The 57671-nt window shown below is 46.9% G+C and carries 46 protein-coding genes (1 of these 46 running past the window's edge); 19 read left to right on the top strand and 27 right to left on the bottom strand.

Annotated features, from left to right (window positions below):
• Nucleotides 1–199, top strand: the 3' portion of a protein-coding gene (locus tag BUB67_RS00220; protein WP_238456895.1) for a GIY-YIG nuclease family protein. It extends 35 nt beyond the left edge of the window; only the last 199 of its 234 coding nucleotides appear in the window; the start codon falls outside the window, past its left edge; its stop codon occupies nt 197–199.
• A gap of 72 nt (nt 200–271) precedes the next feature.
• Here the strand turns inward: BUB67_RS00220 and BUB67_RS00215 are convergent, their stop codons facing one another.
• Nucleotides 272–847: a class I SAM-dependent methyltransferase gene (locus BUB67_RS00215; RefSeq protein ID WP_073233899.1), complete on the bottom strand. Its 576-nt coding sequence runs from the start codon at nt 845–847 to the stop codon at nt 272–274.
• A 307-nt stretch (nt 848–1154) separates the two neighbouring features.
• Here BUB67_RS00215 and BUB67_RS16760 point away from each other — a divergent pair, with 307 nt between their 5' ends.
• Genes BUB67_RS16760 through BUB67_RS17095 form a run of 3 tightly spaced genes read left to right on the top strand, consistent with a single transcriptional unit; the run spans nt 1155 to nt 1756 of the window.
• A complete protein-coding gene (locus BUB67_RS16760) occupies nt 1155–1457 on the top strand; it encodes a hypothetical protein (RefSeq protein WP_073233896.1) in 303 nt (100 codons plus the stop codon).
• On the top strand, nt 1345–1638 hold the full coding sequence (locus BUB67_RS17100) for a hypothetical protein (RefSeq protein WP_274377208.1): 294 nt from the start codon (nt 1345–1347) through the stop codon (nt 1636–1638). Before BUB67_RS16760 ends, BUB67_RS17100 begins: the two co-directional genes overlap by 113 nt.
• Nucleotides 1571–1756 carry an ABC transporter C-terminal domain-containing protein gene (locus BUB67_RS17095; protein WP_274377214.1) on the top strand — a complete coding sequence of 62 codons (186 nt, stop codon included), beginning with the start codon at nt 1571–1573 and terminating at the stop codon, nt 1754–1756. The genes BUB67_RS17100 and BUB67_RS17095 overlap by 68 nt, the downstream gene beginning before the upstream one ends.
• A 73-nt stretch (nt 1757–1829) precedes the next feature.
• On the opposite strand, the gene BUB67_RS17090 is transcribed toward BUB67_RS17095, so the two are convergent.
• On the bottom strand, nt 1830–2585 hold the full coding sequence (locus BUB67_RS17090; RefSeq protein ID WP_073233890.1) for a globin-coupled sensor protein: 756 nt from the start codon (nt 2583–2585) through the stop codon (nt 1830–1832).
• A gap of 50 nt (nt 2586–2635) precedes the next feature.
• Nucleotides 2636–3958: a replication-associated recombination protein A gene (locus BUB67_RS00195; RefSeq protein ID WP_073233888.1), complete on the bottom strand. Its 1323-nt coding sequence runs from the start codon at nt 3956–3958 to the stop codon at nt 2636–2638.
• A 194-nt stretch (nt 3959–4152) separates the two neighbouring features.
• Here BUB67_RS00195 and BUB67_RS00190 point away from each other — a divergent pair, with 194 nt between their 5' ends.
• Nucleotides 4153–5154 (top strand): arsenic resistance protein, encoded by a 1002-nt coding sequence (locus BUB67_RS00190; protein WP_073233886.1) that lies wholly within the window; start codon nt 4153–4155, stop codon nt 5152–5154.
• 92 nt (nt 5155–5246) lie between these two features.
• On the opposite strand, the gene BUB67_RS00185 is transcribed toward BUB67_RS00190, so the two are convergent.
• From BUB67_RS00185 to BUB67_RS00150, 8 genes are all read right to left on the bottom strand, one after another.
• Nucleotides 5247–5963: a hypothetical protein gene (locus tag BUB67_RS00185; RefSeq protein ID WP_073233884.1), complete on the bottom strand. Its 717-nt coding sequence runs from the start codon at nt 5961–5963 to the stop codon at nt 5247–5249.
• On the bottom strand, nt 5963–7258 hold the full coding sequence (locus BUB67_RS00180; protein ID WP_073233882.1) for a sulfite exporter TauE/SafE family protein: 1296 nt from the start codon (nt 7256–7258) through the stop codon (nt 5963–5965). Before BUB67_RS00180 ends, BUB67_RS00185 begins: the two co-directional genes overlap by 1 nt.
• A gap of 167 nt (nt 7259–7425) precedes the next feature.
• Nucleotides 7426–8838 carry a hypothetical protein gene (locus tag BUB67_RS00175; protein WP_073233877.1) on the bottom strand — a complete coding sequence of 471 codons (1413 nt, stop codon included), beginning with the start codon at nt 8836–8838 and terminating at the stop codon, nt 7426–7428.
• Nucleotides 8839–9265: 427 nt separating this feature from the next.
• Nucleotides 9266–9982 (bottom strand): hypothetical protein, encoded by a 717-nt coding sequence (locus BUB67_RS00170; RefSeq protein ID WP_073233872.1) that lies wholly within the window; start codon nt 9980–9982, stop codon nt 9266–9268.
• On the bottom strand, nt 9982–11268 hold the full coding sequence (locus BUB67_RS00165; protein WP_073233869.1) for a sulfite exporter TauE/SafE family protein: 1287 nt from the start codon (nt 11266–11268) through the stop codon (nt 9982–9984). Before BUB67_RS00165 ends, BUB67_RS00170 begins: the two co-directional genes overlap by 1 nt.
• 172 nt (nt 11269–11440) lie before the next feature.
• On the bottom strand, nt 11441–12832 hold the full coding sequence (locus tag BUB67_RS00160; protein WP_073233866.1) for a hypothetical protein: 1392 nt from the start codon (nt 12830–12832) through the stop codon (nt 11441–11443).
• Between the two features lie 554 nt (nt 12833–13386).
• Nucleotides 13387–15186 carry a vWA domain-containing protein gene (locus tag BUB67_RS00155; protein WP_073233862.1) on the bottom strand — a complete coding sequence of 600 codons (1800 nt, stop codon included), beginning with the start codon at nt 15184–15186 and terminating at the stop codon, nt 13387–13389.
• A gap of 123 nt (nt 15187–15309) precedes the next feature.
• Nucleotides 15310–16149, bottom strand: a complete 840-nt coding sequence (locus BUB67_RS00150) for an AAA family ATPase (RefSeq protein WP_073233859.1) — start codon at nt 16147–16149, stop codon at nt 15310–15312.
• A gap of 187 nt (nt 16150–16336) precedes the next feature.
• On the opposite strand from BUB67_RS00150, the gene BUB67_RS00145 reads away from it, so the two are divergent.
• The 3 genes from BUB67_RS00145 to BUB67_RS00135 all read left to right on the top strand — a co-directional run bounded on the left by BUB67_RS00145 (nt 16337) and on the right by BUB67_RS00135 (nt 18523).
• Nucleotides 16337–16612 carry a hypothetical protein gene (locus tag BUB67_RS00145; protein WP_073233856.1) on the top strand — a complete coding sequence of 92 codons (276 nt, stop codon included), beginning with the start codon at nt 16337–16339 and terminating at the stop codon, nt 16610–16612.
• A gap of 62 nt (nt 16613–16674) precedes the next feature.
• Nucleotides 16675–17118: a hypothetical protein gene (locus BUB67_RS00140; RefSeq protein ID WP_073233853.1), complete on the top strand. Its 444-nt coding sequence runs from the start codon at nt 16675–16677 to the stop codon at nt 17116–17118.
• Nucleotides 17119–17209: 91 nt separating this feature from the next.
• Nucleotides 17210–18523: a hexokinase family protein gene (locus BUB67_RS00135; RefSeq protein WP_073233848.1), complete on the top strand. Its 1314-nt coding sequence runs from the start codon at nt 17210–17212 to the stop codon at nt 18521–18523.
• A gap of 55 nt (nt 18524–18578) precedes the next feature.
• On the opposite strand, the gene BUB67_RS00130 is transcribed toward BUB67_RS00135, so the two are convergent.
• The 6 genes from BUB67_RS00130 to BUB67_RS00105 all read right to left on the bottom strand — a co-directional run bounded on the left by BUB67_RS00130 (nt 18579) and on the right by BUB67_RS00105 (nt 29449).
• Nucleotides 18579–19772 carry a stalk domain-containing protein gene (locus tag BUB67_RS00130; protein WP_073233845.1) on the bottom strand — a complete coding sequence of 398 codons (1194 nt, stop codon included), beginning with the start codon at nt 19770–19772 and terminating at the stop codon, nt 18579–18581.
• A gap of 348 nt (nt 19773–20120) precedes the next feature.
• On the bottom strand, nt 20121–20702 hold the full coding sequence (locus BUB67_RS00125; RefSeq protein WP_159431795.1) for a CPBP family intramembrane glutamic endopeptidase: 582 nt from the start codon (nt 20700–20702) through the stop codon (nt 20121–20123).
• 71 nt (nt 20703–20773) lie between these two features.
• A complete protein-coding gene (gene addA / locus BUB67_RS00120; RefSeq protein WP_073235006.1) occupies nt 20774–24529 on the bottom strand; it encodes a helicase-exonuclease AddAB subunit AddA in 3756 nt (1251 codons plus the stop codon).
• On the bottom strand, nt 24522–27989 hold the full coding sequence (gene addB / locus BUB67_RS00115) for a helicase-exonuclease AddAB subunit AddB (protein ID WP_073233839.1): 3468 nt from the start codon (nt 27987–27989) through the stop codon (nt 24522–24524). The genes addA and addB overlap by 8 nt, the downstream gene beginning before the upstream one ends.
• Nucleotides 27990–28103: 114 nt before the next feature.
• Nucleotides 28104–28991, bottom strand: a complete 888-nt coding sequence (locus BUB67_RS00110) for a DMT family transporter (RefSeq protein WP_073233836.1) — start codon at nt 28989–28991, stop codon at nt 28104–28106.
• 110 nt (nt 28992–29101) lie between these two features.
• Entirely contained in the window at nt 29102–29449 is a 348-nt protein-coding gene (locus BUB67_RS00105; protein WP_073233832.1) for a hypothetical protein, read from the bottom strand.
• A 308-nt stretch (nt 29450–29757) separates the two neighbouring features.
• Here BUB67_RS00105 and BUB67_RS00100 point away from each other — a divergent pair, with 308 nt between their 5' ends.
• Entirely contained in the window at nt 29758–30507 is a 750-nt protein-coding gene (locus tag BUB67_RS00100; protein WP_073233829.1) for a LysM peptidoglycan-binding domain-containing protein, read from the top strand.
• Nucleotides 30508–30677: 170 nt separating this feature from the next.
• Here the strand turns inward: BUB67_RS00100 and BUB67_RS00095 are convergent, their stop codons facing one another.
• The 5 genes from BUB67_RS00095 to BUB67_RS00075 form a co-directional block, all read right to left on the bottom strand.
• Entirely contained in the window at nt 30678–31544 is an 867-nt protein-coding gene (locus BUB67_RS00095) for a DNRLRE domain-containing protein (RefSeq protein WP_073233826.1), read from the bottom strand.
• A gap of 125 nt (nt 31545–31669) precedes the next feature.
• Nucleotides 31670–33220, bottom strand: a complete 1551-nt coding sequence (locus BUB67_RS00090) for a glycosyltransferase (RefSeq protein WP_073233822.1) — start codon at nt 33218–33220, stop codon at nt 31670–31672.
• Nucleotides 33186–34517: a glycosyltransferase gene (locus tag BUB67_RS00085; RefSeq protein WP_073233818.1), complete on the bottom strand. Its 1332-nt coding sequence runs from the start codon at nt 34515–34517 to the stop codon at nt 33186–33188. The genes BUB67_RS00090 and BUB67_RS00085 overlap by 35 nt, the downstream gene beginning before the upstream one ends.
• Nucleotides 34514–36268: a glycosyltransferase gene (locus BUB67_RS00080; protein ID WP_073233815.1), complete on the bottom strand. Its 1755-nt coding sequence runs from the start codon at nt 36266–36268 to the stop codon at nt 34514–34516. Before BUB67_RS00080 ends, BUB67_RS00085 begins: the two co-directional genes overlap by 4 nt.
• Nucleotides 36265–38229 (bottom strand): tetratricopeptide repeat-containing glycosyltransferase family 2 protein, encoded by a 1965-nt coding sequence (locus BUB67_RS00075; protein ID WP_073233812.1) that lies wholly within the window; start codon nt 38227–38229, stop codon nt 36265–36267. The genes BUB67_RS00080 and BUB67_RS00075 overlap by 4 nt, the downstream gene beginning before the upstream one ends.
• Nucleotides 38230–38353: 124 nt before the next feature.
• Here BUB67_RS00075 and BUB67_RS00070 point away from each other — a divergent pair, with 124 nt between their 5' ends.
• Nucleotides 38354–39250 (top strand): DUF6385 domain-containing protein, encoded by an 897-nt coding sequence (locus tag BUB67_RS00070; protein ID WP_073233810.1) that lies wholly within the window; start codon nt 38354–38356, stop codon nt 39248–39250.
• Between the two features lie 168 nt (nt 39251–39418).
• Here the strand turns inward: BUB67_RS00070 and BUB67_RS00065 are convergent, their stop codons facing one another.
• The 3 genes from BUB67_RS00065 to BUB67_RS16080 all read right to left on the bottom strand — a co-directional run bounded on the left by BUB67_RS00065 (nt 39419) and on the right by BUB67_RS16080 (nt 40939).
• Nucleotides 39419–40069 carry a class I SAM-dependent methyltransferase gene (locus BUB67_RS00065; RefSeq protein ID WP_073233808.1) on the bottom strand — a complete coding sequence of 217 codons (651 nt, stop codon included), beginning with the start codon at nt 40067–40069 and terminating at the stop codon, nt 39419–39421.
• A 22-nt stretch (nt 40070–40091) separates the two neighbouring features.
• Nucleotides 40092–40349 (bottom strand): adenylyl-sulfate kinase, encoded by a 258-nt coding sequence (locus BUB67_RS00060; RefSeq protein ID WP_084127599.1) that lies wholly within the window; start codon nt 40347–40349, stop codon nt 40092–40094.
• A gap of 128 nt (nt 40350–40477) precedes the next feature.
• On the bottom strand, nt 40478–40939 hold the full coding sequence (locus BUB67_RS16080) for a hypothetical protein (protein WP_143156973.1): 462 nt from the start codon (nt 40937–40939) through the stop codon (nt 40478–40480).
• Nucleotides 40940–41122: 183 nt separating this feature from the next.
• Between BUB67_RS16080 and BUB67_RS00055 the strand changes: the two genes are divergently transcribed.
• From BUB67_RS00055 to BUB67_RS00015, 9 genes are all read left to right on the top strand, one after another.
• Complete coding sequence (locus tag BUB67_RS00055; protein WP_073233806.1) at nt 41123–43072, top strand: TPR domain-containing glycosyltransferase; 1950 nt, start codon at nt 41123–41125, stop codon at nt 43070–43072.
• Entirely contained in the window at nt 43063–45447 is a 2385-nt protein-coding gene (locus BUB67_RS00050; RefSeq protein WP_073233804.1) for a glycosyltransferase, read from the top strand. Before BUB67_RS00055 ends, BUB67_RS00050 begins: the two co-directional genes overlap by 10 nt.
• A 172-nt stretch (nt 45448–45619) precedes the next feature.
• A complete protein-coding gene (locus BUB67_RS17085) occupies nt 45620–47176 on the top strand; it encodes a CsxC family protein (RefSeq protein WP_073233801.1) in 1557 nt (518 codons plus the stop codon).
• 109 nt (nt 47177–47285) lie between these two features.
• Nucleotides 47286–48068 (top strand): CsxC family protein, encoded by a 783-nt coding sequence (locus tag BUB67_RS00040; protein ID WP_073233797.1) that lies wholly within the window; start codon nt 47286–47288, stop codon nt 48066–48068.
• Between the two features lie 381 nt (nt 48069–48449).
• Complete coding sequence (locus tag BUB67_RS00035) at nt 48450–49214, top strand: CsxC family protein (protein ID WP_073233794.1); 765 nt, start codon at nt 48450–48452, stop codon at nt 49212–49214.
• Nucleotides 49215–49333: 119 nt separating this feature from the next.
• Entirely contained in the window at nt 49334–50431 is a 1098-nt protein-coding gene (locus BUB67_RS00030) for a hypothetical protein (RefSeq protein ID WP_073233791.1), read from the top strand.
• Nucleotides 50432–50574: 143 nt separating this feature from the next.
• Nucleotides 50575–51477: a hypothetical protein gene (locus BUB67_RS00025; RefSeq protein ID WP_073233788.1), complete on the top strand. Its 903-nt coding sequence runs from the start codon at nt 50575–50577 to the stop codon at nt 51475–51477.
• A 95-nt stretch (nt 51478–51572) separates the two neighbouring features.
• A complete protein-coding gene (locus BUB67_RS00020; protein WP_073233785.1) occupies nt 51573–53543 on the top strand; it encodes a tetratricopeptide repeat-containing glycosyltransferase family 2 protein in 1971 nt (656 codons plus the stop codon).
• The gene (locus BUB67_RS00015; protein WP_073233782.1) at nt 53544–54686 is read left to right on the top strand and encodes a glycosyltransferase; all 1143 of its coding nucleotides are present in this window, start codon (nt 53544–53546) and stop codon (nt 54684–54686) included.
• Between the two features lie 263 nt (nt 54687–54949).
• On the opposite strand, the gene BUB67_RS00010 is transcribed toward BUB67_RS00015, so the two are convergent.
• Both BUB67_RS00010 and BUB67_RS16295 read right to left on the bottom strand, forming a co-directional pair.
• Complete coding sequence (locus tag BUB67_RS00010; protein ID WP_073233779.1) at nt 54950–57169, bottom strand: S-layer homology domain-containing protein; 2220 nt, start codon at nt 57167–57169, stop codon at nt 54950–54952.
• Between the two features lie 82 nt (nt 57170–57251).
• On the bottom strand, nt 57252–57671 hold a 420-nt coding region (locus BUB67_RS16295), incomplete at its 5' end, for a hypothetical protein (RefSeq protein ID WP_200798092.1).

Here is a 57671-nt window from a genome sequence, read left to right as displayed (position 1 = left end):
TATCACCAATGATTTAAAGCGCCGGTTGGCAATGCACCGGCAGGGAAAGGCCAGCAAATTTACCCGTGGCAGGTTGCCGGTAAAGCTGGTCTATTTCGAGGCAGGGTATACAAAGGGCCAGGCCCTGTCCCGGGAGAAGGTAATCAAAGGAATGACCAGGGCTCGCAAACTGCAATTGACGCAAAGTTTTGAACCCTAAACATGAGCCGCCCTGCCGGGCGGCTCTACTGAAAAATTTATGTCTTTTATGATTTGTTTTTATTCCCATCCCTTACCCTTTTACTGCCTTGAACAAATAGGCAGCCTCACTAAGTTCCACGATTTCCAAGCAGGTGAAGCCTTGCTGTTGCATTACTTGCATCAATGCCTCAGCTTTTAACCGATGCTCCAAAGGCGGCCCCATCTCCGTGAAGGTGTTGTTCCATTCGACAATGCCAATTCCCGCGCCCCGGCGCAGGACTCGCCGGCATTCCTTCAGCATGGCCCCCAGGTCGGGTATTTCATGGGCTACCATGACCATGGTTACACAGTCCACACTTTCTGCCGGTAAACTGATGTGGTCGGGAGGGGTCAGAACCCAGGCGATATGATGCAGGTTGTTTTGCCTGCTCCGGGCTAAAGCCTCCACCAGCATGGCCTCCTGAATATCCAGCCCAAAAACAAATCCACGGGGACCTACTTTTTGGGCCGCCGGTAAAGTGAGGTAACCAATGCCGCAGCCTAAATCCAGAACCACTTCCCCTTCCTTTAGCTGTAAGAGTTCAATGATTTTATCGGGAGGAATAATTTCCTTTCTGCGCGGGTTGTCTAATTTTGCCATTTTCTTGGCATCAAATACATGTGTCACAGGTTCACCGCCTTTATTGTTTTCTAAAACCGGAACAGCTGGCAAAATGCTAGCGGCTCTGGTTTTCCGTCAACGTATTGGATAGAAACCCCGCTTGTGGTTTATACTTTGTAACATTATTATTATACAACATGATTATTTTTTAATGGCAATCAACATCCACGTCATATTATAATAAAAAACGCCGCCCTTTTTCCGCCAGGAAAAATGGCCGGCAACATAGCGTTGATATTCAAAAATGATTTTTCTGTGCCATAGCTCGTACTCCTAAGGTAATAATCTGCAGTCCTATCCCGGGGCGGTCCTGGTGGTTTCCCACGACCGCTACTTTTTAGATAAAGTTGCCGGCAAAATTATAGAACTGGAGTTTGGTACTGCCAAAACCTATAAAACCAATTATTCCGGCTTTATCGACCTCAAGGCCCGGCAGCAGGAAGCCCTGCTTAAACAAGCAGCAGGAAGAAATAGACCGGGCCCAGGATTTTATTCAACGCAATATGGTTCGGGCTGCCACCGCCAAAAGTGCCCGGAGCCGTCTGAAGGCGCTGGAGAAAATGGAATCAGTGGAAGCTCCGGCGCCCAAACAAAAACAGATCCATTTTTCCTTTGACATCAACGGAAGAAGACCGGGAGAAAAAGGCGCCGCTCAAACCCCAACCGGGGAAACAGCATTATCTTGCGAGCAAAGAGCAGCAAAGGCAGGAAAGAAAGCGGCAAAAGAGAATAGAAGAACTGGAGAGCCTCATCAGCCGCGAAGAGGATATCCTTTCTATAGAAGGAGAACTGGCTAAACCGGAAATTTCACGGGACTATACCGCTTATTTAAAACTGAGTGAGGAATTAAATCAAAGGAAAGCCGATCTGGATCATTATCTGGAAGAGTGGGTACATTTGACGGAAGAGGCATGATGAAAAACAGATCCAAAAAGGGACAGGTCCGTGGTCTGTCCCTTTTACACCAAACCGATTGACAAAGCAAGCGTTATTCTTCGGCTGATTTTTTCATTTTCTCAATGGCCTGCTGGTTGGAAATGACCATTTGTGCGATATCTTTGGCAGACTGGGAAGACCTCTCGGCCAGTTTTCTTACTTCCTGAGCCACCACCGCAAAGGTGCGGCCATGGTCCCCTGCCCTGGCCGCCTCAATAGAGGCGTTCAGGGACAGCATGTTGGTCTGCTCGGCAATGTCGTCAATGATCTCAGCCACCGAACCAATGTCCTGCTGGAAGGAGATTAATTGCTGCAGTTGATCCAGAATATAGTTTTCAATGGCCAGCTGCATATCCAGGTTCAGCCTTTTTAAAAAGGCCACCAAGGCCTCGGCGTAGGCTTCGGCACAGCTGCCGTGATGGTTAGCCAGGATACGCTGGATTTCTGCGTTATAAATTTGATAGGACCCCAAATACCATTTGGGATACAGTCCGATTTGCTGGTGTTTCTTGCCGATGGCCAGCCTTCTTGCAATGTACTCTTCGTCAATGGGATCGCACAGGGAAATAAAATATTGCTTCTGCGTCTCTTTTAAACGGTCCACGGTGCTGTATTTGGCAATCAGTTCCTTCAGGTAGGGGAAATTCAGCACATGTCTATAAAAGTTATCCACCGTCCGGTCCGCTTCCCTGGTGAACAGGTCCTTATGAGCGACCATAATCTGCACTTCTCGCTCCGTGATATCCAAATAGGCCAGTTGGGCCTGCCGTTTGGCCAGCTTAATTGCCTGGTTCGCCAATTCGCTCAACCCGCATCCCCCTTCAGGTTGTAATAGGTTATATGGCAATAATTCTCCATTTAACCCGTTATTCCTTTGACATTTTTAGGGAGATTATTTTTTATACATTTTTCCTTTCCCTGGTCGCCGGGCCTGTAGTAGATCACGCCCTGCAGTTCATCGGGCATATATTGCTGTTCCACATAATGACCCGGGTAGTCATGGGGATATTTGTAGCCGGTATGCCCCAATTCCCTGGCGCCCCGGTAATGGGTGTCTCTTAGGTGAGGCGGCACGCTGCCGATGGGCTTCTTTTTAATGTCCTCCAGGGCTTTATCAATGGCACAGATAACACTGTTACTTTTGGGGGCAGTGGCCAGATAAATAATACACTGGGCAATGGGGATGCGGGCTTCGGGCATGCCGACGGTTTCCAGGGCGTTCCATGCCGCATGGGCCATCAGCATGGCCTGGGGATCGGCCATACCGATATCTTCGGATGCATGAACAATTAACCGGCGAACAATAAAACGCTGATCTTCTCCCGCCGCTGTCATGCGGGCGTAATAATGGAGCGCCGCGTCCGGGTCTGAGCCCCGGATACTCTTTATAAAAGCGGATATTACATCATAATGGTTGTCGCCTGATTTATCATAGCGGATGTATCTTTGCTGGGTGGAGTCCTCCGCCACCTCCAGGGTAATGTGCCGGAAACCGTCTTGGGCCGGGGCGGTTGATAAAACAGCAAGCTCCAAAGCATTTAAAACATTTCGGGCGTCCCCGCCGGAAATATTGATGAAGTGCTGTACGGCTTCCTCATCCAGCTTTACTTTGTACATCCCTAAACCCTTTTCTTCGTCTGCCAGGGCACGCTGAATAAGTCGGCGCAAGTCCTCTTCACGATGCTCTGTCAACCGGAAAATGCGCGACCGGCTTAACAGCGCACCGTTCAGCTCAAAATAGGGGTTTTCTGTGGTGGCCCCGATCAGGATGACTTCTCCCTTCTCCACCGCTTCCAACAAACAGTCCTGCTGGGCCCCTCGTTTTAAAGAATGAATTTCATCTATAAAAAAGATGGTCCTTTTGCCATAGTAGTTCAAGTTATCTCTGGCCCTTTGAATCTCGGTCCTGATTTCAGCGACCCCAGCCGATACGGCATTAATTTTAACAAAATTGGCAGCGGTCATTTCTGATATAATGGTAGCCAGTGTGGTTTTGCCGGTCCCCGGCGGGCCGTAGAGTATGATGGATCCCAACTTGTCCGCTTCAATGGCCCGGCGCAGCAATTTGCCCTTGCCCACGATATGTTCCTGCCCGATAAAGTCATCCAGGTTCCGTGGGCGCATCCTTTCAGCCAGGGGCGCCGCCTGCAAGCTCATTCTGGATGAACTGAATAAATCCATACATTCACCTCAAAAACAATATATATAGAAACTACAGTTCCATCTTATCAAATACCGTCTGCGCTGTAAATTTTTAACCCTCCGCTTCAATAACTTAATAACTCAGGTACCAAGTGCCATTATTTGACTACACAAGGCTGATTATGTATCGTACAATAAAGTTTAGAATACTAAAAATATAAGCCGGTGAGGATATGTCAAATCTTTTTTTTACATTTACTCATTTTATCAATCGTAATGTAATAAGGGTTTTAGTTAGTGTAATCTGTTTTTCCACCTTGTTTGGTTACCTTTATCCCGGTGTGGGGCGTGTGCTGCAGCCCTTCTCCCCGGCCTGCCTGTTCGTTATGCTTTACCCGATGATGATTGGCCTGGAGTTCGCCGAACTAAAACAGGCTTTGACACGCTTTAAAGTCATTGCCTTGGCCATTGGGGTTAACTTTACCATCTCCCCCCTGCTGGCTTTTCTGCTGGCCAATACCTTTTTGTCTTCCTACCCTGAATTTGCCGTGGGACTCATTTTAATCGGTACGGTTCCCTGTGCCGGTATGGTGGTAACCTGGACCGGCATGTCCCGGGGCAGCGTTCCGGTGGCTCTGCTGGTAACGACCTTAAGTTACCTGACGGGGATTTTTTTGATCCCATTCTGGATGACGCTGCTGGCAGGGAAATACGTGCCTATCGACCCGTTGGGGATGATGAAAACGGTGGTTTCCATTATTGTGATCCCCATGCTGCTGGGGACAATAACCCGTTCTATTATATTAAAAAAATATGGCCGGGAATTCTTTCTACAGATCAAACCGAATTTCCCGGCGGTTTCTTCCCTTGGTATGTACGTGTTATTTTTTATTTCGTTATCCGCCCAATCACGCCAACTGGTACAGCACCCCGATTATCTCTTAAAACTGATTGTACCGGCTTTATTCTTTTACCCGACACTTTTCGCCCTTTCAGCCGGGCTGTCGCGCCTGCTGAACCTGGGTTACCAGGACATGGCAGCCGTCTCCTTCAGCATTGCCGGGAAAAACCTGGCCATCTCGCTGGCCATTGCGGTGCTGTTCTTCTCTCCCCTTACAGTGGTGGTGGTGGCCATCATGCCCCTGGTGCAGGTCATCTTTATGGCCACTTATTACAAGCTATCGCACCGGATCCAGATCCTTTGGTCCGGCCTGCCCTATAAACAAGCAAATTAAAACGTATTGTATTCAATTTTAACCTGTCATCTTACATCCTTGAAAAGGCAAAAAAACACCCCGGCAGAGAGGGGTGTTTTTTGTGAAAGGCGCTATGCCTCAGATTTTTTAGCCGCCTTGGTCATGGTGATACCGAGACCTACGCAGATGTAGTAGATGGCGAAACCGTACCAGATGGTGTAGACCAGGTAGAAGACCAGCATGAAGGTCATCACACCTTTATTGTCTTTGACAAACTTAGTCTCAACACCGTAGTAGTTGTAGGCCGGCTCGATAACCTTCTTCTGGAAGGTTTGCAGGTAAATGGATTCCTTAAACTGCTGCTTCTTTTCTAATTCCTTGGCGATGGACTTGGTGATGCTGTACCACCGGTTGGTGGCATCCCTGGGATCAGTGTTGTATTTGGCCTGCACAACATCGCCTTTATTCTCATACATGGCCTTGCAGTCTTCTGAAATGTTGGCCAGCAGTTTGCCAAGGTCGGTCTTGAGGGCGATTTTCTCCTTATCCACCATTATTTCAGCGCCGTCCACCTTTTGCAGGGCAGCTGACCATCTCCCGGCCTGGGCTTCGTCCTTGCACTTCAGGTTCACCTCAATGGCGGTGCCGTTCCATTTTTCAGCTTTTTTGATTTCACCAAAAACAACGGCCTGGGCGGAACCCTTGGAGATAGAGTTAAACATGTCATCGGCAAACTCCAGCCCGTTTCTGCCGTTGCCGAAGGACGGGCTCATCATATAGACGTAGATCCCGCAGAAGGATAGCAACATGAGGATGCCGATCCAAAAGGCTTTGCTGTCTCTTATCATTAATGGCCCACTCCTTTCCCTTCCGTTACGACGGTATTTGCGGTTTCCGCTCGCAAGGCAGGAATGCCGCGGATAAAGCTGATGATGATCCAGCCTGCGAAGAGGATGACCAACCCGAAGAAGATCCAGGCGCCGATATCAGCCAGTAATTTGCCGGTTTCGGGAGTCATTTTAATATAGCCCATTTGAGCCATTTTCTCCGGCAGGGCAAAGGCTCTGTTTACGAAGCCGGCCAGGATGGCGATGGCGTAAAAGGCTCTGATGTAGATGCCGGGAACCACCTTGGTGGTGGCTGCGCCGATTTGGATCCCCAGCAGGGAGCCCACCAGCATCCCCATGGCCAGGGTGTAGAAGATGTAGCCGTAGATGGCGTACTGGGCGATGGAGCTGTAACCGGCGGTGAAGATAATCTGCAGGATATCGGTACCCACGGTGGTGAAGGAGGATACGCCCAGGCCGTAGACAAACATCGGGAAGGTTACGAAGCCGCCGCCCACGCCCATGATGGCGGCCAGGAAACCGGTGACGCAGCCGCACAGCGCTACGAACCAACCGGAAATCTTACGTCCGCCGGGGGTGATGTCTTCGTCGAACTTAATCATGGGGGCCAGGTTAATGCTCTGCAGTTTGATGGCCAATTTGGTCATCCCGATGGGGCCGCCGTGGGCATCTCCTTTGGCTGCTTTGGCCACTTTACCCCTGGTGGTAATAAAGTCATACAGGGAGTAGAAGCCCAGGAAACCTAAGATAACCACGTAAACGGTACTGATCACAAAGTCGCTTAAGACAGGGTTGGCGTTAAACAGGGCCCGGTTCAGGGTACCGCCGCCGGTGACCCCGATGCCGGAACCGATCAGGAAGGCAATGACCAGAGATACGTTGACGTTGCCAAGTTTTTTGTGAATGACGGTACCCATGATGGCCTTGGCAAAAATGTGGAACTGGTCGGTACCTACAGCCAGGATCCCTTTCACGCCTAGGCTCATCAGAGCAGGGGTGATAACGAAACCGCCGCCGGCACCGATACAACCGGTAATTAAGCCGGCGCAAACACCTACGGCCATGGAACCGTAGAACATAAAGGGTGTAAAGTGCGACGGTCCAAAGGCGCTTTTGCCTCCCAGGAAGGACGGCAGATCAGCGGCATGGCCGATAGCCGGGATTATCAAGGGCAGCATCATGATGAATAAAATGAGCAAATGTTTTCTGCTTCTGATAATGTTGTTGGACATTTCCAGTTCCCATCTGGCGTGGGCCCTGGAGGCGCTCATCAGAGCTTCATACAATCCCCTCATGCGGGCAACCCCCTTCAGTCTGTTTTAGGTAAAAAAGGTGCTTACATTTAAACGTTCAGCCTGCTGTGATGACAAAAAAATCAATAAATTCTGATCAAAGCCTATTGATTATTGCCAAATACGATGTTAAAATTAATTTTGAAAAGAGGAAATTTGTATTGACAAAATTAATTTATTTGGATCTCACCCCCTTGCTGTGGTATTTTGTCTGCCACGGCTATCTGTTTTTTAATAATCTCCAGGACAACATGCCCTGAGATTATTTCCGGTGAGTAATGATAGTCTGCAAACATATTGATGGGCGGGATATTCAACTGATCGGTTAAGACATCAAACCGGTCAGTTTTTAGTTTGACGTTGTTAATCATCTGCCCCTGTTTTAGTTTTTCTCCTGGAAGGACCCAGGTTGTTTTAGCCACAGATTGTGTTTTTTCTTTGAGCGCTTCCTCTTTGACCCGGTAATCAAAGGTTTGGCCGGCTTCATTAAATTGGTAAGCCACCAAGTCCTGGCAATGATTGGCTTTAATTACTGCATCCGCTCTTTTTCTGACCTGTGTCTCTTTATTTAATTTGCCCAGCAGAATATCTGCCCTGATATTTTCCAGCCCTGCAAAAACCTTGGCCAGATTCGCTTTAATTTCTTTAATCTCCGCCTCATCCTTTTGTTCTGACCGGATGGTATGAAAGAATATTTTACCTTCATAAACCGCCCGGCCTTGTGACATTAAGGACAAGTCAGCTTCTTTGGGGATCTCCCGGGCTTGCTTTGCCACCGGATATGGAGCAGAACTTTCGTCCAGGCAGTTTTTCCCGTCCAGGACAACAATATTTCCTGTTAAATAGCCGGTCAGGCGGTTAATCAGCAGATTCATTTTTTCCGACATCAGATTGTCGTCTTCCACAACCTCAAAGTCAACAGGATTGCTTTCTTCATCACAAGCCAGCAGAAGTGTAAATAATTTCCTGTAATTCTGTGCTGAATAAATGCTGCCGGCCATATCTACATCATAGGAATGTCCTTGAAAAACACTGCTGACCATGTGAATATAGACAGGTTTGTGGATGTTCTCCCCCTGGGAGATCTCCGGCAGTCTCGCCTTAATCAAGGGAATCCGGGTTGGTTCTTCTCCCAGACTTCTTAATGCATTGTAGAATTGTATGCTGTTGGCCTCTGCCAATCCCGTTTGCCTGCAGAACTCATGAACTGGCATCTTCATTTCCGAAGCAAGCATTGACTTAATAATCAGCGCTTCTATAATTTGACAGGTCTGCTGCCGGTGGATTACGTTGCGCAGTTCCTGTATGATTCTTGTTTTATACAAAAGATCCTTGAGCCCGGGGATCTGAGGTGTTATTTCACTGCCATCCAAATTTTTATGATCCTGTGTTGCAATTTCTTTGTAGAGCTTTTTTAAACTGATGATCAAATCATTGATCCGGCCGGGCGAAAGGTTTTCAATGCTGCCGAAGTTCGCCACTACACGCTGTTTCACTTTACCGTTGGCACGGTAATTTTCTATAAGCTTGATATAGACATATTCTTTATCGTTTTTCCTGGTAGTGATTTTGCGAAAAAACACGCCTTCACCCCCAATCCTTTTTAATAAATAATTTGTATTTTAATGCTTATATTTTTTGTGTAATAATATTTAAACTCCTTGCTTTTTGTCTCTTAACTTTGCGCAAATAGTAGCAAATAGGTTTTATTATTGCAAGTACTTTTTTGCACAAAAATAAAAAAATTCCAGGCATATAGATTTTTATCTCTACAAAAAAACGCTTCAGACCAGAAAATTACTGATCTGACATATATAATTTGTCATTTGTCTTTTCTTAAAAAAAGACATTTTTACCCCTTTCTGTAAGATGTCCATACTTTCCGGCGCATGTTAACAGGTTATTTATTTGGTGTAAGACTCATAAAAAGCATTGACAAAAATAGAAAATGCTATCTAAGATTATCAGGCTTACTACCAACAAAAAACACCCCGGTCGGGGTGTTTTTTGTTATGCTTCTTGCTTTTTAGCGGATTTACTCATGGTAATGCCCAGTCCCTGGCACAGGTAGTAGATGGCGAAGCCATACCACAGTGTGTAGATCAGGTAGAACACCATCATAAAGGTCATCACACCGCTGTTGTCCCTGACCTTCTTGGCTTCTACCCCGTAGTAGTTGTAGGAAGGCTCAATAACTTTTTTCTGGAACTGGGTGATGGCAACGGACTCTTTAAACCTCTCCTGCTTTTCCAATTCTTTTACAATGGCCTTGGTAATGCTGTACCAGCGGTTGGTGGCATCCCTGGGGTCGGTACCGTATTTTTGCTGTACGGCATCGCCGTTATTATCATACATATTGGAACAGTCTTCGGAGATGTTGGCCAGTAACTTGCCCAGGTCGGCCTTGACTTTAACGTTTTGCCCATCAACGCTGACCTGTGAACCCTCCACCTTTTGTAAAGCCCTGGACCACCTGTCGGCCTGCGCCTCATCTTTACACTTTAAAACAACCTCAATTTCAGTGCCGTTCCACTTATCGATCTTTTTAACTTCACCTTGTATTACATCATAAACAGAACCCTTGGAAATGGAGTTGAACATATCATCGGCAAACTCCAACCCGTTTCTGCCGTTGCCGAAGGACGGGCTCATCATATAAGCGTAAATGCCCAGGAAAGACACCATCATAACGAGCCCGATAAAAAAGGCTTTGCTGTCTCTTATCATTAATGGCTCACTCCTTTCCCGCCGGATGCCATGGCGCCTTTGGCAGTTTCAGCCCTCAGGGTGGGAATACCCTTGATAAAGCTCAGGGTGATCCAGCCGGCGAACAGAATGACCAAACCAAAGAAGATCCAGGCTCCAATATCCGCAAGGAGTTTACCGGTAGCTGCATCCATTTGAATATAGCCCATCTGCACCATTTTTTCCGGGAGGGCAAAGGCCCTGTTCACAAAGCCGGCCAGAATGGCAATGGCATAAAAGGCACGGATGTAGATACCGGAAACCACCTTGGTGGTGGCTGCGCCGATTTGAATCCCCAGCAGGGAACCCACCAGCATACCCATGGCCAGGGTATAGAAGATGTAACCGTAGATGGCGTACTGGGCGATGGAACTGTAACCGGCGGTAAAGATAATCTGCAGAATATCGGTACCAACGGTGGTGAAGGAGGATACGCCCAAACCGTAAACAAACATCGGGAAGGTCAGGAAGCCGCCGCCCACGCCCATGATGGCTGCGGCAAAACCAACAACGGCGCCGCAAATAGCCACAAACCAGCCGGAAATCTTACGACCGCCGGGCGTGATGTCTTCGTCAAACTTCACCATGGGGGCCAGGTTGATGCTTTGTAATTTAACAGCCAGCTTTGTCATACCCACCGGACCGCCGTGGGCATCCCCGCCGGTCTGGTGTCTGGTCTTGAAGAAATCATACAGGGAGTAAAAGCCCAGGAAACCTAACATAACGACGTAAACCAGACTGATGACAAAGTCGCTTAAGACAGGGTTGGCGTTAAACAGCGCCCGGTTCAGGGTACCGCCGGCGGTAACACCCACACCGGAACCCACCAGGAAGGCAATGGCCAGAGGAACGTTTACGTTGCCCAGTTTTTTGTGAATAACAGTACCCATAATGGCCTTGGCAAAAATATGGAACTGGTCGGTACCCACCGCCAGGATCCCCTTGACACCCAGGCTCATCAGGGCAGGAGTGATTACAAAACCACCGCCGGCGCCGATGCAGCCGGTAATCAGACCGGCACAGATACCCACAGCCATAGATCCGTAGAACATGGTGGGGTTATAGTGAGACGGTCCGAAGGCGCTCTTACCGCCGATGAAGGAAGGCAAATTTGCTGCATGACCAATGGCCGGAATAATCAGAGGAAGCATCATAATTGCTAATATCAGTAAGTGTTTTCTGTTTCTGATAATGTTATTGGACATTTCCAGTTCCCATTTGGCGTGGGCCCTGGATGCGGACATTAAGGCTTCATACAATCCGCGCATTTGGGCAACCCCCTTTAATCAAGTCTTCATAAGGCGCTTAAGGTTAAAATTTTCTCTTAAAGTAGTGACAAAAATTTTCTAAATTGTTTGCCCCAACGTATTGAATGTTCACTGCGAAGGTGCTAAAATCAAAGTGAAAAAGAGTCAATTTGTATTGACAAAATCAGATTTTTTATATCTCACCCCCTTGATACGGTGTGTTCATTGCGTTAAGGATTTGGGTTTTAAGAATCTCAAGCTGTATATGGCCTGAGATGATTTCCGGTGAATAATGGTAGTCTACATATAAATTGATAGGCGGTATGTTTAACTGGTCAGTTATCAAACGAAACCGATCTGTATTGACATGCAGCCCATTGTCAAACTGCAGTTCCGCAACACCGGCGTCGGAAATGACCCAGGTGGTAACAAACTTGGCTTGCTTCTTTTGGTTCAGGTTTTCTTCATTAATGCTGTAACTGAAGGACTGGTCACTCTCATTAAAGCTATAGGTAACCAAACCCTCACACTGGTTGGATTTAATAACACTGTCAGCTTTCTTGCGCACATTGGACTCCTTGGTTAATTTCCCCAGTAAAACATCTGCTTTGATGGTCTCCAATCCGGCAGAGACCCTGGCCAGTTTTGCTTTGATCTCCTTGATCTTTCCTTCACTTAGCTGACTGTACCTGACAACCTGAAAGAATAAGTTGTTATCCTTCAGCACACTACCCTCCTTCAGTGATGCCAGGATTTCCCCGGGTACCACCGGTACGGGTTTTGCCACCGGTAAGACGGTGTTGTTGAGCAGATTTTCTTCATCCAAAACAATCATGATTTCAGACAATTGATTTTTCAACCTTTTAACCAGAACATTCAACTGCCCCGGGACGTCCCGTGACTCCTCCGCATATTCAAAATCAACGGGAACGCCCTGGCAGTCGCAGGCCACCAGCAGAAAAATTTCTTTCCGGTAACTCTGCGGCATAAAAATATTCCCCGTCATATCAACGTCAAAGGAATTTCCTTCAAATATACTTTTAAAAATATGGATGATGCCGACTTTGTGAATGTTATCATTACCACCGGCAGCAGGAAGCCTGCTCTCCAGCAAAATGTCCTTTGCTTTGTCCTGGCCCAATACTTTCATCACGTTATAGAACTGCAGGCTGGTTGCTTCAATGAGTCCCATGTTTTTACAAACCTCTTGCACAGGCTTGTTGATTTCTCCCGCTGTCAAAGATTTAATGGTTAGCGCCTCTGCTACGCCGTAGGCTTGCTCTCCAAACAGTTGAACCATAGCCCGCTTAAGTGGGGAGTTATTTAAATACCTTCTGATTTCATTGGCCTGTGAAGTGACGTTCACAGAAGTCCCGGGATCCTTTGCCTGGGTTTCAATTTCATTGTGTAGTTTTCTCAAACTGGCAATCAAGTAATTAATCCGTTCGGCGGACAGGTTTTCCACACTGCCAAAATTGGCAATAACCCGTTGTTTGACCTTCCCGTCTTGACGGTAGTTCTCAATCAATTTCACATAGACATACTCTTTGCCGTTTTTCTTGGTGGTTATCTTGCGAAAAAACACAACCTTCACCCCCCAGACCCAGTGCTAAATATAATCCAATTGATTGACGACTCGGCTTTCACAGAAAACAGTTTTTTTATGACAATTGTATATAAATAAATTATTGCAATCACTATAAATTTTTATCGGGGAGACATTCTTTGTCATCTTCCATTTGCGGTTATGCTATCAAAAGGTTTTTTTGATTTCAAGTACTTTTTTACACTGAAACAAAAAATCTTTTTCTTTATCTGCGCTTTATCATTACAAGTTTGGCCGTAAATGCGGATTATTTATGCAGTGACAATATATTTTTGTCATTACCTCTTTCGGTATAAAAAGATATACTTTTATGTAGTAAAAACCCCTTACCATTATCGAATTTTTTCTTATGAACAAATTGCTTTTTTATTTTAGAAAAATTTTTCGCGAAGGACTTGACAAAATATTTTATCTTATTCTTACCTGTCAATCTGTATTTTGATAGCCAATCATTGTCCTTGAAAAGAAAACCTGCAGAATAGGAATCAAAATTTATTCCTACCTGCAGGTTTTGTTATTTCTTATTTAAAATCCTATTCTTCCTCAACCAGTTTCTTCAGCAGCCGGCCAAATTCGGTGGTGACAGTATAATAATCAGTCCACGGGATGACGTATTCGTAACCATATTCCTGGGGGCGGTCTCCTACCAGAATATTAATGGTCTTGCAACCCAGGGCCTTCAAACGCCTTACTTGTTCTTTCACCATCCTGGTCTCCGGACCGGGATTGGGTTTGCCGTCCGCGATGACAATTAAAACCTTTTGCACAAAGGGGCGGCCTTCCGACATTAACCGGAGTGCGGCATATTTTAAAGCGGTTCCCTCCGGCGTAGTTCCTTCCGCCCCGGTCATGCCGATACGGGCTTTGTTTGTTAATCCGGGTGAGTATAACTCGTACATATTCACTGCGCCCTTCAGGTTAAAACCAAACACCCAGGTTTGCACCGAATCAACCGGCTCCAGAGCCTCCACAAACAGGGCTGCCAGGTTGCGGGCCAACTGAACTCTGGAGATGCCTTCCCCTGCGGGGTAAACCATGGAAGCGCTGGTGTCCACCAGCAGGCCGATGTCCAACTTGCGGGTACGGGTTTCGATAATTTCCGTACGGCGAAATATCTTGTTGGAAAACCTGGCCTGGTAAAGAGAATCTTCGTCCAATTCGCCGCTGGGGAGGTGATACCGGTTGATGACCTGCCGGGTGTTGGCCCAGCTCAAACGGTTTCTCAACCGAATAACAAAGGGTTTTACCACGCTGCGGGCCTGTTCATACCTTTCAGCAGCCCCTTCGTCTGTTAACGGCCTGCGGAAAACCACCATGGGCGGCGGGGGCGGCGGGTAATCGGGGTCGAGACCCGCTTCCATTAATTCGCTCATATTGGCAACTTGCAGCTGTTCCTGGCGCATGTTTTGAATGAGGTTTTGCAAGTCACTGGGAATATTGGTTTTATTGTTGGCGCCGGCGCTGCCGGGCTCCCCCTGGTGTTTGCCCCGGTTGTTGTAATCAAGCAAGGAACTGGGCAGTGAATAGGCAATATCATGCTGCACCAGGTTGCCGAAGAGTTCATCGTAAATTCTTCTGGACACCGTTCGGGTGTTCAGTTTCTCCAACCGGACCGGGTTATCAATGTAGATCATTTTTTTGAGCATATCCGCCACATGGTTTACTCTGGCCACCCGGGAAACATAGTCCCTGGTGGATCGCATCACCAGCAGAAAGTCTGTGGCACGTAAATTAAGCTCGTTTTCCATCAGGTTTTTGCGGGGTTTATGGGCCCATTTGTCAGGGTCCAGGTCAAACTCATAGCGACGGTACTTCCAAAAATAGCCTGCGTAACCCGGGTAGTACAGGGTGGTCAGGTGTTCCACATAGGTGTCTTCCACCACGTTGCGGATCACCGCCATAAAGGGGTTGCCGGGCATTTCGGTGTAGTATTCCGGGGAGCTGTACTGGGCATGGGCGGCCTCATGCAGGGCCATGCCGGTCAGCACATCCACGATGTCCGGCATTAAGTAACCCCTAGGCGGGTTAAACAAAGGTTCCGCACTGAGGGCGATTTGTTTGGCGACAAAGTCGGTTCGGGTTTCTTTGGAGCTGAAATTGACGGTGAATTTGTTGCGTCCGTGTACGATGTCCACCACCCGGGAGACAGCCCCCAGAATGGCAGTCAGGGCCATGGCCTGGGCGTCGGTGTCTTCGGAGGCGAGGAGTTTATGGCTGAAGAGGGCATATGGCTGCCCGTTGCCGTTTTTGTTATTGTCGAGACCCCGGCCGGTGAGCCAAAAGTCGGACAGGCTTTTGTTTTTCCAGGACTCTGCTTGGGTTGGCAGGGCCATTGAGTTTCACCTCCGATACTGAGGTTTGTTTTTATTGGTGTGAGTCTGTAAGGTTATCCAGCCTGGCATACCTTACGGGTGTGCCAGGCTTCGTAACTCTTGCCGATTCCACTTCCTTCAGTGTTACTTTAAATACGCCTGTATCACCTGCAGTACCGTGGTCTGCTCGCTGTCTACGCCGCCTTCGGGGGAGAAGCGGTTTACAAAGGTGTATTTGAGGGCGGTATTCAGGGGTTGTCCCCTTTTTACCAGCGCGGCGGCGGAAATGGCGGGGCGGAAGCCGGTGGGACGGCTCAGGCTTTCTTCGTGGTACAGGCTGTTTAGTTTATGGGTGATCCTGGCCAGCAGCAGGGCGTGGTCCGGGGTGGCCCCGTAGACTTTTTCCAGCAGGTCGGCCATCACTTCTACGGGTGGCAGCGTTAGCTCAATGGTTTCAAAACGGTCTTCCACTGCGGTATCTTCCATAAAGGTGCCTGTATGGCTGCGGCCGCGGTTTTCCGTGGCAATGAAGATGCAGCGGGGATGGACGGCGATGTATTGTTTGGTTTCTTCAATATATACTTCCCGGTTGTGGTCCAGGATGGTGTAGATGGAGTTATGAATATCCGGCGTCACCCGGTTGAATTCATCCAAGGCCACAATACCCGGGCGCTGAATGGCTGCCACAAACTCGGATTGGATAAAGACGGTTTGGCCCCCGATAAATTCCCAGTGGCCGAACCAATCCCTGGGGGTCCGGATGGCGCCCACGTTGACCCGGTGGAAGGGCAGGTTATGGGCCCGGGCCAGTCGTTTGGTCAGTTCTGTTTTCCCTGTACCGGGATCGCCGGTGAGCATGACATTAATGCCGGAAAACATTAAGTCCTGTATCACCGATAATTTCTCCGGGTCTACCCAAAAATCCGGCAGACTTTCAACATTAACACCCCAATTATCTTGCCGAACTGCCTGTTTTATGGTCATGACGAAACCTCCATATTGTTGTAATTTAATGTTACTTCTACAAAGTATTATACATACCCTTTTCTGTTAGAAAAATGCAAGAAATAATGGGTCATAGCCATTTTAAAAGATCAGTCCATCACAAAACAGGATTTTCCATTTGAACGGCGAATTGTGGTATAGGATCGGCAATTACGGGGGATCTATTGTGGATATCAAATTCATCGATCAACAATACATCTATTGGAAACACAAAGGCCGGTGGTGTGTGGCCAAGGTTCAAATCAGCCCTTCATCGGATAAAGTATATTTGTATATCTGGCAGTTGGACGGAACCTTTGTGGGTATGACGGCAGGAAAGCGCCCGGAGACTGTCCTGCAGTCCCAAGGCTATAAGTTATGGGTTCAGGAAGGTTGTCCTGATCTCAAGAACTTGCTGGATGAAATGGTAAAAAATAAGCAGGAACAGATTGAATTCTTTTGAGAAGGGAATAATGTCCAACAGGACCAATATAAGCAAAGTTTCAATTTAGGAGGAATACGGAGATGGCACAAGAACCAAAGTTTGATGTAATTCAGGAGTATGGCAGCACTGCCTTTAGCCCGGATTTCGGCGCCTGGGCAGATCTCAATTATGAAGAAAACGGTAAGGAATTTTCCCGCACCACCATGGTATTGGTAAATCCTGCCTGGACAGAACCTCTGGAAAAGGCCGCTGGAGAATACTCCCCTCCCAGCTGGGCCTATGACCCTGAGTCAGATATGTATCTGCTGCTGGTGAAGTGGCAGAACGGGGTACGACTGCCCATTGCCTTTCGGAAGGAAGAAGCCGGGAAACTGCTGTTCGACGACTATGTCAAAAACCCTTTTGACATCATGATCTCTAACAAAAAAATATCCGGTGATATTGAACAGGATGACAGCCTGCGAATGCATGTGTTGTGGGATGTAAAATTCAGCAAATCCCCGCAAGCTGCCTGGCCCGAGTAAATTTCATAAAGATTCCGGAGCAGCGAAGGACCTACCTTCCTGCTCTTTTTTGAAGTCTTTTACCCAGGGTATGCCATAGGGGGACTTTACAATGACGAAAGTTTTAGCGGAGAAACTGCGAGGCATCGAAGAAGTTTTTTGGTTGTCGGCTTCCGATATTTGGGATATCGCCATGAAGTTTAAAAAAGAAATATCCGAGGGTTTGTCCGGAAAGAGTTCTCTTAAAATGCTTCCCACTTTTCTGCAAGCCCCTGACGGCGGGGAAACAGGAACTTTCCTGGCCATTGATTTTGGTGGGACCAACATTCGTTTACAGTTGGTGGAACTTATTGGGCAAGGACGTTTTGCAATTAGAAAGCAGCAATCCTTCTTACTGAAAGACCCCAGCGGAGCTTATGATTATACGTCTCAGGACGCCACTGCCGAGGTACTGTTTGATTTTATCGCTAAGCAAATTGCCAATTTACTGGAGCATGCTGCCGCCTGTCCCCTGGGGCTTACCTTTTCCTTTCCCTGCCGGCAAATAGAAGCCAACAGGGCTGTATTATTAAACTGGACCAAGGGATTTAAAACATCCGGTGTGGAAGGGCAGGAAATTACCGGTCTTTTGGAAAAAGCCCTGGCAAAGAAAGGCTTACACAATGTCAACCCTGTGGCAATCATCAATGACACCACAGGAACACTGCTCACCGCTGCCTATTGTAACCCCTGCGCGGATATTGGCTCCATTTGCGGCACCGGTCATAATACCTGCTATCTTGAACCAAATGAACCTCCCATGATCATTAACATGGAATCGGGCAATTTTAATAAATTTCCCCTGACGGTTTATGACCGGTCCCTGGATCGTGCCAGTGAAAAACCAGGGGAACAACTTCTGGAAAAGGCTGTGTCAGGCCGTTATATCGGTGAAATTGCTCGTTTCATCCTGCAGGACATGGCCCGGCAGGGGCTTCTTTTTCAAGAGAAAAAACCTGGTTTTGTTAGCACAGCAAATGGCATCTCCGCCGGTGATCTGGCACTGATGCTGGCAGATGATACGCCGGATTTGATTCATATCTCCCACTGGCTAAAAATAAACGGAAACATGATAACTTCAACACCGGAAGAGAGACAGGCTTTAAAAACCATTGCCTCACTGGTTACCACCAGGTCTGCCCGGCTGATTGGGGCCACTTACGTCGGTATCCTGCAGCATGTGGACCCGGAGCTTACCCAACAGCATGTTATTGGAGTGGACGGTTCCTTGTTTGAGAAAATGCCGGGCTACAGGACAAAGGTCCGGGAAGTCCTGCAGGAGATTTATCAAGACAAAGCAGACCGGATCTCTCTAGCCCTTACCAAGAACGGTTCCGGCATCGGCGCCGCCATCGCTGCGGCCACCTGCACTGGAAAAAGGAATTGATTTTTTCAAAAAATAGCATCCCACAGCTCGTGACTGTGGGGTGCAGACCTAACCATTATTTTATATTAAACAGTCCCTGCTCTGATTCGTCCCAGCTGTGGTCCTTCTTGATTTGATCGTCTGTGAGGTTAAAATATTTATAACTGATCCTCCCCGGTTGATCTGGCGCCGGGTCGTCCCATGTGGTGTCCAGGTGATACCACCGGCCGTCTATTTTAACCTTGTTCCAGCCGTGTGCTTCGGTGCCCCGGCTACCCCGGCCGGTTCCAATGATAAAATGATTTTCAATACCCACCATGTTCAGCAGCTTGGACATTGCCGAGGCATAGCCCTGGCAGACGCCTACGCCTTTCACCAGCACCCCGTAGGCGGTATAGGATTCCTTGGGGATCTTATCCTTTTGATAATTTTCGTAATCATACCGTGTATTCAGCACGATATAGTCGTGCAGGGCCTTTTCCTTTTCCAGATCGGTCATGCCCGGTTTAATGACCTTTTTAATAATCTCCACAGATTTTTGCTCAACGGCCTGGATCATTTCTTTAACTTCCCGGGCAGGGAAATAATATTGAAAACGGATTTCGACAAAAACGACGCTGCCGCTGCGGACCTTCACTTCCAGGGACTCGATGTAATTGAGAAAAGGATGGTCCTGCAGGACCTGCTGTACCACAGACAATATTTTCTCTGTATCGCCGTACTTCCCTTGATCGGTTGACGTAAATTCCACCTTTTCTTCAGCTTCCCTAAGGCCCTTCAAAATTTGGTTATACAGAGGGTCGCTGTTCTCCAACACCTTATAACTGTCATGGATAATGAGGGCTGTCTCCTGCTGCGCCGGCGCTGAGTTAATCACCACCGTTTGGGTGGAATCAATCCAATGAACCTCGGCTCCCAAGGATTCTGATACAAAGCGCAGGGGAACCATGGTGGTGTTATTGACAATCTTGCCCGGGACCTGCAGAGAAACCCGCTCGCCGTTGCGGTAAGCGCTGGTGGAACCAATCTGCAGCACAATGGTTACGTCGTCCTTTACCGCTGTGATGGTTTTGTCAGCCGGCTCCCAGCGGACAATGGCATTCAGGGTTTCAAAAATTGCCCTTAAGGGTACCAGAGTTGTGCCATTTTCCAGCATCACCGGGGCTTCCATCGGCTTCCCGTCGATAACAACCTGGGCTGCTGTGGCCGGCTTGGAGAAGGTAAAAAAGACAGTTAGAATTGATAAAAATGCCAGAACTTTAATTTTCATCCCGCTGTCCCCTTTAGTCAAGATTTATGTCAGGGCATAAAAACCCGGATGCCAAAGGATCCGGGTTTTTTATGCTGCTTAACTAATGTAGATTATACCATTTTTGTTTTTTTATTACTATAGTTCTATCGTCTTAATTCAAATTAAAAAAAAAGCCAGCCCCTGTTTTGGCATTCACACAGGACTGGCAACACCGGAAAAGTTCTGTATATATATTCTGCAAATTTGCACAAATTCCTGTCGCGGAGGTGACAGTTTTATAAGTTTTCCGGCAGCGGAACCTTCCCCTGTTCCTTTCCTATGGCCGGAATCTTTTGTTCCGGTTCTCCATTTATTCCCCCTGTGACCTTATTGTTTTTCACCTGCTTCTGGTTCATCCTTTGGCACAAACAACCCGTTTTTCCCAAAGCAGATCATCACGAAATTCACCAGAAAATGTGCCCAAACGGGCGCCCAAATCATTTGCGTCACTTCATAAAGCCAGCCCAGGGCCAAACTCATGACAAAGGTCCCCAGCAACAGGATCCATTTTTTTAAATACCGGACATGGATGACGGCAAACAATGCACTGGTCAGTACAATGCCTAAACCGGGTTGGATGGCCGCCCGAAACAACAGTTCTTCCGCAAAGGCCCCAAAACTCATTAACAGGGCGAGGATTGGATAAGAGTAGGTGTAAAAGATTTTGTTGGTGCCGTCATCCCGCAGTTTCTCATGGGGCACGAAGGTAACCAGCAGGATCTGCATCATCACCAGACCGGCTGCCAGCAACGTGCCGCAACCAAACACCAAACCTGCATTGTCCAATCTAAATACACTTGCCCAGTTGACGCCCTGCCGCACATAAAAGAACCACAGCGCCGCCAGCCCGGTCAATAAAATGACTGCTTGAGAAAGAAATGCGGCCTTTAGTAACAACCTTTTGTCCATAATACCGTCCTGTTTTCCCATTTATTATTTGGTTGCCGGTTATTGAATTCAACAACCGGCACAATGCCTGTTTAACTGCCAGGGCCGAAATAAAGGGTCTCCCCGCTGTCAAACAGGTAGATGGCCCTTTCTTTAACCGGTCTACCCAGAATGTCCTGTACCGCCCGGGTATAGAGATTGATTTGCCCCCGGTAACGTTCCGCCACGGAGGTTTGTCCGGGCCGCACCTCATCAGACTTATAGTCGATCAGCAGCAGCCCGTCTCCTTCGTCCGCCAGGCAGTCAATGACCCCCTGCACCAGGACAATCTCACCGGCGCCGGCCCGGGATAGTTCCGGATAAACCTCTGTTGCCGGCAGGGCCAGGCTGAAGGGCAGCTCCCGTTGGACCTTGACGGCCTTCAGCACCCGCCGTCCCAGAGGGCCGGCAAAGAAGCCGGTAATTTGAGCAGGGTCAATCACGGCGGCCTGTTCCGGCAGCAAAATTTCCCGGGCCACAAGACGATCCAGCAACGCGTAAATGTCCCCCTCATCCGGGGCCTTTTGCAGGTTGATGTGCTGCATCACCAGGTGGATGACAGAACCCCTTTCCGCCGGGGTAAGGCCCTTGTCTTGTTGTAAAAACCTGGGCCGCCCGGTGATTTGCGGGCGGTAAGGCAGAACATCTTCCTCCGGCCGGGTCAGTTCATCAAACCGGCCTTTGATTTCGGTAACCGCTGCCTTGGCCGGTTTTGCCGTCACTTCTGCCAGGGGATAGGTCCAACGGAGCCGCCGATCAACCTCTGCCGCCTGTCCCATATCTTCCAGGGGCGCCAATCGCTTTATCTTTTCCAGCAGTTCCGTCACCTGATGTCGGTTGTCCACAAGCTGGTTTTGCACCTGATTCATATCGTAAAAGACCGTCTTCCAGGTTGAAGCATCCATTGCCACATCGGATGAGGGCTGTGCTTCGGACCCTGCCCTTTGGAGAAGAGCCTGTCCGTCCCGGTGACGGGCAATGGCGGGACAAAGCCAATCCAGGTAGGTCCTGGCAGCCATCAGTTCGGCATCCGGCAGCGGCCAGCCGGACTGGTGGGCGGAGGCGCACCACTTCTCCAGGGATTTGCTTAAATCCCGCACCGAGCCCACCAGAATTAGCTTTTCCCTGGCCCGGGTCAAGGCCACATAGAGAACCCTCATTTCTTCCGCCACCGCTTCCCGTTTAATCTGCTGCCGGATCAGCAGTTTCGGTAAGCTGGGATAGGAGACCCGGGTGGCCAGATTGATCACCTGGGGGCCCAAACCCAGCCTCTTGTGCATTAGCAGATCTTTATTTAAATCCAGCAGGTTAAACTTTTTGCCCAGACCCGCCACAAAGACCACCGGAAATTCCAGCCCTTTGCTTTTGTGAATGCTCATAATGCGCACCACATTTTCACTTTCACCGAGCGCCCTGGCTGAACCGAAGTCGTTGCCGGCATCCTTCATGCGTTCCACAAAACGCAAGAAGCTGAACAACCCCCGGAAGGAGGTGGCCTCAAACTGTTTGGCCCGGTGATAGAGGACCCGCAGGTTGGCCTGGCGCTGGGTGCCGCCCGTCATGCCGCCGACATAATCGTAATACCCGGTTTCCCGGTACAGCATCCAGATCAAATCTGCCAGGGGACCCCGCCTGGCCAGGGAACGCCACCGGTCCAGTTTGGTCAGAAAACCGGTTAGTTTTCGGGAAACATCTCCCAAATCTGACCGGGCGGCGGACATCACCGCATCATAGAAGTCTCCGTCCCTGTTGCACAGCCGGATTTCTGCCAGTTCCTCACCCTTCAGCCCCACGATGGGAGACCGCAGGACACCGGCCAGGGGGACATCCTGACGGGGGTTATCGATGATTTTTAGCAGGGATAAAAAGATTTCAACCTCCACCGCCGCAAAATAGCCTGTACCCAGCTCCGCATAGGCGGGAATCCCCCTGGCCCGCAGTTCTTCCAAAAAGGTATTGGCCCGGCCGGTGGTTGCCCGCAGCAAAATGACAATATCGCGATAGGTCACCGGGCGGTATTGGGCCAACTCTTTGTCCCAGACCATAAACTCCGGTCCCGTTGACAACTCCGAGCCCTTGACCATCTCCAGAATACGGCGCCCCACCAGCCTGGCCTCGGCCTGATCGGCGTCAAGTTCCTCCGGTTCCTCATCCCGGTCGGGCAGTACATCCTCTTCACCGGCTTCAGAAGGTTCCACACCGTCAGATTGCATATCCTTGCAGTCGATCAAGTGCAGTTCCACCGGGCCCTCGGCTGTGGTAACCCCCTCCGGTGCGGGAAACTCAGCCCCGCACCGGAGTTCTGACGCCTCGTCGTAATCGATTTCCCCGGCGGTTCTGGTCATGATCTGCCGGAAAATAAAGTTAACCCCATTGACCACACCCAACCGGCTGCGAAAGTTCTTACTCAGGTCGATGCGGCAGCCGGCAGCGTTGCCCGGTACCCCGTACTGCCGGTATTTCCCCAGGAAAAGACCGGGTTCCGCCAGGCGGAAGCGGTAGATGCTTTGTTTGACGTCCCCCACCATAAAGCGGTTGTCCTCCCGGGACACCAGCTGCAAGATGGTCTCCTGCACCTCGTTAATGTCCTGGTATTCGTCTACCAGCACCTCAGCGAACTGTTTTTTTAGTTCCAGTGCCACAGCGGAAGGAACCATTTCCCCGGGCTTGCTTTCTTTGTCCAGCAGGATTGACAGGCAGTAATGCTCCAGATCTCCGAAATCAACCAGACCCTTGGCTTGCTTCTTCTTTTGATAACGGTCCATAAACTCCGCGGTCAGGGCAGCCAATTCCTTCATCAGGGGATGGAGTGATCGCAGGTCCTGCAACAGCACCCCTGGTTCCGCACAGAAATAGGTGCCGGTAACTTCTTTTACTTTGTCTTTGGCCTTATTTCTGAGGGTCTGCACCCTGTTCTTGAGACCGTCGTCCACCTCCCCCCGGCAGGGACTTAACTTGCTCCATTTGATGTTGGCAAAGGACCGGTATAACTTGTCCCAGCTCATTTCCCCGCAGTGAACCAGGGGTTCCAGAAGAAGGATATCCTCGGCCAGATTCTTGCAGTAAGGCTCCGGCCCACCCGGCTGCCTGGCCCACCAGGCAGCTTGTTTCAACAGGCGTAGCACAGACTGCATTTCCTGACCGATCTCTTCTTTAACCTGGTAAATCCAGGGCAGTTCATCCAGGGATTGACCCTCTGAAAGGGCAAAGTTTTCTGCCATTTCCGCCAGCCAGAACCGTGGCCACGGGTGACTGCCGGAAAAGCGATAAAGGGCCAGGACCAGGTTCTGGAGCTTGCTGTCATCCCGCTGACCACCGTAGGCATCCACCAAATGGGCAAAGGTTTCATTGTCCTGACGGTTGTAGCGTTCCTCAAAAAGTTCTTCCAGCACCTCCAGCCGCAGCAATTCCGCTTCCATCTCATCGGCCACCCGGAAGCCCGGGTCCAAATCCAGCAGGTAATAATAACGCCGCAGCAGGTCAAGGCAAAAGGAATGCAGGGTGGTAATGGAGGCCCGGTTTAGCATGGTCAGTTGCCTGGCCAACCGCCTGGAATGGGGGTTTTCCTTTAAAGCATTGCTTAAGGCGGCTGCGATACGCTCCCTCATTTCTGCTGCGGCGGCATTGGTGAAGGTAACAATCAGCAGCCGGTCCACATCCACCGGCCGGGTGGGGTCGGTAATCAGCCGAATGATCCTCTCCACCAGCACCGCTGTTTTCCCGGCCCCGGCCGCAGCTGCCACCAGCAGAGCTTTATCCCTGGTGGTAATGGCGGCCCATTGTTCATCGGTCCATTTTTTATCACGCATGGTTATCACCCAGACTTTCCTTGATCAACAACCAGAGTACCGGCTCCTCCCGGTCAAACAGCAGGCGATACAGGTTGTCCTCCAGCAGGGGGTCGAACTGGCATACCGCTTTAAAAATACAAAAGCCACAGGCTTTGTCCTTTCCTCGCCGGTAAGGACTGATTTGGATTTCTCCGCTAATGATCCGCCTGCCGGTAGACTTCATGATTTCCTCCAGATAGCTTCTCAGCAGGTTAAACTGCTCTTCGCTGATCACTCGGGAATTGCTGTAAAATTCCCCGTTTTTTTTCAGTCCCACCGGCAATAGCTCCGACTGACCGTTTAGTTGATTGTCCATTTGGGCAATCACAAGGGGGTCTGCCAGCAGCAGGCCTTTCATTTTCAGTTGCTTCAGCAGCCCTTTTTCCGCTTCTTCCGCAGTCAGCGGACCTGTACTGGTGACAAAGGGGTCCTTGACGCTGAAGTACAGCATACCCGCCGGCAGGGCCGGCTGATGAACCAGTTGACCCGCATACCGCAGGGCCACATCCAAATAGGTAAGAAGTTGCAGCTTCAGGCCGTGTACAATATCCGCCAGTTTCAGTTCCGCTTGGCCGGACTTGTAATCGATAACGGTCAAATACGGCCGGCCCCCTTCCATGGCACAGTCGATGCGGTCAATGCGACCGGCCATTTCCATAACGCACCGGTCCCCTAGGTCAAAGTATACGGGCGGCAGCTCCCCCTGTTCGCCAAAGCCGATTTCCACCGCCACCGGACGGAAGGCGCCCCTTCTGGCATGCTCCGTTAAGGTCAGCACCGCCCTTTCCAGCGTCCTCTTCAGTTTGCCAATGAGATAACGGTGACGGGCAGTGCTGAGAAGAATTTCATTTTGCAACTTGGGGGCCAGTTCATCTACAATCTCTCCCACCAGGGTTCCTGCCTGGATCCTGGTCAATTGTCCCCAATCGGTTCCCTGTTCTTTGATGCGATCCGCAAATTCTTTCAGAGCAGCATGGAAAAATTGTCCCAGATCCGGGGCCGCCAGTTTAAACTGCCCGCGCTCCTTCAGCTTTAAGCCGTGGGACAAAAAATGGGCAAAGGGACAGGCGGTAAACCGTTCCAACCTGGACACGCTGGCCTTCAGCCGGCTGCCGTAAAGCCGTCGCCCCAGCCCCGGGGGCAGGGAGGTTTCCTGATTGACATGGAACAACCCGGCCAGCACCCGCCCGCAGGCTTCCTTATACGCGGGCTGCTGCACAAACCAGGAGTAGACATCCTGCCAGACCGGGTCTACCCTGCGTCCCGCTTTGACTTCCCTCAACATGGCGGCCAGGTAGGACAGGCTGCGTCCTGGGCAGGCGATAAACTCCAGATCCCCATCAGGGCAGGGCGGTTCCACGGGAACCACCCGTTCTTCCAGACGGGGCAGCAGTTCCTTGATCCTGGAAATGACCTGGGAAGCAACCAGCGCCTTCCCCTCATCGTCGGCCTGGGGATAACTTAACCACAGGATTTGGCTGGCCCTGGTCAGCGCCACGTAGACCAGGTACTGTTCGTCAAATACTTTTCTGCGGGAACCGGGGGCCAGGGAAATTCCCGCTTCCCGTAAGGCCTGCCGTTCAAAATCGCTGAACAGGCCCTCTTCGCCGGGCCGCGCCGGTAGCACCCCGTCGCTGATGCCCAGTACCAGCGCCGCTTTCACATCGGGGTTGCGGGAACGCTCCAGTGTCCCCACCACCACCTGGTCCAGTCCCGGCGGGATCAAGCCCAGTTTCAAGCCTTCCAGACCGGACTCCAGTACCCGGGCATATTCCTCCAGGGAAAGATTCTCTTCCCCCATGGCCTCCACAATTTCATCCAGCAGCAATATGATGTTTTGCCACAGTTGGGCATGCTCCCTGGCTTCCACCAAACGCCCCTGCCGCTCCGCCTCTTTCGCCCAGGTTTCCAGTTGCGCCGCCACCTCCAGGGATTCCAGCAGTTCAAACAGGGCGGCGGTGATCTCCCGTACATTGCGGGCCTCATGGACCCTCCGGCTAAAGTTTATTAACGGTTGGGTAGACGAGTAACGCACCCGGTTGATCAAGGCCAGTTCCCTGGCCTCCCACTCATTGCACTCCGCTTCTTCGCCCAGAGTGTAGCGCCTGCGGTAGGTCCAATCCCGGCCGTCGGTCCAGCGGGACCCACGGATACCGTGGGCCAGCACATAGTTTTCCAGCTTATCCACTTCATCCCGCTGCACCGGTACCAGATCGGTTTTCAGATAACGAAAGACCGGAGCGTAGGCCCACTGCTGGGTCACCACTTCCAGGGCGCTGCGAATAAGCTCCACCAGAGGATGGTGCAGGACGGTTCTTTTCTGGTCAATAAAATGCGGTATGCCATGGTCTGCAAAAACGGTACTGATTAAATGGCTGTAATTGGCCAGATCCCGTAAAATAACCACGATTTCCCGCCAGCGCAGCCCTTCTTCCCGGCTCAGCCGGAGGATTTCCCTGGCTGCGGCCTCCACTTCCGCCCGGCGGTTGGCACAGGCCGTAAGCCTCACCCCTGCTGTTTGTTCGCCGGGCACAGCCGTGTAGCGGAAATAGTTTTTCTCCAGATAAGCGATGCCCGGACTGTGTTGAAAACGGGCCGGTATTTCGTCCTGCAATAATACGGGCGGTTCTATAGCAATTCTTAATGTTCCCGCCATTTCCCGCAGGGTATGATAGGTTTCCACGGTGGGATAAAAGGCATCCGGTTCATGGCATGGTTCCTCTATGTAAATGGGGTCAAAACACAGGGCTATATTGACTCTGCTAGCCGCCATAAACAGTTGCTCAATGACCCCGAACTCCTGGGGGGTAAACCCCGTAAAGCCGTCTATGTAAATATCCGCTCCTTGCACCGACGGAGCGCTTCCCAATCGCTCCGCCAGCAGGTTGAGGTAATCGTCCGGATCGGTAAACCTGCCGGCCAGCATCTCTTCCAGTTGAGAATACAGCAGGCTTAAATCCTGCAGCTTGTCCAGTATGGCGCTGTCACTGTCCTGCCGCATCCGCTGCATACCCTTGATCAAATCCCCAGGTTTAATCCGGTACAATTTCAGCTCGGTCAAGGCGCCGGCCAGGCTGTCTGCAAAGCCGGGCTGCCTGGCCGCACGGTGAAAAACCTTTAGCTCGGACTTCTTCTGTTCCAGGATACGCCGCAGTATCATACGCTTGCCCAGTTCCCCGATATGGGCCCTGGCCGCCCCTCCCACTTCCTGCAGCACCCGCCAGGCCAGGCGGCGGAAGCTTAATACCTGGGCCCGCATAATGCCCTGCAGGCCCGGCGTGGACACCAGCATATATTCATATTGAAATGTGGCCTGTTCCGGCACCAGCAGTATGATGGGGGGGCCGTCCTGACGGCGCCGCAGTTCACAGCGGATCTCCTCCAGGCAAGTATGGCTTTTTCCGCTGCCTGCCCTGCCGATAATAAATCGAAGGCTCACATTGTTCCCTCCTTTGCCGAGACTCCCTGTTTAAAATTCGCTTTTCCTGGAATAAACCCCTTTACAACCGCGTTGAAAAGCCCGGAGAAATTCTCCGGGCTTTATTAAATTGGTTTATTCATTTGTAGCGGTTTGTTTCATATTGTAGTAGACCCCGGCAATGATTAATAAACTGCCGATGAAAAAAGACCGGCTAAGATGTTCATGTAAGAAAAACCAGCCCAGCAGCGTCCCCACCACCGGCTGCAAAAAGAAGAAAAGTCCGGCTTGGTGAGAGGGCACCAGGGCCAACCCCTTGTTCCAACTGAAAAATGCCAGGGCAGTGGATATGATGCCAATATAAAGGACACTCAGGAGGATGGGCAACGTAAACAAATCCCCGGCGGACCACTCCGACAGCTCAAAGAAAATGCAGGGAAAGGTAAGCACTGTGGCAATAACAATGCCCCAGGTGGTAATCTGTAGCGGTGAGTAAACAGCCGAAACCTTTCTGGAGATTACCGAGTAATAGCCCCAGAAAAGGGCGGCGACCAATAAAAACAAGTTCCCTGCCAGGGCCGACTTTTCACCCTGCAGGCCGGGCATTCCCACCACCACCAGCACACCGGCCAGGGCGATGGCGATGGAAGCCACCTGTCTTACCGTAATTTTCTCCTTTAAGATAAAGACGGCAAAAGCAGATAGAAAAACCGGTGATAGCGTGGTGATGACGGCACCCATGTGAGCGGAGGACAGCTTGGTTCCGACGAACTGGGCAGCGATGGAAAGAAAATAGCCCACAAAACCAACCTGGAAGATCAGCCCTCTCTCCCGGGTGGGGACCAGTTCCTCTTTTTTCAACCAGCAGATCCATCCCAGCAGGAAAGAGGCGATCAAATATCGTAAAAACAGCAACGTAAAAGGGGGAATGGTATCCAGAGCATATTTGCTCACAACATACATACCGCCCCAAATACTGGAGGCCAGTGATAAATAAAGGGCTCCCCCGAAAATTCCTTTCAAGTTCCATTCCTCCCATATGGTCAATTCCGGACTCTATTATAACAACCACGGAGAACTGATTTTGTCCTTTCTTTGTCTTTTGTTTTCCCTATTTTCGGTATTTTACTTTCTTACTTTTTCTTCCCGGTTGTCTTCTCAGCGGTTTTTTTCTTTCCTACAGCATTTACTGCCGTCAAAATTACCTGGCGGCCTTCCCTGCTTACCTCTATTCTATAGTCAATGATGCCTTCCTTATATAACTGAATTTTTAACTCCAACAGGGCTTTCCCTACCTGTTCCTGCAACTCAGGAGTAAAGAATGAATGAATCCCTTCCTTTTCCGAATCCTTCTTGACCGGTTTGGGGGCAGGTCTGGTAACGGCGGCATCATCCCAGGCATTTTCAAAGGTAATCTCCTCTTTATAGTTAGCCAGCATCTCCTCATCACTAAGGTTTTTTCTTATTTTGATCTTGCCCATTGCTTTTCACCTGCTGTTTTTTTATTCATTATTATAAAAGAGAAAAAAGTCATGCACTAGAGGCGCTTCAAAAACCCTTTAAGTAAAAAAACAGATATTTTTTTATTAGAATCCAGAGAATGGTTGTACGGGATATTTTTGTATTTAGCACATTTTGGCATTTTATGTGATATTATGTTGCATGGGCAATTAGTTGTTAAATTAGGACCATAAAGAGACATTTTTCTCATTGATATGCTTGTCTACTGTCGTTACAATTAAAATAAATAGCTTTTTATGGTACTGCAAGTAGAAAAAGGAGAACTGTAATGCTTTTCAACAAAAAAACAGTTTGCAGTTTGGTAATTTCCAGCGTTTTATTTTTTAACGGCACTGCCTTTGCAAGCACCTTTTATACTGTAAAAAAGGGAGATAGTCTGTGGGTTATTTCCAGAACCTACAACACTACGGTGGAAGAACTTAAAAGAGTCAACCGGTTAACAAGTGATAACCTTTCCATCGGGCAGCGCTTGCTTATTCCCAATTTAGCAATGCCCTCAAGGGGCGGGGAACGCGCCCATGTCTGGTTGGTGGACCAATCCGGCCGGGATCACCCCAATCTCCAACAAAATATTCAGCAACTTGAACCTGAACAAACTAAAACACAATCAAAAAGTGTTGAACTGGTCAACTGGTTTACTGAAGGAAAAGCATTATTCAAGAGTGGTGAATTTTTTTCCGTTACCGATTGCAAAACCGGGGCGAAGCTAAGTTTAAAGGTCTTGAGCGCCGGTAATCACTGTGATATTGAACCGGCAACCTCAGAGGATACAAAGACCATAAAAGAGTTATTCGGTCAGTGGACCTGGTCGCCCCGCCCAGTTGTCATCCATAAAGACGGCAGGAATATTGCCGGTTCCCTCTCCGGTATGCCCCACAGCATTGATACTACTCCGGACAACGGTGTTACGGGACATTTTGATCTCTATTTACATAACAGCCGCCCCCATGGCAGCGGCATATCCGAGCGCTATGTGCAGCAACACTATACCGCCATTTCCCAGGCAGCTGCCAACTAGCCTGCAAAGCTCCCAGAATAGGGAGCTTTTTTTTCAATCTCTGCAGCTTTATCTATCTCGTAACCGATATTTTTCTTTGCCCCGCAGGAGGATTTTAGTTGCATAAAAGTACATGAACGGTGCAGGGTATTCCTGTACGGTTCGATTGGATCCATTACTGTATCTACACTCTACTGTCTGGCTTGCAACCAAACTTTTAAAGTTCCTTCCCCGGTCTCACCCGGGGCAAGATGAAATGCAAGCCTGATGTAACGGGCAAAAAAGTTGCTTATCATAATACGTGACTGCCCTGGCAACAGCTCAATTTTCGGTTCCTCATCCAAGTAATCAACGTTATTAGGGCTGAACTGTAATTGGACCATTATCTTTTTTTCGCCAATATTTTTCACAATATAACTGTAAATTGTATAGTTCCAAATCTCATAGGGTTTGCTAAAGCCCCGTATTTTCTTCACGGCATAGGTTTCTTCTTGACTCGCTGTGCATTGTTTTTGGCACGTGCCGTCGGCAACGGTATTGATTCTTAGCGCCGGATGCTTTGATACATCGGAGCTGTCAGAACTATGAAAAAGGATGACACCGTTGGTACCCATTTGTACAGGCACAAGCGCCAGCCCGTGGTTTTCGTACTTACCGGAATGCCAGGCCTTTACAAAATCTGTAACATCAATGGCAAACTTAGTTGCACTGTGAGTAGGAATTTTTCTTAAAGAATGGGATATTACGGCCGGTCTGTTCCCATAGTTGGTGTAACAATCTCGAAAAGGTTCTTTCAAGGCCTGGATACCTATATAATCAGGCGGTTGCCCCAAACAAGGAGGGTCATAAAGGGAGATTTTTATTTTAGCCGAGCTAATTTTAGCATGGCCTGGGATCTCGGAAAGGTCAAAAAAAATATATGAAATAAAGCGAGAATAGCACATATATCCCAGGCCTGTTTTTCCCACCGGCAAACAGGGCGAATGACATTGGGGTCGGCGTTCCTTATCACTTATCACAAAGGTATCTTCCGTTGCCCGTATGGTAAAAAGTGTCATAAGGCTGCACCTCTGTCTTTTTTGTACTATATGTCTGAAAAACACCATCTGTGACTTTTTACCAAGACTGTATTCCGTATTCCGAACAGACAACTTCTTCTCCCACTTTAAATGTACTATCCCTCTCATTTCGGGCTCCATGGAACCAGATTAGGGCGTGGGTCCAGAATGGATTCATATTGTTCGGCAATACCATAACGAGCCAATGGATCCAGTTTTTTGTAGCGATAATATTTATACAGCCGGTCCTCCGGTTTCATCCAACCCAGGTGTTTAAGTCTTAAAGGGTGATTTTCACCTTTCAAATGCAGAATATTTATGGGAAACCTGCCGCAGTGGAGGGGGGTTTCCCGCCAGCGGTAAGCAAATCCCGGAACATACCTGACCATAAACGGTCGGAAGGTTTTGTGGGCACACCAGTATGAGTCCTCCCGGTAGTGGGTTTCGGTCCACATATCAAATAGCCGGAAGGCATACCAGTACAGATCCTTTTGTTTTGCCAGAGACTTTAGCACTTCCGGAGCATTGTCTTCAAAAACTTCATCGGCATCCAGGATTAATATCCAATCCGGTTGACTATCAACTGCCATTTGCCAGAGTTTCTTTCTCAGTAAAATTTCATTGTTAAAACACGAGTTTTCATTAATAGCTATTGTTAAGGGAAACCCTGCCAAGACTTTTTTGCAGACCTCTACTGTGTCATCCTCACTGGCGTCATCCAGAATGACGGCATTATCGATATATTGTTTTGCCTGTTCCAGAACTCTGTCCAAATATCTGCCTGCCTCATTTCTGACTAACATGGCCAGTGTTATTTTATTTCCTGCTTCTCTTTTGTGCTTCCCAACACTGACTTTTGTATTCTCGGTTTTTCTACTCTTTGCACGGATTTTCTTTTTATACTCCGTCAGTTTAGCAAGCTCTGATTCCCTGTACATATGAAAAGGCGGGTAGTGGGTATCAGCATATAATTCCAGTCCAAGGGCCACGGCCCGGATACAAAAATGCCGGTCCTCTCCCCAGAATCCGACGTTATAGATCTCGCTGAAAGAAACTCCCCTGGACAGGGCCTTTCTACTGAGCAAGGTGCAGGCCCCCAGACCTCCTACCTTATAGGTACCGGGCTTTGACAACATATCCAAAAACTCCCGCGTCCTTTTCTCTACATCTTCCTCAGTGAGTTCCTGACCCCTTGGGGCCTGGAATAACCGGTACTGATCAGCTGCCCAAACCTGGGGTAGGGGTTGTAGGTCAGGCTTCCACTTGGTCCAAAAGACTTCGGAAACAATGTCTTTCTGAAGGGAAATCAAATGCTTGATGGTTTTGGGATGAAGATATAAATCAGAATCCACAAGGAATAAATAATCGTAACCTTCTTCATAAGCCATTTCGAGAAATTTATTTTTAAAGGCAGCTACCTTCCAAATGAGTTCCTCGTGCCAGTAATGGGTCTGCTCGTTACAAACATATTGATCAGCTGACTTTATCTTAATAATCCGTACATTGTTCTTTCCCCTGGCGAAATGGTCCAACAAAGAATGTTCGTTATTGTCATCAATAAAAACAAAATCCATTTGCAATCCTGATTTGTCTAATTTCTCCAGGGACTCAAGAAATTCTTTCAGGATCACTTCTTTTTGCTTAACAGGACTCGCCACCAAAACCCTTTTTGTCATCCATATCACCTTTCCAACGAACGAATAATTGACGGTGCCCGGGTATCACCTCCCACAGGGGGCGGCATTCTTTCATCAACAGCAAAAGCAAACGCGTGACCAGATCTTTCATCTTGTCTAAGGCACAAAAATACTTCCCTTGGTATCCATTATCAATCATTAAAGCATAGGCGTGGATTTCCCGAGCGGCAACAGAAATGTATTCATGGATCGGTTTCTTGGCAGGCAGGAATTCGAGTTTCTGAACCAAGGCAACCAGCCGCCCGGTCAAAGGGAATAGTTGGGATTCGGGGTCTGATTTTATAATTAAATGATGGATTTGCAGCAATAATACAATCAGAGCCAATGATAGAATTTTATCTTCAGGGAACAACTTGCTGCCTCCGGTTTTTAAGGCATGTACCAGGTCCCCGGCAGCTTCCGAATATTGTTTAAGATTTAGAAATGTGATCCCCCTGATCAATAGCAAATCCCCTTGTTCCGGCAACATGGACAGTGAGTTATTAAGAAATTCAAGAAGTCTCTCCATATGCCCCAATCCCCATAGACCGACGGCCATATGGACAAGAGCGTCCTCAAAATATCCCTCCGAACCCCTCATTTGAGACAAAGCTTCATCCAGACAGCGAACACCTTCGGCAACTAGCCCCCTTTGGAAATGTTCAAGGGCCAGGGAATATAAAAGAAACGGGTCCCCGGGTTTCTTTGCCAGTTCCCTGTATATGATTGAAGTGTTTCGGTTAAATTTATCCTTTCCAGCCAACTCTGTGTCTAAATAACCGTAATGATAAATCACCAAAGGCGCGCTAGCCAGCCCCTTCCCCCCCGCAGCTTTTAAAATCGAAGGTGCCACCTGCTCATGAATAGCGCCGGTAAAGCGATAGGAAGGCTTATTCCGGAACAGCCTTAGCACTTTGTCTGTGGTAAATTCCCGGCCGTCCCCGAAAAAATTTTTAATCGTTAAAAAGTAACCTTCCACTTCCGAATCATTGAGCAATTGATAAAACCCCTCTGTGCCTTCGGGCGACAGAACTTCATCAGCGTCAAGGATCAGAATCCAATTACCAGTCGCTTGCTCCAGACCAAAATTTCTGGCCTGCGCAAAGTCGCCGGTCCATTCGGTATGAAAGACCCTGGCACCTGCTTTTTGGGCAAGCGGAACGGTATTATCCGAAGACCCCGTATCCACAACAACGATTTCGTGGACCAAGTGTTTAACACTATTAATACAGGACAAAATGCAGTGCTGTTCGTTTTTTGTAATCAAACACAGGCTTACTTTCATTCTTTCATTCATACGCCGACTCCACCGGCCCCGAATTTGTATTTGAACAACTCCTCTACAAGATTCACTTTATCCTGATAAAATCGGTCCAATTTTTGAATCCCTTTTGAAGATGTACTCAGGATCCTTTCCAAAATCGAAGTCACCTGTTTTAGATTTTTGACCTCATCACCGGGTCGATCCGGTAGATAGTGATGGCACAAGTTAAGCAGATCCAGAAAGCATTGTACCATTTCTTCCTGGCTCCCCTGCCTACCCGAAGCTGTCACGCCGTTTTGCAGCATGAAACGACATATCCTTAACAGTGCCCTGGCAGTGGGCCTTAATTGCTTATTTTTCCACATGGCAAGGGCCAGGTTCCGGCACTCCTTTACACAACCCGTTAACAGGAGAGCCATGGACCTGTGGGTTACCGCCATGTTTGAGAATTGACTGTCCGGGGGGATACGTTCTAAAGAAATTAACCCTTCCTGGAAATCCCCGGCGTAAATACGGTAACGTCCCAGGTGGTATAAAATTTCGTCCGTCACATGCCGACTAACTTCGGAACCCGTCAAACACTTTTTTGCCAAACCAGGATAGCCGTAGGTAAAAAATAACTCTGCAATACATAAAGCAAGGGGGCTATCGCTTAAATAACCTTTCTTCTCAAAATAAGCAAAGGCGGACCGGGGGCCATGATGGGCCAGCATCAATAAAAATAAACTGGTCACCGGATAATAGTACCTGTTATTTGCATCTAAGGCCTGCTCATAGCAAGCCTTTGCGATGTCCGGTCGGCCCATGTTTTCCCAACAATATCCCATGTGAAAATAAGCAAGAAAGCTGCCTGCCCCCTGCATATGTGTGTATAAGACCGGGGGAACGCCACATTTGACAGCCTCTTCAAACCATTTGACAGCCAATTTATACTCCGCTTTCTCTTCCAGGGCAATCCCGGTCAGGTAATAGATATCTGTGTAGTCGGGATACCGAAGGGCTGCCTCCTGGCCCAGACAAATGGCTTCATCAAATTTTCCCAAGGCATTTAAACAGGTAGAAAGGTAGCGCAGGGCCGGCATGCGGAAATGCAAATGGTTGTCGGTTAGGTTCCGGTAAGCACTTTCCAGGTACGGCTGGGCTCGGGCAGGTTTACCCAAACCAAGCCATTCAACCCCCAAGTAGTATTGAAGAAAAAAGTTCTGCGGGTCTGCCGCACATGCTTCCTTTAGTGCCTTTAAATTGCGGCCTCTTTTGCGATTTCGCTCCTTCTGTGAAACTGTCTGATGTTTTATAATAATGTCCTCGGCAAATCCAACAGCCTCATTTTTATGGATAATAACCTGCTCGTGTATACGGCCTGCAAAATAATGATCCTTTGTGTTTTTAAACAACCGCAGTACCATAAAACGATTATATTCTCCGGTTGATTCGTTTACAGGATAGTCCAGGGGCAGCAGATAGGCTTCAATTTGTTCATCTTTTTCAACCGTCTTCCTCAATTGACCCGGTTCACAAAACAACCGCTCATCTGCGTCAAGGGATAAAATCCACTGCCCACTGGACCTGGCCAGGGCATAGTTACGGGCGGCGCTGAAATCTCCCTGCCAGGGGTAAGTATATATTTTGTCGGTATACCTGCCTGCAATTTCCAGAGTGTTGTCTGTGGAACCCGTATCCACAATGACGACTTCATCCACCTGGTCTTTGGCACTTTCCAGGCAGGCAGCCAAATTAGCAGCCTCGTTCTTTACAATCATAGCCAGAGTAATAGTGTTGTTCATTCCGGTCGGACCCCCTCTGCCATATCCCCGCTCCGTTGAATCTCATCCACCAACTCTGGTTCAATCCCTTGGCGCCAGTTCTTATAAAGTTCTATTTGTTTTAAATAATATTTTGGTTGGTGGGGATCCAATTCTATGGCATGCCGGTAGTGAAGGTCGGCTTCCTTAAAATTGCCTGATTCACGGTGAGCTTCCGCTAAAAGAAAATGGGCCTCCCCACTGCGGTTGACGGTTAAATATTCTTCTAGCAATGCCACGCTTTTTTCCCGGAATCCGGCTTCATGGTAAAGTAAGATGAGATCCCACCTATGATCTGCTAAACACTCAGGATCCACCCGACTTAACAGTTCGTTCACTTTCTCGGTTTCCTTTAGATTAAGTAATCTTTTGATTAGATCCAACAGAAGAGCTATCCCTTCTTCTCCCAGGAACATTTTGCGAACAGTCTTTCGTTTTTCTTGAGCCCTCACCAGAAGTTTTAACACGTTTTCTGTCTCCTCAGATAAGCCCATTGCACGCATTTCTTCTACAATCTCACGAGTCTTCTTCCTTTTGCCCTGAACCCAAAAACAAAATAGTTCATTAAGCTTTGCCAGTGGATAAAGATAACTGTCTGAGCTGTAGCCGTTTAATATCCTGAGGGCTTCCAAAAACCGCCTCTCCTGAATCAGACAAAAGGCTTTCCGGTATAAAATTTCAGCTGTGCCATTGCCGGTTTGTATCACTTGCTCCAGAAAATCTAAAGCCAACTGGTAGGCACCCTGTTGAAAGAAAATATTGGCCAGCACTAATTTCGCCTGGGAAGTACTTAAATCAAATACTTTCTCCAGGCATTCCTTGGTATATTCAGGATTTGCCCGGGGATCCAGTATTTTAATAATCTTTTCCAGGGCGGGTTGGAAATTTGGATTATCCCGTAAACTTTTAAGGTAATAGTCTAAAGCTTCTTCATCATTTAAAAACGTTTCAGCAATATCACCTAAAAAATAGAAGGCACGGAAACCCCTGACTCCTCCGAAGGATGCGTATTGAGGCGGTTGTTCCGGTAAGGAAACAGCATGCAGGAAAAGGTCTCTTGCCTTCATGTATTGCTTTAGAGCAAGAAGGCAAAGGCCCCCGTAATAATAGAGATCTGCATAATCGGGAAAGACCCGCAGCCCCTGGGCGATGGTATCGAGGGCCTTTTCCGGCTGCCCCGCAGAATGGTAGGCAAGGACGATATATCGTAATAATTTGGGGAAATAAATGGTTTGGGGAGACGTGTGATTGGCCGTCTCAACAAAAACCTGCGCTGCCTCCGCATACTTTTCAAGACGAAACAGCTCAACACCATAGTGATACCGCAGTAGGTAATTTCCGGGTTGACTTTCCAGCTCTTTTTCGATAATCTTCAGGTTTCTATTTTTCTTGTCCTTTTGATCTATTTGACTATCTAAGTAACCATAGTGCATAATCACGATCTCATTGGCCATTCCGTAGGAGGCCTGTTTATTTTTCTCCAGAATGACATCTGCAATTTGTTCATGGATAGCACCACGAAACCTGTATTCAGGCCTGTTTCTAAAAAGACGAAAAACCACATCCGGACAGGTTTCCACCCAGCCGTCAGCTCCAATATAATTAATGATTTTGATAAAGTAGCCTTCCACATTCTTTTCGGCGGTGTACCTGGCTAAAACATCCCTGCTCTCACGGGCCAGTTCCTCATCGGCATCCAAAAAGAAAATCCACTCCCCCGTCGCCCGCTGGATGGAGGCATTGCGAGCATCACTAAAATTATCATTCCAGTCAAAGGAGTAGACCCTGGCGCCCATCTCCCGTGCGATTTCAGGTGTAGCATCAGTGGAACCGGTGTCAACCACAATGATTTCGTCAACCACACCGGCTACACTTTGCAGGCATCTGCGTATATTCCCTTCCTCGTTTTTGACAATCATACATAAACTAATCCGGTTGCCCATAGGTGATCTCCTTGTAACATTTTTTATTATAAACTATGCATTAAAGCTGTAACTTTCCACACTAATTGAAAATATTCTATATAAAGGCATATATTGCTAATAAATTACACGGGAGGTTAATCTTATGCCTAACTTCAAAATTTTCCAAGACAATCCAGATTACGCGAGGATCAAAATCTATGGAAGTAACAACGTTGCTTTCAACACAGACACCTCCGGTAACCTGGCCATTACTTCAACCGGTCTTGCCATTACTGCTCCTGCCAACGGTCTGACAGTGACGGCTCCTGCCAGCGGTTTATCCATCACCCCACCCACCGGCGGGTTATCCATTACGCCGCCAACCAACGGGTTAACCATCACTTCAACTGGCCTGTCCATTACCGCACCGGCCAACGGGCTGACGGTGACGGCACCGGCCAGCGGTTTGTCAATCACCCCACCCACCGGCGGATTATCCATTACGCCGCCAACCAACGGGTTAACCATCACTTCAACTGGCCTGTCCATTACCGCACCGGCCAACGGGCTGACGGTGACGGCACCGGCCAGCGGTTTGTCCATTACACCGCCCACCGGCGGGTTAACCATTACTTCAACCGGCCTGTCCATCACTGCACCGGCCGGCGGTTTATCCATTACACCGCCCACCAACGGATTACTGATTACAGGTACGCTGGCCAACACACTGGCAACCACAGATGTATCCGCCACAAGGGCAAGCGTTACCAATACAGCTGGTTCACCCGACACAACCTACACTGTCTTGGGTGTTGCAACCTGGACCTTTGGTGTGGTTAACAACTCCCTGGATGCCAACGCACAGGCGCTGGTTAAGCTGCAACTGAGCCCGGACGGCATAAACTGGATAGATGAAGTCAGTAACACAACTATTAACCAGAATTCTATGGCAACCTTTGTGGCCACCACATTCTTAAAGTACGCCAGGTTATACTATGCTGCTGTTAACGCCGCCAGTGCCGTAACGCTGAACATCTTCTTCCAGGGTCAAACCTCTTAACGAAAATGATAGCGGGATGACTGGTGTCATCCCGTTATATTTTATAAAGCTGGTGTCATATTGGTAATCCAGATATTGGGGTTTTCACCGCTGCCAAAATATAGTTCTCTTTGATTTCCTAAAAATGAACTGGTTAGAAAAGAAGGCTTCTTTACCCCTCTTTGGGGTTTACAGGCGTTTCTTTAGTACCGTTCTGTAACAGTAAAGTTTACCCCACAGATTGGATGTAACCGCAGCTTTGGGGATATTAAAAGAAACCCTTCCGGCAAAATTAAGTCCAATTTCATTGACAGTATCCATAAATTGCTCCAGGCTAATATTGGGATAATCAAAGGTGAGAACGATAAAACCATTTTCCTTTAAGGTTCTTTTAAACTCCTGTAGGGACATTTTTATGTCTTGAAGATTCATGTGCTCTAAAACAGATATACAAAATATCTTATCAAACTTTTTATCATCATAGGGAAGTGACGTAAGATTGCATTGTTTAAAGTGAATCTTTTGACAATATTCAAGTAAAGCTGGTATAGAAACTTTATTCCCACAGTCATTTAGTATGTCATTTACAATTTCTTCCGTTGACAGTATTCTTTTATCCAGATCGCAGGCATGAACTTCCTTACAAACATCTGATAGATAAAATTTAAAAGGATGACAAATCCCACAACCTGCATCTAAAACAACATCCCCAGCGCCTGTAAATTTACTGGCCCATGCATACTCATAGTACCTGCTCCACCAGGTTGGAGGAAGTTCATAAATCATAAAGTCCACTTTGGGGTCACTGTAAACAAAGAACCTTGAATCATATTTTCCCATAATAATTCTCCTTTAAAAAACTTCATAAAAAATTTGCTGATACGGGAATCCTACAATATATATCTGTTTTTACTTGCATCTTTTCACGGTCCTGTTTGGAAAAACCCAAATCAGCAGTTAAATGCTGGCGGATTTTATCACCATCCAGGACCTCAACTTTAATCCCCCATTTTCTGAGCTTTTCCTTGAGCAAGTGGCCGATGGTAGTTTTACCTGCTCCGGACAGTCCCGTTAACCAGATTGTTACGCCCCTGTTCAGGATAAGCTTTTTCTCTGACATTTCTCTAACTCCTTTGGAAAGCTAATGTTTTCATTTATTTTGGAAAAACCTGCAGTGAATGTACGCTGCAGGTTTTATACTTTTCTTTATTTGTCAAATGACTGGATATAATTGTGCTTTTTCTTTTCTTATACACAGGTAGTGTCTTCTACGCAGATAATAGTTTGGGCACACAGATTGTTCAGAGTAAAACTGACGGTTACGGGACCAGCAACAGTATTAGGACTCTGGGTGGTAGTTATTGCCGCAGGATCGGTAGTGATAGACGAAGTAATGGAAAACGCATCTTGACAATCGCAGGACGTTACACCGGAATTAAATGTTAGTGCACCGGAATTACCTAATACATCACAAAACTCTTCAAAGGTTCCGCCGTTATGTGAGAAAGCATACTTTAACTGAACATCATAGGAGAAAGAAATTGTCGGAACCGGATTAATGGTAAACGCTACATTGTAGAGAACTGCGTTGGCCTCCGACGGGCTACCTAAACCAACTGGTGTATATGAAGGAGTTGTACAGGTAACCGTAAAGGTTTCTGTTCGGTTCAAGGTAGTAATTTCCTGAACACAGATTTTTCTGACAGTCATAGAAAGACCTCCCTTAATTATAAGTTACTGTATTATATTCTAAGTGTTTACATTTGTTACAGTTAGTGTGATTTTTTCTATTGTTACTTGGTTTTCCATGTATTGACCAACTTACAGAAACCGCACCAAAGCACTTTTTTTCGCATAAGGTAAAGACAAAGGCTAAAACCGGAGGTCTTTATTATGAAAGGGACAAAACATCCTTTGATCAGTCTCTGTATGATTGTGAAAAATGAAGAATCCAATATCCTTCGCTGTCTAACTAGTGTAAAGGATTACGTAGATGAAATTTTGATCTTGGACACCGGTTCCAGTGACAGGACACCAGTTCTGGCCCAAGAACAAGGGGCCAGAGTCTTCTTTGGCCGGTGGGAAAATAACTTTGCCAAGGCGAGAAATAAAATTAAGCAACATGCCCGCGGGGAATGGATTTTTTACCTGGACGCAGATGAAGAAGTGCCCCCGGAAACCGGACGGTCGCTGCGGCAGTTGGCTCAACATACCAAGGCTGAAGCCTTAACCTTCAGCATTATTAATTACACTTCTGCTGCGAATGTACAAAAATGTCGTGGCTTAAACATACGAATGTTTAAAAATAACCCAAAATATTGCTTTGAGGGCGCCTTGCATGAACAGATAGCACCCAGCATTCTACGTAACAATCCTTCCGCTTCCATTGTATATTCGGGTTTAGAAATACTGCACTATGGTTACTCCCTTGATCATCCGAAACGAACACAAAAAAATCAGCGCAACATCACCATACTGGAATGCATGCTGGCAGAAAACCCCAAGGATGACTTTACTCATTATAATCTGGGGGTTAGTTTTTACGTGAGCGGCCAGTTAGAAAATGCAAAGCACCATTTCCATCTAGCCAAACAGTATGCGAGCAAAAACTCCCACTACCTGCCGGGATTGTATCGCAATTTTACAGTCTGCCTGGTGGATCTTGGAGAGTATGAGGAGGCTCTAAAACTATCTCAAGAGGGATTGTCTTTTTTTCCCGATTACCCTGACCTCTACTATCTGCAGGGGCAAATTTATTCAGCAATCATGCTTTTTGAGCTTGCGCTGGAACGTTTTAGGCAGTGTCTGAAATATAACAAGATTAACCCGAATTATATCTCTATGGAAGGTGTACAGAGTTTTTTAGCTTATGAACAGATGGCAGATATCTATATGCGTCTGCAAGACTGGGAGGAAGCCTTGCAACATCAAGTTAAGGCTGTGCAAACCGGGGGTACTTCCTATACTTCATTCCTTCGATTGGGATTACTGGCAAAACAATATTATAACAATCCGGAAGACACGATAAACTTTTTGCAGTTACACTTACCTCAGCTTAGTCCGGAGGAACGTATTAAATTGCTGTTCGACATGGGTGAGTATCACCTTGTTTTACGAGAAATAAACGATCTACCGCAACCGACGCCTGAAAACTATATTATTGCTGCTAAATCTGCTATTTATTTAAAAAAATGGCAATTGGCCAGGAATTTTCTTTCACAAATTCCTCCTTCAAACGAAGAAATCGCTATCCTGGCGTCTATATGCCGGGTACTAAGTAATGATATAGGTCAAACAGGATATTGTCATATGGATCAGTCAGACCGGTTCTTAGCACAATTAATTAATCAGGAAGAAATCCTATCAGGAGACGATCCTATTACTCCGTCTTTGTTTAATTTTGCTTACCAATTGGTTACCTTTGATGAGTCTAAAAGTGTAAAGTATTTAGAAACTATCATTAATCCTTCACACTTGTCCTTTCTTTACAGCCAACTGGGACAGCAAGCCTTCACCCGTAACAACTACAACCTGGCGGAAAGACTCTTTTCACTTTCCCTGATCCATCAAAAGAAAGTGATCAACTACAAGTGGTTTGGTCTAATCAATATCTTTACAGGCGATATATTAGAGGGGATAAGGTTTATCCGGCATTCCTGTAATTTGGAAAAGGACAGCCAAAACTATATTTCTTTATTAACTGCTTTAACTGATTTTTTCCAGCAATCCTTAAGACATCTTGTTGTAAATTGTCCTCATATTTCGACAGTACATCAACACCTGTCAGGGTTAGCCCGTTTTAAGAAGAAATTGACCGGAAAGGAAGAAATACTTTGCCAGTAAACATAAGTCTGTGTATGATCGCTAAGAACGAAAGTGATTTTATAGGCAACTGTCTTAAAAGCGCCTTGCCCTATGTAAACCAAATCATTGTTGTGGACACCGGTTCAACAGACCAAACCCCGGAGATAGCCCGAAACCTGGGTGCTGAAGTCTATTTTTACAACTGGAACAATGATTTCAGCGCTGCCCGTAATCATTCCCTGGAAAAGGCAACGGGGGATTGGATTCTTTTTTTGGATTGTGATGAGGAAATCGACCCAAATCTGGGGCATCATTTGTTAGAGGCAGTTCAATCAAAGGACTACGATGCCTATTATCTCGATGTCAGAAATCTTCTAGGTGGGGACCACGAGGTAACCTTTCAATCTATCAGGTTATTCCGTAACCTGCCTCAATTCCGGTTTAAGGGGAAAATCCACGAGCAGATTTCTGATTCTATTTTTACACATTCGGGATCCGGTAGAATCGGCAGGCTTAATGTGACCCTGCTGCACCACGGTTATAACCCGGAAAGGGTAAATATTCCCTCAAAAATCGTACGAAACGTAGGTTTACTGGAAGAATCTCGGAAAGATCAGAACTGCCAGGACGGCTTTTATCTTTATAATGTAGGAATTGAATACATCAGGCAAGGACAATATCAAAAGGCGCTGGAAAACTTTATTGAGGCATTAAAAGTAACCAATCCTAATTCCGGCTATGCTCCACCGTTAGTCAATAAATTATTAGTTTGCTTGATTGAGCTTGGCCGGTACCGGGATGCTTTAGAACAACTGGCCTATTTCCAAAGCGTTTATCCGGACTACAGTGATTTATTTCTTTTACAAGCCGCCTGTCATATTCGATGTGGCCGTTTTTCTCTGGCTGCCGATAGCATTGAAAAATTCTTAAAAACGCCAGACCGTAATCCAAGATACCCTGTGGAAGGAAAAATCTTTAGCCAATCTCCCAAACAATTATTAACACAAATAAAGCCTTTCCTTTTACAAAAAGCAAAACAATTTCAACTGAGCGTTTGTATTTTGGCAAAAAATGAGGAAAAGAACATTGCCAGGTGCCTGCGCAGCGTTGGTGAGATAGCGGATAAAATTCTGCTGATCGTTACTGAATGCTCGGATAACACCCTAAACATCGCCTATCAAATGGGGGCCAACCTTTACCGTCTGAATTGGTCAGACAGTTTTGCTAAACTTAGAAACTTTGCCTTAAGAAATGCCTCCGGGGATTGGGTATTATTTTTAAACGGGGATGAAGAAATAAATTCGGCTGATCTGGCTGCGTTGGTAGAAGGTTTAAATAACTCCACTTTCATTGGATACAAGATCCGGCAAAGAACTTTTTACGACGCAGTTAACCGGGACAACTATCGGGATCAGGCTGTATGCAGATTAATCCGTAATGAACAGGACCTGTGCTATAAATCCAGGATTATGGAAGATATTGACCATTCAATTGTTGAGAAGCACGGGGACATGTCGCTTTCTTACTTGCCTGTTACCGTTTTCCATTATGGCCCCCACGTAAAATCAGAATTAAAACAAGAAGTATTTCGCAGAAATGTATTTTTATTGGCTAAAGATGTCAGGGAGCGCGGTAAAAATCCCGTGCTACAACAGGAAATGGGATTCCAATTTTATAACAGTGGAAAATATAAAGCCGCCTTAGTACAGTTTCAGGCGGCCCACAATTTATATGGTACAAACATACCGGCCAACCTATTCTGCGGAATTATAAAATGCTTATTTAAATTAAAAAAATACAATGAAATATTACCTCTGGCAAACAAAGCTATAGACTTATACCCGGACTACACAGATCTCCACTATTACCATGGTTTTTCCTTCTTAAAATTAGGTTTTCTACGCTCCGCCAGAGAATGTTTTGAAAAATGTCTACAACTTGGCGATGCTCCCTGGGAAAAGTATGATACTTGTTCCGGGGTGGGTAGTTTCCTGCCCCACTGCCGGCTGGCAGAAATACACTTGCAACAAGGCAATATTGATAAGAGCCTAGAACATTACCGCTCTGCCGTGCAAATCATTGGCGGAGCAGACATGGCCATCCCCCCTCTCACAAATATATTTTTATCTCAATTTCAACCCGAACGGTTGCTAGAATTTCTTAAAGAAAATAACCTGGATAACGTCCGTAACCTTTGTACGGCAGCCGTTGTGGCCAATAAAAAGAAATGCCTGCTGGCAAGTTTAGAACTCTGGCAAATGGCTATAGAAAAGTTAATCACAACAAAGGATTATGAACAGTACCCAGCAATAGCCGCCGCCATGTTCCAAACCTTATCTTATATTTACGCCGAAGCAATTCAACATAATCCAGGAGATGAGCAATTACAAAACATCCGGGAATTTTTTAAGTAAGTAGAACAATACAACTTTCCATCATCCTATAAGCAATCCCTCCATAAGAAGACGTATTTCTCTGTTGCCCAAAGAAAAAACATAAATTTGCATTTTTACCCTTGAATTGATAACCGTATTAACTTGTATTGAATAGCATGTAGTAAAAAAATTTTTTAAGGAGGGATGAGTCTTGTTTCAGTTTAAAACGGATTTCTTCGATATACGAAGAGTTGTACCAATAGAACAAAAAGAACAAGTAGACCAACAACCGGAACCTCAAGAATACGAAACAATCCTTTCAGAACCTGTTGTGCCTGAAGTAAATAATGAAAATATGTCTATACCAGAGCCAGATCAGCCAGATGCTGACCTTTTAAAAGAGTCGGAAAATGATAATGAATTAGTAAGAGATCAGTCAAAAGTTTCTGGTGTTCACGTTTTTTACCACCCTGGCAAAGTATGCATTGATACCCTCAACGAAGGAGTGGTACAAGACTGTTCCAACACCCCCGTATTTATAATCGGACTTACAAGTGGTGTTATAGCTAAAATACCGGTGGTTCTGGCGGAACTGGCAGTGCAGGTAAACATGCATTCAACGATTACGTTACCCGAGCGGGCATTGGAAATAAAAGAAATTAAAAAACGGGTAAAGCTCACTCAGTGCTTGCTATTGCAAGACCCCGAAGAGCAAATTCCACCGGTGCTCTTTCTCAAAGGTTTTGTCCGTAACAATATTTCTTATGCCGCAAGGGGTTGTGCCAATAGTCAGGGAGTATGCGGCGATATACGGCATTGTACTGTAGATGTTCCTTTTACCTGCACAACACAAGTAGAATTCAATGGTGCTGATCCGATAATACCGGTTATTAACACAGAGAATGAGTTTGAATATTTTAAAAGGCAGCCTTTATTCAACCGGTATTTTGCTGAAAAAGATGAGCTACTTTCCGGCGACTTCTCCGAAATTAACCAGGTAACATATGAATTCTACAATGAGCTTCCCTATTGTGAGCTAGTCAGCAGCAGGATTATTGAGTACGATGAATTTATTAACCGTACCCGACCAGGTAACGACTTGCCCTTTGAAGAAAAAGAGTTTTCGCAAATAGAGGACAAAATGGTTATTTACCTAACAATAAAGGTTTTGCAAAAACAACAGGTTAGCATTCCGCCTTTTATGAATGCACTATTGCAAAGAGATCAGGTACTGGAGGTCAACAAAGAAAATCCGTTCTACAAACCCTTGGAAGATATAGCAACCAACGTGCGGGCTGAAGAAGATTTTGGTTGTGAAAAAGATGAGATTGTCCAAACGGAATTGCAGGAGTCTGATCTACCTGTTCAAGACCTGGAGTGGTCACGGTCAGACATGGCTAAAGAGGAGACTGCCGAGGAATTCCCCAATGATACTCTGCCCCTTTGGCAACCGAACACCACCGAACTAGAATCCTACCATGAGGAAACTTCCGATTCAACCCTGGAAAACCCCGAGGATCTTTTGCTATCAGACACCACTGAACCGGAACCCTCCATTGAGGATACTTCCAATTCGCCCCCGGAAGGTTTCCAGGATCTTTTGCAACCGGACACCACTGAACCGGAACCCTCCATTGAGGATACTTCCAACTCGGCCCAGGAAGATTCCGAGGCTTTTTTGCAACCGGACACTTCAAACGAAGAACATCAACCTAAATTCTTTGACCCACCCACAATAACCTGTCCGTTTAAACGCACATCTAATTGATTGGATTAAATAAGAAACTGCAAAAACTAGGTTTTAGTCCAAAAAATGTAACCGGTATCAGGCTAAATGAATATCATGCACTATAAAATTATAAAGGGGGATTAACTAAATGTCCAAAAACGACTTGCCCGATCAGCCCCAAGGCGAATGGGGAAAAAGCAAGAGCCACGCAACAGCAACCTGCGTTAACGTAACCGGCGGAACCCAACCGGACTGTGTAAGCACAACTGTTCCCCTAACGGCTATTACCGGCCCGGTAACTGTAAAAATACCTGTGGTCCTGGCTGAACTTACCGTACAGGTGAACATGGACTCCATGATTACCTTACCTGAGCCTGCATTGGAAATTAAGAGGATCAAGAAGCGCCTGAAAGTGACCCAATGCTTGCTGCTGCAGGACACCAATGTGCTTTTCCTTAAAGGCTTTGTCCGTAAAAACATTGAATATGCTACCCGTGGCTGTTCAAATCTTGAAGGTGTTTGCGGTGACATTCGTCATTGCACCGTGGATGTTCCCTTTAGCTGCTCAACACCCATTACCTTTAACGGGGCTACACCTGCCACTCTGAGTCTAAATACTCGGGATGAATTTGAGTTCTTCCGCAGACAGGATCTGTCCGACCGTGAATTTGCAGAAAAAGACTTCTTGCTTTCCGGTGATTTCTCTGAATTTAACCAGGTTAGCCAGGAATTCTTCAATGAACTTCCTTTCTGTGAATTGATCAGCGCCAGAATCGTTGAGTTCGATGAGTTAATCAATCGTGTACGCCCGCACCACGCCAACCTGCCCTTTGAAGAAAGAGAGTTCAGACAAGTGGAAGAAAAAATGGTTCTCTTTATCACTCTGAAGATTTTACAAAATCAGCAGGTTACCATTCCTTCGCAAGACTAAAAATATGACCTGTTTTAGGTTTTTACATTTCACCGATATTCTCCGGGAAATTGAATTTACAAGTTTTCAGGGAAAATCCTTTTGTTTATAGAATTTGGGGAAGTAACTACACGCCCTGGGGCTGTAGCATTACTTCCTTCTTTTATTTCAGCCCATAGCGTTGCATAATCTCCAATAATTTCCATATTTTACTTTTATCCTATTCCATTCATCTGTAATTTGCTACCCCTGCAGGAAAATTTTGATAATATTTTTACAAGATTGGTAATTCAGGAAAGTAAAATCGCCCATTCTTCTATATGGTTTTTTTTCCATAAAAAGTAACACAAAATGTTGGAGCTGAATAACATGCAGTAAAATATTTAAAGGAGGATTGCTACAATGTCAGGATGCTTCCCACCCCCGAAACCAAAGGGTAAAGTCGTCACCGGCGGCGTTCAACCTGAATGCTCCAGTGTTACAGTACCTATTATAGGGCTTGCAACCGGGGCTACAGTAAAAATACCGGTTGTACTGGCAGAATTGACTCTTCAGGTGAATATTAACTCCACCATCACACTGCCGGAACCGGCATTGGAGATCAAAGATATTAAAAAACGGGTGAAAGTAACACAATGCCTGCTGTTGCAAGATCCTATGATGCCAGCCGGACCCGCCACGCTCTCTATTAAAGGTTTCGTCCGTAAGAACATCGATTATTCCACTCGTCTTTGCTCCAATACCGAAGGGGTTTGCGGGGATATTCGTCACTGCACCGTTGACGTACCCTTTAGCTGTATGGCGCCCGTCATCTTTAACGGCGCTACACCGGCATCCCTGTTGCTGAACACTTCGGAGGAGTTTGAATTCTTCCGCAGCCAACCCCTGAAAGGCCCCGGTTTCGCAGAAAAGGATCGACTGTTGTCAGGAGACATCTCTGAGTTTAACCAGATCAGTCAGGAATTCTTCAATGAGCTTCCTTTCTGCGAATTAATCAGCGCCAGGATCGTGGAGTTCGATGAGTATCTTAACCGCAGGCGCCCCAAAACCGCTGTTCTACCCTTTGAAGAGAAAGAATTCCGGCAATTGGAAGAAAAAATGGTTCTCTTCCTTACCCTTAAGATTCTCCAGAACCAGCAGGTTGTGATCCCCGCGAACGGAGTCTAATAGGTTAGATTTAGAAAACACTCGAAATCTTGTTTCGAGTGTTTTTTCTTGTTGAAAAATGTCACCTAATACCATAAAGAGGAATAAATTAACAACAAATACATGCAAGGAGGTTGCCTATGAATAAGAAAGAATTTAAACAATACCTCCAGGCTATGGTTCATTCCATGCTGGAAAAAGTGCCGGGTTATAATGAATTTGATCCGACGGCAGATTTATCTGAAGATTATTTTTCAGATGATTTCCAGGAAGATCCCTCCGAAGACATTCCTGAAGAATTGATTGAAGAACTATCCAATGCCCTGGAAAAGCTGGAAGCAACCTATGGTTTTGGAGATGACTGGGGAAACATCCACGAGTGGGGAGAACTGACTGATTGGGCCGGTATGAAGGATGCCGATGGCTACGGCAGTAGTGACAGTTGTGGTTTCAGTGATCCCTGTGATTGGGAAAACCCCTGCCATCCTAAAAAGCCCTCCCACAAACCCAAATTCAAAAAACATTTCAATGATGACAAGTGGCTGAAATGCTTTATCTTCACCTGTTTAAAGCTAAAGCTTATTCTTTGCTTACTTAAAAATGGTAAGTTTGGGTTGAGGGAGATTAAGAGGGAAATTGAACTTATTGAAAAGGCGATCTTCAACCCGACCTTTGGTTTAAAGGAGATTAAAAAGGAAATCAGGCGTATTGAATGCGGTATTTTTAGTCCTACCTTCGGATTGCCGGAAATTAAGTCTGAAGTATCTGCCATTGAATCCGCTATATTTAGTGAAACCTTCGGTCTCCAGGAGATCAAGTCCGAGGTATCAACACTCCTGTTTGAATTTGAGCAGTTCCTGGCTGCCCAGGGCCCGGCCCAGAACCTAACCACCGGACCTTTCCTGGCAACTGCGGGCGAGACGGTAGCTGAAGTAAAAGCATTTAACGCCACCGCAACATTCCAAAGCGTAACGTTCGAGATATTTGAAATCGGCACTTGTCCACTCTCGCTTATTGACTCTGTGGCTTTCCTAAATATTACCCCTTGCTGCGGTTCCTTCGCCTTGCTTACTCTGAACAATTTACTATTAACCGATATTAATGTCATTATTAACGCTGAAGCCAGCGCTTCCTTTGGCATCTTCCTCTATGCTGCATCCAGGGCAACAGCAACTGGACCAAAAGTAACCGAATTCTTCTCCGCAGACTTCCTGCCCCTGGGTACCATCTGCGTATAACCCATCGTCTCCCGCGCCGGTAACAACCGTTACCGGCTCTCCTTTTTTCCAGGGGTAAATCTTATCTTTCTCTGGCAGTTCAGTAACAATCATCATACTTTGTCATATTATGTAAAAGAAAATGTTTGAAGGAGGTCTATCCTGTGAACAACTGGGACGACGACAACCCCTGGGGCAAGTGGGGTAAAAAATGCGATCATGATAACACTTGTGGCAGCGACCCGTATGATGATGGATTTGACTTTGACCAGGATTCTATCCTGCTGCACAAAATTATTAAAGCCCTGTGCATTCTCAAGCGGGAGATAGCAAAGTGTGAAGAAATTCTTTGCAATCCAAAGTTTGGTCTAAAAGAAATCAAGCGTGAAGTACGCAATATTGAACGGGGTGTATTCAGCCCCACCTTTGGACTGCCGGAAATCAAATCCGAGGTTTCGACGGTACAAACCATTGTTGGCGGCATCATGGATATGATTGACAATCCTACCTTTGGATTGGAAGAAATCAAAGCTGAAGTATCCGATATATTAACCATCGTTACCGATATTGTGCTGAACCCGGTCTTCGGCATCAGTGAAATTAAAGCAGAGGTCTCCAATATTGAAACCGCGATCTTCAGCACGACCTTCGGTCTGCAGGAGATTAAGTCAGAAATCAGCCAGATCCTGGCCAACCAGGGCGCCAGCCCCTTCTTGACCACCGGTTCTTTCTTTGTAGACTGTGATGAACTGACCATCCTACTGAAGGCTTTGAATAACACAGATACGGTCCAGAGTGTTACTTTCATTATACGTAACCTGACAGACTGCCCAAGTGTTGATTCAACTGAGGTAGTGGTCACAATACCGGCGTGCTGCAGCGAGGATACAGAAGTAGCGATCCCCGGTACCGGGCAAAGAAATCTCGAGGTCAGAGCTATACGCAGTTCTGCCACCGGCGTCCTGGTTTACCTGGCCACCAAGACCGGCGCACCTTTCAGTATGGGGAGCAAAGTTAATGAATTTAAACATGCAGAGTGGATACCCGTCGCCACCTTCTGTACCTAAACCCCGGTCGGTAACTCCGGTTGCCGACTCTTTTATTTTCACAGCAACCCGACATTCGGCATATACTGGCTTAGAAAAGCACATGGAGGAAAGACATGATTTCATTATGCATGATCGTCAAAAATGAGGAACGCAACCTGCCTAGGTGCCTAAACAGCGTAAAAGACTGTGTTGATGAGATTGTTATTGTGGATACCGGTTCAAATGATAATACTGTAAAAATTGCCGAACAATTTGGCGCCAAGATTTTTCATTACCAATGGAATGAGGACTTTGCCGCTGCTCGTAATTACAGCCTGGACAAAGCAACCGGGGACTGGATCCTATATCTGGACGCCGATGAAGAACTGGAACCCAACTGTTGTGAACGTTTAAGGGCCCTGGCTAGAACCTCCCTATATGAAGCATACTTCTTCCAAATTATTAATCTGACAGACGGCAATGATCCTCTGAAACATATTAATGTACGGATGTTTCGTAACAAGCCGGAATACCGCTTTGAAGGGAAACTTCACGAGCAAATTATCAGTTCCATCACAGCCAAAGGCAGTCAACAGCCGGTGGTTAACTCCGGGATTTGTATTATCCACTACGGCTACCTTGCTTCAGAATTCCTGGCCAAGAACAAGGCGGTTCGGAATCATCGTATCAACCGGCGCTTGGTGGACGACGATCCCAACAATCCCTTTTACCTGTACAGCCTGGGGGGGTCCTGTGTTAACTTAAACGACCTCGAGGGCGCCATCGCCCATTACCGCAAAGCCCTGCAACACGTAAATCTGCGGGCCATGTATGCCCCCAGCATCTTTATATCCCTCATATCCTGCCTCTTGAAAACGGGACGACTTGCTGAAGCGGTGGAATATATGGAGCAATGCAAAGCAAACTACCCGGACTATGTGGATATTCATTTTGTTGAAGGGGAGTTTTACCACCAGTTGGGACATATCAGTCGGGCCATCCCCTGCTTTGAAAAGTGCCTCCAACTTGGGGAGCAACTAACAGGCAAATACACATCCCGTACCGGGGTAGGGAGTTTTCTCCCGAACTTTAAACTGGCTGAGATTTACAGAGATGAAGGTGATCTAAAGAAAGCCCTTCAATACCAAATTGAAGGACTAAAACGAAAAAACAGCGATATGAACCAATATATAACATTGGCCCAAATTTTGAAAAAATCCCTTGGCAGCGGTCAACTGGTTTATGAAACTCTAAAGGCCAATGTCAAACATAAAGATAAAGTCACGGAACGCATGATGCTGGCTCGTATGCTCTATGAGATTGAAGAATATGATCTGGCAGCTACGTTATTCAGCGAACTGCCGGCGAAAAAAAAGGAAGTTGCTTATTACAAGGCCATGGCCTGCATGAGGACTGGACGCTTTGACGAGGCATTACAAAATCTGAAGCAAATCCGGGAACCTCATTTATATGAAAAGGTTATTGAAGAATTACTGATCGCTCAGTGGACTTCGACTCCCCCAATGGATACTCTTCCCTACCTGGAGCAAGATACTGTTCTGGACCAGGAGTACTGCCAAATCTTGAAAAGTATCAACGAAATCTTATTAGGACGGCCGCCCGTTGCAGAAATCAGTGTGTACAATTATTACTTTGGCAATATCATTAATAAAATCCTGGCTAAAAAAGGTTTTACCGTGGTCGACACAATTTTTACCCACTGCGGGCTGGCGTCGGCGGAGCAAAAAATAGGCTATTTAATGGAAGACGATTCCAATGCCCACAGGGTAGAAATGGCCGGCCGACTGGCGTTGCTGGAAATGAAGAAGGGTACCGTTCAACCAGACTGTCTTTTTGCCTTGAGCAAGTATTTTTATAATAATGACCAGTTGGATTCTGCCCAATCCATCCTTCAGCGGGCCCTCCACATGGCGCCTGACGCCAACAACTATCAAGAGCTGTTAAAAAACATCTATAGCAGGCAAACCCTAAAGATGGTGCTGGCGGCCCTGCGTCATTACCCGGATAACCCTAAATTTAACCGGTGGTTGATTGAGTTGCATCAAACATTTAAGAAAGATACCCGGTTGAAGGGGGTTCATTAAATGTCAAAAACCGTTAGCCTATGTATGATCGCCAAAAACGAAGAGAAACATATCGCCCGTTGTATTAACAGCGCCAAGCCCTATGTGGATCAAATTGTGGTGGTTGACACCGGGTCCACCGATTTTACGGTGGAAATCGCTGAAGAGTTGGGAGCAGAAGTGTATCATCATATTTGGCAGGATGACTTTGCCTTAGCCCGCAACCAATCCCTGGAACACGCCATCGGGGACTGGATTATCTTTTTGGACTGTGACGAAGCGCTGGAGCCGGCAACAGCTCCTTTATTGAGGGAAGTGATCCAGGATGACCACTATCAGGGCTATTGGGTAAATATTGTAAATTTCTATAACAACCAGCCCAGCACCAGTTTCGTGGGTTTTCGATTGTTTCGCAACAGCCCCCGGCACCGCTTTGAAATACCCATTCACGAGCAAATACTACCCTCGGTGATCCGCAACTCGTCACCGGAAAAAATAGGCCAGTCCAATATCACCATTTATCATTATGGTTATGAGAATGACAAAGCTACGCATAAAACCAAAATTGAGCGAAATTTAAGAATCCTTCACAAGGCTATGAAGGATTACGGTTACACAGGGTTTATTCCTTTTTATATTGCGGTTGAACACCAGAAACTGGGGGAATACCGGAAGGCCCTGGAATATTACCGGATATCCCTGCAAAAAACTTCTTTGACGGAATCCTATGCACCAGCCTTAATTCGCAGCATGGTGTACTGCATGTTAAACCTGAAACAATACCAGGAAGGCATAGACTTCATTGATCACTATCTAAAAGCCTATCCAGATTATACTGACCTGGTGTTTTTAAAAGGAACCCTGTACGCAGCACAGGAAAAAATCCCCCAGGCCCTGGCCTGTATGAACCAATGCATAGCCATGGGTTCGCCACCCATCCGGCTTTTCTCAACCCACGGCATTGCGGATGAAAAACCAAAGGCCTTCATCAAAGACATGACAGAGAAATTACTTCGCCAGGGAGCGGAGTACTTTGCTCAGGGCAAATCCTCCCAGGCTTTTACAGTCCTTAATATAGCTTTTAACCAACTAAAAAAGACACCTTTTGAAGAAGTCTTTAATAAAATGATAGAAACCATGTTATCAACCTTATACCAAACGTAAGAAAGAGGAGCAGCGTCCAGGACTGCTCCTCTTTCTTTTTATGTTCTTTGCTTTAAGGAATCCGTACTCTATCCGAAATCTCTGGAACCCAATGGGATCATTATTCTGGGAGTGGGCCGGGATACCACTCCTTCCTCGGGGCAGGAATTTTTTATCAGTGCTGCCACTTCCTGGTATATTTATATGCAGAGGTGGTTTACTTCTGCACAAAAAATACCCCTCAAGAGGGAAAACTCTTAAGGGGTATCATTTTTATTATTTGTTTAAAGTTTTAGAGCATTAAAGATTACGGTAACTGCCTCTGCCCTGGTGGCATTACCTTTGGGTTTAACAGTGTTGTCGGGATAGCCCTTCATGATACCGTTTTTAACTGCAGTGGCAACGGAACTCTTAGCCCAACTGGAAATGCTTGCACTGTCAGCAAAGGTTGTATCGTCGTTAACCACGGTAAGCTTGGCGGCTTTTACAATCATGGCAGCCATTTGCTCACGTGTAATTAAGTTGTTGGGGCCAAAGGTATTGGCATCAAAACCATTGACAATGCCGTAGGCTGCAGCTGTGGCTATGTCATTCTTGGCCCAGTGATCAGCGGTATCCGCAAAGACTTTGCCGTTTTGTGGGGCCAGGTTGAAGGCACGTACCAGCATGACAGCAAATTCGGCCCTGGTAATGTTATTGTTCGGCTTGAAGGTTCCGTCGGGATATCCCTTGGCAATACCACGTTCTACCATTTGCTTAATGGTATTTTCTGCCCAATGGCCTGTAATATCCCGCAATGTAGAAGTGGATGTTTCAGCGGGTTTCTCAGTTGCCTTTTCAGTGGCCAGCACTGCAAACTTGGTAAAGTGGTCAACTTCACCGCTTACTTTGCCTGCTGCCAGGTCTACGGTTACGTTATCCAATTTAACCCAGGTCTTAGTTTCTTCATTAAACCAGTAAATACCTACATCATATTTATCGGCATCAACCTTTGACTTTTCAAAGGTTAAAGTAATAGTTACGGGCCTTTTGAAATCACCGGATTTATCTTTGGTAATCTCAAATACATCACTAATCAGCTTGCTCTTAGCAGGCAAAGGCAGGCCGGATGTGCTGGTTACCTTTTCTACTTTAACCTTAATATCGCTGGCCAAGGCATTGGCAGGGATTACAATGGTGACACCCGCAGCGGTTACCTTACCACCATCCTTTGCTGAAACGGTGGTTTCATTTGACGATACAGAACCGCCACCTCCACCGCCGCCACTGCTGCTGATGGGTGTGTAGGCTATGAACTTGGTGAAGTGCTTGGTCCAGATGACCAGGTCTGATTCCACGTTAATTTTGGCATCTCCATAGTCCGGTATTTCACTGTCAGCTACAGACTGGGAGTCGGCACTGAGAACTCTTGTTATAACAGTAGGAGTGCCGTTACCTCTGGCAAAGGCAGCTGATTTTCCGGCCTGTCCTGGAATGAGCAGTCTGACTGCATGACTGAATTTCAGTTCCATATCGGGCAAACCTACTTCAACCACCGCACTTACATTACCATTGCTTACACTAACACTGTTATTAGCCTGGACAGTAGGTAGCTTAATGGTGCCATCCCAGCCGGCCGGGCCAGTTACTGTGGTGCCGTCAGGAATTTCAACTGCAACAGTTCCCAGGGTGGTCTGGGCCTGGACAACTACCAGCGGCATAGTTGCCTCTTTGCCTTGTGCTGTGCTTTGAGTTGTAACTTTTATTTTTGCTTCGGTTACCCCGGCGGGTACGGTAACCGCAATCGGAGTAGTGGTATCACTTACAGACACAGTTTGGCCGGAAGCTACCGTAGTAGGTTCCGGCAGCTTAATTACTGTAATGGTATAGGTTTTGGTGGTAGTACCGTCCTGGGCGGTTACCAGAATGTTTATGTCGTTTCTGCCTTCATTTAGAATAATGGCCTGTGAGGCACTTCCGCTGTTTACTATACTGCCGTTAACTTTTACAGTGGCATGACTTTCTGCTGTTATGGGAGTAACAGTAACGCTACCGGTAGTACTGCTAACGGTAGTTTTGTATCTTATGGTATTGGAGTTAAAGGCAGGGTCTAATTTGCCGGAGCTAATAGTTAAACTACTCAGGTTAGCGTTGTTGCTGGGTTGTTCTCCTCCGCCACCGGTTTGTCCTGTTTGTACTGTAAATGTTGTTGTAGCAACAACGTTACCCTGACCTGCAACGACAGTGTATGTTCCTGTAGCTGCATCACTGGCCAATTTAAAGGTTTTTGTAAATGAACCATTGCTAACATCTGCAACATCTACATATAAAACAGTGTTGTTGGGTCGAATAACTTTTATGCTAACTTCAGTTAATGACGTTGTTCCGGCTATTGTAACCTCACTGCCGGGTGTCTTCGCAGAAATAGTATTAAGGGTTACCGATTGATCTGCAAAGGCAGAAAAGGGGACCAGTGTAAGTAAAAGCGCTACAATTGTTAAGACACTCAGTATGCGGTTCTTCACTTTATCAATCCTCACTTTCAAAGGATATAATCGAACCTAGGGGTCAACCCAGATTCGATTATATCTGTTTAGAATTATTTGCCTAATTTTTGCCTAATTCAAGTGCTTGAGCCAGGTTGGTTTGTACGCTGTTTGTGTCGCTGTTAAATTCATCAAAAACAAATACTTTTACCCAATAATTATTGTCCGAGCCATCCACATTAAAGTGGGCTGTTAATCCTTCCGGGGACTGAATATCCTTTTCCAGAGCAACGATACTTACCGGTTCATTGCCTTTCATTAGTTGGAAAATAACTACTTCATTACCGTCATGATCCGAAGCAGCAGAAATACGGTCTACATTGACAGTCGCTTTAATACCGCTTGATCTGTCAAGGTCACCTTTAGCAGTGATTGAGAAAGGCTTAGTATCGTCACCGGCGGTATCGTCTCCAGTGGTACCGTCACCGGCGGTATCGTCTCCAGTGGTATCGTCACCAGTGGTGCCGTCTTCACCGGTACC

Origin of the sequence: Desulforamulus putei DSM 12395 (genome assembly GCF_900129195.1) — a bacterium.
Taxonomy (GTDB): Bacteria; Bacillota; Desulfotomaculia; order Desulfotomaculales; family Desulfotomaculaceae; genus Desulfotomaculum; species Desulfotomaculum putei.
This window is presented reverse-complemented; position numbering and strand designations above follow the sequence as displayed.

Coding starts and splice junctions, on each gene's coding strand:
- BUB67_RS00085 (WP_073233818.1), bottom strand. CDS start 34,517: ATGAATGAAAGAATGAAAGTAAGCCTGTGTTTGATTACAAAAAACGAA.
- BUB67_RS00185 (WP_073233884.1), bottom strand. CDS start 5,963: ATGATAAGAGACAGCAAAGCCTTTTGGATCGGCATCCTCATGTTGCTA.
- BUB67_RS00195 (WP_073233888.1), bottom strand. CDS start 3,958: ATGGATTTATTCAGTTCATCCAGAATGAGCTTGCAGGCGGCGCCCCTG.
- BUB67_RS00170 (WP_073233872.1), bottom strand. CDS start 9,982: ATGATAAGAGACAGCAAAGCCTTTTTTATCGGGCTCGTTATGATGGTG.
- BUB67_RS00055 (WP_073233806.1), top strand. CDS start 41,123: ATGAAAGGGACAAAACATCCTTTGATCAGTCTCTGTATGATTGTGAAA.
- addA (WP_073235006.1), bottom strand. CDS start 24,529: ATGCGTGATAAAAAATGGACCGATGAACAATGGGCCGCCATTACCACC.
- BUB67_RS00155 (WP_073233862.1), bottom strand. CDS start 15,186: ATGGCCCTGCCAACCCAAGCAGAGTCCTGGAAAAACAAAAGCCTGTCC.
- BUB67_RS00140 (WP_073233853.1), top strand. CDS start 16,675: ATGGCACAAGAACCAAAGTTTGATGTAATTCAGGAGTATGGCAGCACT.
- BUB67_RS00070 (WP_073233810.1), top strand. CDS start 38,354: ATGCCTAACTTCAAAATTTTCCAAGACAATCCAGATTACGCGAGGATC.
- BUB67_RS00015 (WP_073233782.1), top strand. CDS start 53,544: ATGTCAAAAACCGTTAGCCTATGTATGATCGCCAAAAACGAAGAGAAA.
- BUB67_RS00130 (WP_073233845.1), bottom strand. CDS start 19,772: ATGAAAATTAAAGTTCTGGCATTTTTATCAATTCTAACTGTCTTTTTT.
- BUB67_RS00165 (WP_073233869.1), bottom strand. CDS start 11,268: ATGCGCGGATTGTATGAAGCCTTAATGTCCGCATCCAGGGCCCACGCC.
- BUB67_RS00065 (WP_073233808.1), bottom strand. CDS start 40,069: ATGGGAAAATATGATTCAAGGTTCTTTGTTTACAGTGACCCCAAAGTG.
- BUB67_RS17100 (WP_274377208.1), top strand. CDS start 1,345: ATGGTTCGGGCTGCCACCGCCAAAAGTGCCCGGAGCCGTCTGAAGGCG.
- BUB67_RS00095 (WP_073233826.1), bottom strand. CDS start 31,544: ATGACACTTTTTACCATACGGGCAACGGAAGATACCTTTGTGATAAGT.
- BUB67_RS00135 (WP_073233848.1), top strand. CDS start 17,210: ATGACGAAAGTTTTAGCGGAGAAACTGCGAGGCATCGAAGAAGTTTTT.
- BUB67_RS00060 (WP_084127599.1), bottom strand. CDS start 40,349: ATGTCAGAGAAAAAGCTTATCCTGAACAGGGGCGTAACAATCTGGTTA.
- BUB67_RS00035 (WP_073233794.1), top strand. CDS start 48,450: ATGTCAGGATGCTTCCCACCCCCGAAACCAAAGGGTAAAGTCGTCACC.
- BUB67_RS00030 (WP_073233791.1), top strand. CDS start 49,334: ATGAATAAGAAAGAATTTAAACAATACCTCCAGGCTATGGTTCATTCC.
- BUB67_RS00150 (WP_073233859.1), bottom strand. CDS start 16,149: ATGACCATAAAACAGGCAGTTCGGCAAGATAATTGGGGTGTTAATGTT.
- BUB67_RS00180 (WP_073233882.1), bottom strand. CDS start 7,258: ATGAGGGGATTGTATGAAGCTCTGATGAGCGCCTCCAGGGCCCACGCC.
- BUB67_RS00090 (WP_073233822.1), bottom strand. CDS start 33,220: ATGACAAAAAGGGTTTTGGTGGCGAGTCCTGTTAAGCAAAAAGAAGTG.
- BUB67_RS00190 (WP_073233886.1), top strand. CDS start 4,153: ATGTCAAATCTTTTTTTTACATTTACTCATTTTATCAATCGTAATGTA.
- BUB67_RS00080 (WP_073233815.1), bottom strand. CDS start 36,268: ATGAACAACACTATTACTCTGGCTATGATTGTAAAGAACGAGGCTGCT.
- BUB67_RS00105 (WP_073233832.1), bottom strand. CDS start 29,449: ATGGGCAAGATCAAAATAAGAAAAAACCTTAGTGATGAGGAGATGCTG.
- BUB67_RS00100 (WP_073233829.1), top strand. CDS start 29,758: ATGCTTTTCAACAAAAAAACAGTTTGCAGTTTGGTAATTTCCAGCGTT.
- BUB67_RS00125 (WP_159431795.1), bottom strand. CDS start 20,702: ATGGACAAAAGGTTGTTACTAAAGGCCGCATTTCTTTCTCAAGCAGTC.
- BUB67_RS16080 (WP_143156973.1), bottom strand. CDS start 40,939: ATGACTGTCAGAAAAATCTGTGTTCAGGAAATTACTACCTTGAACCGA.
- BUB67_RS00075 (WP_073233812.1), bottom strand. CDS start 38,229: ATGGGCAACCGGATTAGTTTATGTATGATTGTCAAAAACGAGGAAGGG.
- BUB67_RS00040 (WP_073233797.1), top strand. CDS start 47,286: ATGTCCAAAAACGACTTGCCCGATCAGCCCCAAGGCGAATGGGGAAAA.
- BUB67_RS00020 (WP_073233785.1), top strand. CDS start 51,573: ATGATTTCATTATGCATGATCGTCAAAAATGAGGAACGCAACCTGCCT.